Origin of the sequence: Micrococcus sp. (assembly GCF_034179925.1) — a bacterium.
In the GTDB taxonomy this organism is placed as follows: domain Bacteria; phylum Actinomycetota; class Actinomycetes; order Actinomycetales; family Micrococcaceae; genus Micrococcus.
This window is the reverse complement of sequence record NZ_JAXFPG010000003.1, coordinates 56,911-110,953: the sequence shown is the minus strand read 5'-3', so window position 1 is coordinate 110,953 and position 54,043 is coordinate 56,911. Positions and strand designations below refer to the sequence as shown.

Below are 54,043 nucleotides of genomic sequence, written 5' to 3'. Positions count from 1 at the left end.
CGACCGCCACGTCATGGCAGTCGAGGGGTCGCCGGTCCAAGGCCGGGGGCAGCGATGCGATCAGGTCGACGTCGGACGTCATGGCCTCGACGAGCGGACCCGGGAGGCGCACCCCGTACTCGGCCGCCACCCGCGACAGGCTCTTCGGCTTCCAGGTGATCAGCCGGGCGGCCCACCGGAGCGGCCCCGGCGCGCGGTAGCCGTCGTCGACGTCGAGGAAGTACGACCTCGACATGTAGTACGGCCGCACGTAGAAGAGGGGCACGCCCCCGGCCCGGGCCGAGATGAACATGGTGGGATTCGACCCGATCACCGCGGCGTCGGCGTCGTGGATCGCCGCCAGCTCCCCCGAGACCCGCCGGCGGACCGTGTCCAGGTCGAAGGGGTGGGAGATCCCGCGGCCCTGGTCGAAGTCCATCACCTGGCGCGCCTGTTCCGGCGTCATCACCGGAGAGCCGAGTCGGACCGCATGGCCGGCCTCTTCGATCAGCCCCAGATATCGATCGGAGTAGACATGGAAGCTCGTCTCGTGACCGGCGGCGCGGGCGGCCCCCGCGACCTCGATGCAGCGAGTGGTCTCGCCCAGGTTGTAGCTCTCGGGTGAGAAGACGATGCGCATCAGTTCTCCTCTCCTGTTGGCGGGGCGAACGGTCGATCAAGGACGACGCTAACGGTACTCATCGCGCATGCCCCCGCGAATCCCACAGCTTTAATGATGGCTTCACCCTGGTGAGCCTCTGGTGAATCAGGCATCTCCGCACAGCTCCACGTCCATCACACGACTACCGTGGCCCCATGGACTCCGTCGTGGTGGTGGGCGCCTCGGGCTATCTCGGACGCCATGTGGTGGCGTCCGCGGCCGAGGCGGGCCGCGAGGTCCACGCGGTCGTGCGCGACCGGGGCCGGGCGGAGGCCCCCGGACCGTTCGGCGCCCCGCCCCTCGCCGGGTGCCCGAGCAGCTGGGTGATCGGCGACGTGACGGACCCCGACGTCGCGGCCCGGGCCGCCGCACGGGGCGACTGGGTGATCTCGGCGCTTGGCGCCACGGGCCCCGGTCCCGGGCCGTGGGCCGTCGACTTCCGGGGCAACCTGACCGTCCTCGACGCGGCCCTGCGTCAGGGCGTCCGCCGGTTCACCTACACGGGTGTGCTCGGACTCGACGAGGGCGACCCCCCGCTCGTGCGGGCGAAGGCAGCCTTCGCGGCCGTACTGCGTCGGTCCGCCGTCTGCGCGCAGGTGGTGAACCCCTCGGCCTTCTTCTCCGACCTCGGCCTCCTCCTCCGCTCCCCCCTCCCGCAGTGGGTGCCCGGGTCACCCCGCGACCCCCGGATGAATCCGATCCACGGAGCCGATCTGGCGGAGTTCATCCTCACCTCGCTCCCGGACGCCGCGGAGGGGACGTGGGACGTCGGGGGTCCGGAGACGCTCCGCTGGTCGGAGGTGGTGGCGCTGGCGGGGCGTGCACGAGGCGTCCGGGCGAGGCTCCTGCCCGTCCCCGCCCCCGTGGGCTCGGCCGCCTCCCGGCTGGTCCGCCTCGTCAGTCCCCCCGCGGCGGACGGCGTGGACTTCCTCCGCTGGACGCTGTCCCAAGATCAGGTGGGGTCGCCGACCGGGCGCCGTCGGCTGGCGGACTTCCTCGATCAGGAGCAGAGGGGCCGGCCGCGCCGCGGTCACCCCTGACAGACCGTGCAGCGGTAGAGCTTGCGCGCCGCCATCTCCTCGACCACGATCGCGTCCCGGCCGCACACCCGGCACGGCCTCCCCTGCCGGTGGTAGACGTAGTTCGCGTGCTCCGGCCAGGCCTGCTCGGCCGGCACGCCCGGCCGGTGCTCGGGGGCGGTGGTGACAATGCGGCCGAGCCGCACGCCCTCGCGCATGAGCGCCTGGTTGTCCGCGTAGAGCGCGCGCAGGGCCTCCTCCCCCACGTCCTTGGCAGGCCGCCACGGGTCGAGCCCGGCACGGAACAGCACCTCGGCCCGGTAGATGTTCCCGATCCCGCCCACCATGGACTGGTCCATCAGCACGACCCCGATCGGCCGCCGCGTGCGCGCGGCGCGGGAGACGAAGAGGTCGGGGGCGTCGTCGTTCAGCGGGTCCGGGCCGAGCTTCGCGGTGACCTCCCCGACCTCCTCCGGTGTCAGCACCCGGCACGTGGTGGCGCCGATCAGGTCCGCCCAGCCGTGCTCGGCCTCGAGGCGCAGCCGCACGGTGGGGCGCGGCGCGGGCGGCTCGGCGGAGGCGGGGCCGGAGTGGTCCTCGGTCTCCCCGATCCGGCGCGGGGCGCCGATCGAGGAAGCCGCGGCGAACGTCTCGTCCCCGCCGAAGGTCCACGCCCCGTACATGCCCAGGTGCACGTTCAGGGTGAGCGCGTGCTCGAAGTCCAGGAAGAAGTGCTTGCCGTGGGCCCACGCCCGGACGGGAGTGTGCCCGTCGAGGAGCGCGGCGCCGTCGGCGAAGCGTCCCTGCGGGCTGGAGGCGCGCACCGGCGCGCCGACGAACACGTCCTGGAACTGCCGCGCCAGCCGGTGGATGGAATGGCCCTCAGGCACTCACATCAGCACCTCTCCGGTGGTCTCGTAGTGGGAGATCTTGCCGATGCGCCGCACGTGGCGCTCGTCCTCGGAGAACGGCTCGGCCAGGAACAGCTCGATCAGGGCCGTGGCCTCCTCGATGCTGTGCTGACGCCCACCCACGGCGACGACGTTCGCATCGTTGTGCTCGCGGGCCAGACGGGCGGTGGATTCGTTCCACACGAGCGCGGCACGGATGCCCTCCACCTTGTTCGCGGCCATCTGCTCGCCATTGCCGGAGCCGCCCAGCACGATGCCCAGCGAGTCCCGGCCCTCGGCGCGCTCGGCGGCGACGGCGCGGGCAGCGTTGATGCAGAAGCCCGGGTAGTCGTCCAGGGCGTCGTACTCGGCCGGGCCGTGGTCGACCATCTCGTAGCCGGCGTCCGTGAGATGGCGGACGAGGTGGGCGGACAGCTCCATTCCGGCGTGGTCGGTGGCGATGTGGACGCGCATGCGAGTGCTCCTGGGGTGTGGGGGCGGTGGATCCTGGCCAGTCTAGTGAGCCCTGCGGTGGCGGTGGCAGACTGGGCCCCGGTGCTCCGTGGGTGCCATCACAGCCGCGGTGCTGACCGTCCACGCCCGAACCGAGCTGAGGAGACCCGCTCCCGTGACCACCGCCGCAGCCATGAACATCACGCGCGAGGAGGCCGCCGCCCGTGCCGCGGCCCTGACCGTGGAGGCCTACGAGATCGCCCTCGACCTCACCCAGGGCGCCGAGCACTTCGGCTCCTCGACCACGGTCACCTTCACCGCCGCGCCGGAGGCGGTCGGCACTGAGACCTGGATCGACTTCGTGGCCTCCCAGGCCCCGGAGGTGACCCTCAACGGGGCCAGCGTGGATGTGACCGGCTTCGACGGTGCCCGTCTGCGCATCGGCCCGCTGGCGGCGGAGAACACCCTGACCGTCTCCGGCATGGCGGACTACACCACCACGGGCGAGGGCCTGCATCGCTTCGTGGACCCGGTGGACGAGCAGGTGTATCTCTACACCCAGTTCGAGGTGCCGGACTCCCGCCGCGTGTTCGCCGTGTTCGAGCAGCCGGACCTGAAGGCCTCGTTCACGTTCACGGTCACCGCCCCCGCCCACTGGGCCGTGGTGTCCAACCAGCCGGAGCGTCAGCGGCGGCCGCTGGGCGTCGTCGAGACCTCCGGGTGCCCGGAGGGCGTGGACGCGGCCGTGTGGGAGTTCTCCCCCACCCCGCGGATCTCCTCCTACATCACCGCCCTGGTGGCCGGCCCCTACCGTTCCGTGCACTCCCAGCTGACCAGCGCGGACGGGCGCACCATCGAGCTGGGCGTGTACTGCCGCGACTCCCTGTTCGAGCACCTGGACGCGGAGGAGATCTTCGATCTCACCCGCCGGGGCTTCGAGTTCTACGAGGCCCAGTACGGCCACCCGTACCCGTTCGAGAAGTACGACCAGCTGTTCGTGCCCGAGTTCAACGCCGGGGCTATGGAGAACGCCGGCTGCGTGACCTTCCTCGAGAACTACGTGTTCCGCGGCACCGTCACGGAGGCCGTGCGCGAGCGCCGGGCCATCACCGTGCTGCACGAGCTGGCGCACATGTGGTTCGGGGACCTGGTGACGATGCGCTGGTGGAACGACCTGTGGCTCAACGAGTCCTTCGCGGAGTTCATGTCCACGCTGGCGGCCGCGGAGAACACCCGGTATGAGGGGGCGTGGACCACGTTCTCCTCGATGGAGAAGAACTGGGCGTACCGGCAGGACCAGCTGACCTCCACGCATCCGATCAAGGCGGAGATCCGGGACCTGGACGACGTGCTCGTGAACTTCGACGGCATCACCTACGCGAAGGGTGCCTCGGTGCTGCGCCAGTTGGTGGCCTGGGTGGGGCAGGAGAACTTCATGGCCGGTGTGCGGGCGTACATCGCCAAGCACGCCTGGGGCAACACGGAGCTGCCGGACCTGATGGTGGAGCTGGAGGCCGCCTCGGGGCGGGACCTGTCCGAGTGGACCCGGCTGTGGCTGGAGACCTCCGGCGTGAACACGCTGCGGGTGGAGGTGGACACGGACGACGACGGCGTGATCGCCTCCCTGCGTCTGCGCCAGTCCGCCCCGGATGGCTCGGCGCTGGCCCCCGGGGACGATGTGCTGCGCCCGCATCGGGTGGCGGTGGGCTTCTACGACGTGGACGAGGCCACCGGGCGCCTGGTGCGCACGGAGCGCTTCGAGCTGGACGCCTCCGGTGAGGTGACCGAGGTGGCGGAGGCGGCGGGCCGGCGTCGTCCCGCGCTGATCCTGCCGAACGACGACGACCTCGCCTACGCGAAGATCCGCCTGGACGAGGCCTCATGGGAGGCGGCCGCCACCCGGCTGGCGGAGGTGGACTCCTCGCTGGCCCGGACCCTGCTGTGGGGTGCGGCCTGGGACACGGTGCGCGACGGCGAGGCCTCGGGCGTGTGGTTCGCGGACCTGGTACTGACGAACATCGGCGCGGAGCAGGACTCCACGGTGGTGCAGACGCTGCTGCGCCAGCTGGCGACGACCCTCTCCCAGTACCTGCCGGAGGAGGTCGCCGCGGGCGAGCGGGCCTCGGCGGCCACCCGGCTGTGGACGCTGATGGAGCAGGCGGCGCCCGGCTCGGACCAGCAGCTGCAGTTCCTCAAGGCGTTCGCCCTGAACGCCCGCCAGGACGCGCAGCTGACGGCCCTGGAGGACGTCGTCACGCGTGCCTCGGAGCTGCCGGGCCTGGACCTGACCACGGACCTGCGCTGGGAGCTGCTGACTGCGCTCGTGGCCGCGGGCCGGGCCGGGGAGGCTGAGATCGCCGCGATGGAGGCCGAGGACCCGACGGCCACGGGTGCGCTGGCCGCCGCCCAGGCCCGCGCGGCGGTGCCGACCCCGGAGGCCAAGCAGGCCGCCTGGGACCGGGTGATCTCCGGGGAGCTGTCCAACACGACGCAGCGCCAGGTGCTGCTGGGCTTCCAGCGGGCGCACGATCCGGCGCTGCTGGCGCCGTTCGCGGACCGGTACTTCGAGGTGATCGAGCAGGTGTGGGGTTCGCGGTCGCACGAGATGGCTGAGACGGCCGCGACGCTGGGCTTCCCGGCGTCCCAGGTGAGCCAGGAGACGGTGGACCGCGCCACGGAGCTCTCGGAGCGGGTGCGGGGGACGAACGCCGGCCTGGCCCGCACCGTGGCGGAGTCCCGCGATGAGACGGCCCGCGCCCTGAGGGCCCGTGCGGCCGTCTGAACGGCAGCCTGACCGGCCGACGACGCCGCCCACCTTCCGCTGACGACGGCCCGGCACGAGTGATCGTGCCGGGCCGTCGCCCACGGTCCGTGTCGGCTGTGGCGTGAGAGGACCGCGCTCACTCCGTGGGTGTGGCCTCACCCCCACCGTCGTCTGCGGGCACTAGCAGCAGGTCGGCACGCCCCTGAGGCGCGATGGTGACCACGTCAATGTTCGCCCTCCCCGCTTGGCCGGGCAGGAGGGCCGTATTTCGCATCTCCACCCCGCACGTGATATCTCCAGAAGTTGCTTCACGCCCATCTAGCATCACTCGATAGGAAACGTGCGAATCTCCCGAGCAAACCCCGATGACATCGTAACCAACCCCAGCGGCAGCTTTACCGCCCACAGTTACGTTCTCCCGAGAGTCGACACTGGTCCTAGCAATCGCGACGTCCAAAGCTGCTGCAGGTAGGCTTTGCTTCGACACAGACGCTCCAGAGTCAGTAGAGGATGAAGCCTGAGGGGATGAACTAAAGCCCTCATTTTGCGAAATCCCGCCAGTTCCGGTTTCATTTTTCTGAGGTACCTGGCACGCAGTTAGCGTCACGATCGCGACTGCAAGAAGGACGGGGACGCCTCGCCTCACGGCCTTGTCTCCCAGTAGTACCAACCCTCTGCGGACGTCGGATATTTGATGCGCCCTCTAGCAAGAACAGTCGATGAGCAGTCTGCGTTGATACGGTACTTCGTGTAAGAGATATCCTTACCATAGGTGACATACTGCGCATTTCCCATCTTTCCTCGGGAAATAGTCCTCTTATATGTATTCGTGGAGCCCGTTGAATTGGTTTTTGTCAGGCTTCCGCTGACGCTCACCTTCGCCTTGGCTAGAACTGCACCTACCTCACTTTCCGCCCCGGCAGTCACCTGAACACTTGCAGTTCCACCGTATGAACGATTTACCTCAAGGGCCCCTCCAGGACCGTTGCGGAACGTAGGAACTCCAGAGAATGGAATTCTCGTATCCCTACTACTCAAAGAATAATTCGTTGCAGTAACACAGCAGACACCCGACATGGGTGATTCCGATCGAATCGCGTCAGCTCCGGTCGGCGTGGAGACCATGCACGCTTGAGGCGCAGCGGATTCTTCTACCGCCAATGGGGAGATCGTCGTCGAGGCGGCGGGTAAAGTGGCAGCAGCAAATCGGAGGAGCATAACTCCCCCCCCCCCCTTTCTCCTAGGGGTCATTGGAGTATGACCCAACCAAATTCATCACCATGGGTGACTTTGACCATGGTAGCCCCAACCTGTGTTCACGTCAATGGCAGTTCGTAAGAGCGCGATGCTCAGTCCGAAGGCCTCGCTAAGCTGGACACCATGAAGCACACCTTCTCCCTGTGCACCGAGTGGACCGGCGACCGCGGCACGGGCACGTCCGGGCCGCGGGACTTCGACCGCTCCGTGGTGATCCACCATGCGGCCGTCGGGGAGATCCACGCCTCGGCCGCCCGTCCGTTCCGGGGCGACGCCTCCCGGTGGAACCCCGAGCTGCTGCTGCTGGGCGCCCTGGCCCAGTGCCATGTGCTCTCCTACCTGCACGCCGCCGTGGAGGCCGGGCTCGTGGTCACGGCCATGACCTGCGCCGCTGAGGGCACCCTCGAGGTGGACGACGACGGCGCCGGCCGCTTCGCCTCGATCACCCTGCGGCCCGAGGTGCGTCTGGCCGAGGAAGCCGAGCGTGAGCGCGCCGACCGGCTGCACGCCGAGGCGCACCGGATGTGCTTCATCGCGAACTCGGTCTCGGCGCCGATCATCGTGGAGCCCGTCCCCGCTGCGGCCGCCGCGGACACCGCGGACTCCTCCTCCGGCACCGCCCTGCCCGACCACTCGGCCCGGCTGGGTGCGCCGCTGGCGGTGCTGCGCCCGCGCGTCGCGAAGCCTCCGACGCAGGTGACGGGGCTGACGGATCGGCCGGCCGAGGTGGAGCCCGTGGCCATGGCCGGCGCCCCAGCCGAGACACAGGCCCAGGCCGCGAGCTTCTACGAGGCCGTCGGCGGGCGCGAGACCTTCGCCGCCCTCACCCGCGTGTTCTACGAGAACGTCCGGCAGGACCCCCTGCTGGCACCCATGTACCCGGACGACGACTGGGAGGGCGCTGAGGCGCGCCTGCGGATGTTCCTGGAGCAGTACTGGGGCGGCCCGCGCACCTACTCCGAGCAGCGCGGACACCCCCGCCTGCGGATGCGGCACATGCCCTTCCGGGTGGACCCGGCGGCCCGGGACGCCTGGCTGCGCCACATGCGCACCGCCGTCGAGTCCCTGGACCTGCCCCCGCTGCACGAGGCCGAGCTCTGGGACTACCTGGAGCGGGCCGCCCACTCCCTGGTGAACTCCGCCTGACCGGTCCCCTCCGCCTTCCGGAGCGACGCCGCCTGACCGGCCGCCCCGGCGTGCCGGGCCCGGCCCACCGGCTCAGACGCCGACGGCCGCCCGGCCGAGCACGAACCCGCCAGGGGTGTCCAGCCGGCGCCACGGACCGTTGACGGCCACCCGCGCCCGGCCGCCGGGCCGCAGGAACCCGAGGGCGTGGGCGCCGAAGGCCATGCCCGCGGGGAAGCTCACCTCCCCGCCGAGGGCCGGCGACCACACCTGTGCGCGCACCCGGCGCACGAGCGCCTCCCCCGGATCCTGTGGCAGCGCGTCCCGCACCGCCTCAGCGCCCAGGCGTGCGACCTCCAGCAGCTCGTCCTCGCCGACCTCCGCCCGCACCTGCCAGCCGGACCGGGGCGGGGTCAGGGCCGTCCATGCCACCTGCTCACGGGTCGGCGGCAGCGTGAACGCCCGCGCCTGCTCCCCCGCCGCCGAGCGCATCCGGGCGGTGCGCTCGCCCACCGCGGCCAGGGGAACCACCACGTCCAGGCCCTCGACCCCGGAGGCCGAGGCCAGCGGCACGGTGCGCAGGCCGAGGACCACGGGGACGGCGTCACCCAGGCCGGCCGGCTGCAGCACGGACACCCACTGGGCCAGCAACGGCGGACGGCCGGCGGTGGCCGGGGCGGCCACGGTCAGCCGCATGCCGGTGTCCGCCACGCGCCGGGCGCGGGAGGCGAACTCCTCGAGGTCACGCACGGAGCGCTCATCGGCCAGGTGCAGGACCTTGCCCCCCGCGCTCTCGGGGGCGGCGGAGCCCTCGGGGGCGTCGGAGTCGGAGGCCGGGGCGACGACGGCGGGCCCGGCCGGGGGGCCGGCGTCGGTGGCGGGGACGTCGGTGGCAGAGGCGTCGGAGGAGGTGGCGTCGGGCATGGAACGATTGTCCCAGGTCCGTGTCCCGGCCCCGAACCCCACCCAGGAGAGTCCATGAGCCCGACCCCCCAGCGCCCGCCGACGGCGCCGACCGACCCGACCGACCTGCTGCGCGGCATCCTCGACCTCACCCCGGCCGAACCGGATCCGGCCACCGGTGCTCCCCGGTTCACGGGCACCACTCCCCCGCAGGCCCTCGGCCGCGTGTTCGGCGGGCAGGTGCTGGCCCAGGCGCTCGCGGCTGCCGGACGCACCGCCCCCGCGGACCGGCCCGCGCACTCGCTGCACGCCTACTTCGTCCGTCCTGGGGACGCGCTGGCGCCGATCACCTTCACGGTGGACCCCCTGCGCGACGGCCGCTCCTTCTCCGTGCGGCAGGTCTCCGCGAGCCAGGAGGGCCGGACGATCCTCTCGCTGACCTGCTCGTTCCAGCAGGCCGCCGAGGGCGTGGACCACCACGAGCCGATGCCCGCGGACGTGCCCGGCCCGGAGGAGCTGCCCTCCGCCGCGGACCTGCTCGGCGGGATCGACCACCCGGTGGCCCAGGAGACCGCTTGGTCCCGTCCCTTCGACATCCGCCACGTGACCCCGGCCGTGTACGTGCGCCCGGACGAGCACCGCCGGAGCCGGAACATGGTGTGGATGCGTACCTTCTCACCCCTGGCGGACGACCCCCACCTGCACCGCTCCGCGCTGACCTACGCCTCGGACTACACGCTGCTGGAGCCGGTGCTGCGCCGCCACGGCCTCGCCTGGACCCACCCGGGGATGTCCGTGGCCTCGCTGGACCACGCGATGTGGTTCCACCGGCCCGCCCGGGCGGACGAGTGGCTGCTCTACGTGCAGGAGTCCCCGTCCGCGCAGGGTGCCCGCGGCCTCGGCCTCGGCCGCGTGTTCACCCGCGACGGGCACCTTGTGGCGACGGTGGCGCAGGAGGGCATGATCCGCACCGCGCCCGGCGTCTGAGAGCCGGGCACCGGGCCCCGCCTCCCGGCCCCGCACACGACGTCGGCCGCCCACCCCACGCGGGGTGAGCGGCCGGCGTCGTGCGTCCCGGGGCGTCCGTGGGGCGCCCGGGGGGATCAGTCGCGCGTGAGCTTGCGGTGCGTCACACGGTGCGGGCGGGCGGCCTCAGGGCCGAGGCGCTCGACCTTGTTGGCCTCGTAGGACTCGAAGTTGCCCTCGTACCAGTACCAGTTGGACGGGTTCTCCTCGGTGCCCTCGTAGGCCAGCATGTGCGTGGCGGTGCGGTCCAGGAACCAGCGGTCGTGGGAGACCACCACGGCGCAGCCGGGGAACTCGAGCAGCGCGTTCTCCAGGGAGGTGAGGGTCTCCACGTCGAGGTCGTTGGTGGGCTCGTCGAGCAGCAGCAGGTTGCCGCCCTCCTTGAGGGTCAGCGCCAGGTTGAGGCGGTTGCGCTCGCCACCGGAGAGCACCCCGGCCTTCTTCTGCTGGTCCGGGCCCTTGAAGCCGAACGCGGACACGTACGCGCGCGAGGGCATCTCCACGTTGCCGACCTTGATGTAGTCCAGGCCGTCGGAGACGACCTCCCACAGGGACTTCTCCGGGTCGATGTTAGTGCGGTTCTGGTCCACGTAGGAGATCTTCACGGTCTCGCCGACCTTGAGCTCGCCGCCGTCGAGGGGTTCCAGGCCCACGATGGTCTTGAACAGGGTGGTCTTGCCCACGCCGTTCGGGCCGATCACGCCGACGATGCCGTTGCGCGGCAGGGAGAAGGACAGCCCGTCGATCAGCGTGCGGTCCCCGAAGCCCTTCTTGAGGTCCTTGGCCTCGATCACCACGTTGCCCAGGCGCGGGCCCGGCGGGATCTGGATCTCCTCGAAGTCCAGCTTGCGGGTCTTCTCCGCCTCCGCGGCCATCTCCTCGTAGCGGGCCAGACGCGCCTTCGACTTGGCCTGGCGGCCCTTGGTGTTGGTGCGCACCCAGTCCAGCTCCTCGGCGAGGCGCTTGGCGAGCTTGGCGTCCTTCTTGCCCTGGATCTCCAGGCGCTGGCGCTTGGTCTCCAGGTAGGTCGTGTAGTTGCCTTCGTACGGGTAGAGGCGGCCGCGGTCGACCTCGCAGATCCAGCCGGCCACGTGGTCGAGGAAGTAGCGGTCGTGGGTCACGGCGACGACGGCACCCGGGTAGGAGGCCAGGTGCTGCTCGAGCCACTGCACGGACTCGGCGTCCAGGTGGTTGGTGGGCTCGTCCAGCAGCAGCAGGTCCGGCTTCTGCAGCAGCAGGGCGCACAGGGCCACACGGCGCTTCTCACCACCGGAGAGGTGCTCGACCTTCGCATCGCCGGGCGGGCAGCGCAGGGCATCCATGGCCTGCTCCAGCTGGGAGTCCAGGTCCCAGGCGTCGGCCGCGTCGATCTCGCCCTGCAGCTGGCCCATCTCCTCCATGAGGGCGTCGAAGTCCGCGTCCGGGTTCGCCATCTCCTCGGAGATCTCGTTGTAGCGGACGATCTTCCGGTAGATCTCACCGACCCCCTCCTGGACGTTCTCCAGGACGGTCTTGGACTCGTCGAGCTTCGGCTCCTGCATGAGGATGCCCACCGTATACCCGGGGGACAGCCGTGCCTCGCCGTTGGAGGGCTCGTCGAGCCCGGCCATGATCTTCAGGATCGTGGACTTGCCGGCACCGTTGGGGCCGACCATGCCGATCTTCGCCCCGGGGAAGAACGACATGGTGACGTCGTCCAGGATCAGTTTGTCGCCCACCTTCTTGCGGGCCTTGACCATCGTGTAGATGAATTCCGCCATGCGCTCCAGGCTAGTGGGTGGCCGGGCCGATCCCGGCATCGGCCCGGCCACCGGTGCGCATCAGTCCTCCGTCGCGTCCGTCCGCTCTGTCTCCGGGCTGTCGTCGTCGGCCGTCTCCGTGCCGGCCTGGGCGTCGCCGCCGCGCAGGGCCGGGGGCAGCGGCAAGCCGAATCCGTCGACGACGTCGGCCTCGGCCTGTGTGCCCTGCTCGCCCTCCTGCTCGTCCCGGCTGGGGCCAGCCTCCCGCCCGGGCTCGGACAGGCGAGCGGGAGCGGAGCGCTGGGAGCGGACGAACGCGGCCGAGCCGTAGCCCAGGTCCAGGCCGACGGAGTCGGCGAGCACGTCCACGGAGGTGCCCGAGCGCTCCTGCGTGGACCAGTCCCGCACGCGCAGCCGGCCGGTGACGATCACCGGGTTCCCCTTGCGCACGGACTGGGCCGTGTTGGCTCCGAGCTGCCCGAACGCGGAGACGTTGTACCAGTTGGTGTGCGCGTCCACCCAGGTGCCGGCGGACTTGTCGTACCGGCGTTCGGTGGAGGCCATCCGGAAGGCGGTGACCTCGGTGCCGCCGGAGGTCTGGCGGGTGGCCGGATCCGTGGCGACGAACCCGCGGAGGGTGAGCGTGTCCTGCATGGTGGGTGTCCCTTCTGACGTGTGGGGCGGCCGGGGCCCGCCCCGGTGCCGCGGCCGCGCCGGTTGGTGCGTCCTGTCTCCATCCCAGCCCCTGACGGCCCGGCGTGGGGTACTCGGGGCCGGATCTGGGGATGCAGGCCGGGCCCTGGAGCCCTGTGCAGGAGCAGCCCGGCTAGACTGGACCGGCCCAGCCCCAGTAGCTCAGCTGGACAGAGCAGCGGCCTTCTAATCCGCCGGTCGGGGGTTCGAATCCCTCCTGGGGCGCTCGTCCGGCCCGGCCCGCACGGCCCGTGCCGCCGGAGTCGTCGGAGGAGGACCCCCTGGACCGCGTGCGCCCACGGCCGCTGCCCCGCCTGCTCGCCCCCCTGGCCCGACCTCCCCTGCGGCGCGAGGTGGCAGGCCTGACCCTGCTGATGGTCGGCTTCACGGTGCTCGCCAGCGTGCACGCCGCCCTGCTCTACACCTCGTACCGGGTCAAGGGCTACGACCTCGGCATCTTCGATCAGGCCGTCCGCCAGTACGCCCTGTTCAACCCGCCGATCGTGTCTGTCAAGGGTGTGGGCTTCCACCTGCTCGGCGATCACTTCCACCCGATCCTGGCCCTGCTCGCCCCCGCCTACTGGATCTGGGACGACCCACGGATGCTCGGCATCGTGACCGGGCTCGCCCTGGCCGCCTCCGCCGTCCCCGTGCACCTGGTGCTGCGCGGCCGCCTCGGGCCCGGCTGGTCCCTCGCAGCGGTGGCGGGCCTGCTGTTCTCCTGGCCCTACCAGGCGATGGTCAACTGGGGCCTGCACGAGGTCACCCTGGCCGTGCCGGTGATCGCCTGGCTGCTGTGGGCCCTGGACCGTGGGCGCGCCTGGACGGCCGTGCTGCTGTGCCTGCCGCTGCTGGCGGCGCGGGAGGACCTGGGGGTGACGGTGGCCGCCGTGGCCGTGGTGCTGGCGGTGCGTCGCCGCTGGGCGCCGGCCGCCGTCGCCCTGGTGGCCGGTGTGGCCGGTTACTGGTTCGCCACCTCCGTGGCGATCCCTCACTTCTCCCCGGACGGAAGCTTCTTCTACTGGCAGTTCCAGGCGCTCGGACCGGACCTGGGCTCCTCGGTGACGGCGATCCTCACCCGCCCGTGGGAGGCGGCGGCGGCCCTCGTGGATCATCCGCTGAAGGTTGCGCTGCTGCTGCTGCACCTGGTGCCGCTGCTGTTCCTGCCGCTGCTGAGCCCGCTGACGATCATCGCCCTGCCGGTGCTGCTGTCCCGGCTGTGGAACGACCGCCTGACCGTGTGGGCACCGGTGTACCAGTACGACGCGATCCTGGCCCCGGTGATGCTGCTGGCAGCGGTGCAGGCGGCCGTCTCCCTGGCACGGCGGCGCCCGTGGGCCGCACGCCTGCCCCAGCGGGTGACGGCGGTGTTCCTGGGCACCGCGGTGGTGGGCACACTGTTCGTACCGGTCCTGTACCCGTTCCACCGCACACTCACCGGGCAGATCACGGTGACCGAGCGCGCCCGGGACCTCGACCACGCCGCCTCCCTGATCCCGGACGGGGTGTGCGTGGAGGCCCCGGACACGGTGATCCCGCATCTGACCCCGCGCACCCTGGTGACCCTGGCCGGGCAGATGGACCCGGAGCTGCCCACGTGGATGGTGGTGGACCTGCGCGAGCGCGAGCCCGGCGGCTGGGACTCGCTGCCTGCCGCTGATGCCCTGGGCCGGGCTGAGGATCTCGGGTTCGAGCGGGTGTGGGACGAGCGGGGTGTGGTGGTGCTGCACCGTCCGGACCACCCGGTGAACCCGGTCTGCTCGGAGTATCTGCGCCACCGCTGAGCCCGGCGTGCGAGGCCAGGCCGGGGGCGGCGGCCGTCAGTGGGCGCGGAGCGCCGGGTCGTCAGCGGGTGCGGAGCACCGGGTCGTCAGCGGGTGCGGAGCACCAGGCGGTCCTCGACTCCGGCGAACACCCCGGCGTTCGGGTCCTCACCCACGCCGGGAGCGACCTGTCCGCCGTGGGTGAGGGCCGTGCGTCGGACCGGGTCCCTGGAGGGGTCCAGGATGTCCCGGATGACGGTGACGCACACCCAGATCAGCGCGGCCATGTGCACAGCGATGCCGAGCACGTACCAGGCCTGCACCCACACCGGCCCGAAGCCCTCCCCGGCGGTGGCGCGGCTCAGGCTCACCCACAGCCCAGCCCAGTGCAGCACCTCGGCCGCCTGCCAGATCCAGAACTGGCGTGGGCGGGGGTTGGCGAGCACCACCAGCGGCACCAGCCACATGACGAACTGCGGGGAGTAGACCTTCCCGAGCAGCAGGAACGAGGCCACGATCAGCATGCAGAGCTGGGCCAGGCGCGGCCGCACCGGGGCGGCCAGGCCCAGCCAGAGCACGCCGGCGCAGCACAGGGCGAACAGCCCGTTGGACAGCAGGGAGAAGGTGGCCCCGGACCAACCCGTCCAGTGCAGGGCCAGCCACACCGAGGAGAAGGAGACCTCCCGCTCCCCCGAGAACGTGTAGAACCGGGACCACTGGTCGAAGGCCGTCAGCATGAATGGCACGTTCACCGCGGCCCATGCCACCGCCCCGGCCGCGAGCGCCCCGCCGAACTCCCGCCAGCGGCCGGTGCGCAGGGCGAGCACGAGCAGGGCGCCGAAGAAGAACAGCGGGTAGAGCTTGGTGGCGGTGCCGAGGCCGAGCAGGGCGCCGGCGAGCACGGGCCGCTCGGCGCTCCAGGCCCACAGGGCGAGGCCGGCGAGCATCACGGCCCACAGGTCCCAGTTGAGCATGGAGGTGAGGATGACGGTCGGGGCCAGGGCCACGAGGAGCGCGTCCCGGGCACGGGCCCGGGCGGTGTGGGCGGTGGCGACGACCAGCACAGCCCAGCAGAGCACCACCCCGAGGGCGTTGACGTCGAAGTACTGCACGGTGCGCTCGTGGAGGCTGCCGGTGTCTGGGACGAACCATGCGGTGACCCCGGCGACGACGGCCAGCAGCGCCGGGTACTCCATCCACTGCTCCTCGGGCAGGGGCGTGAAGAAGGGGAAGTGGCCGTCGGCGAGCCCGCGGGTGGGGAACAGCTGCGCGAAGTCCGAGTAGCACATGTGCACGTGCATGCCGGGTTCCACCCAGCCGTTCAGGCGGCACCACTGCTTGCTGAGCAGCGCTGCGAGCGCGGCGAGGGCGGTCACGGCCAGCAGCAGGCCGAGCAGGCGCCCGGAAGGGCGGAGGGTGGGTGGGGAAGGACTGCCAGGGCGGAGGGCGGGCGGGGCAGTGCGTTCGGGGCGGGCGGGCACGGTCACTCCTGGTCGAGGCGAGGGGCGGAGGCCGGCAGCGTGGTCCTGGCCGGTGCGGGGGCTGGGAGTGGCCGGCGGGGTTCGATGGTCTCGCGTGGCGGGCGGCCCCGTCCTCGGGGGAACAGCGGCGCGGTCGAGGCGTCCCGGCGGACAATCCACCAGATGCCCACGAGCACCACCACCGCGTTCACGCAACGGATCAGCGCCAGTGGAAGCCATTGGGCCACGGAGAGCTGGTCCACCACGCCGGCGCCGATGAGTGCGAGGGCCGCAGCCGCCGTCACCCAGCCGAGCCAGCGCGGGTGGTCAGCGGTGCCCGGCAGCGGGCGGGGCGCGCACGCCAGCAGCGGCATCACCCAGAGGAAGTACCAGGGCTGGATGATGGGGGCGGCGACCACGGCCACAAGCAGGCACAGCGCCGTGGCGTACACCGGGTGCCGGGGGGTCCGGCGCAGCGCCATCCACACGGTGAACCCGAGGGCTGCCACGATCATGAGTGTGTAGAACCCCGAGGCCACGGTGCGCGCCGGCACCGTGCTCACCGCGTCCACCGCCCAGCCCAGGCCCAAGCCCAGCAGTCCGACCGGCGCATAGGGGAAGGCTGCGGACCCGCTCGTGGCCATCGCCGGCACCCACCCGAACCACAGGCCCGTGCCCGCGCCGAGGATCGTCATCACGGCCAGGGCGACGGCCGCCGTCGTGATCCAGGGGCCGATGCGTTCGCGCCGGCGCATCCGCGTCTGCGTTCCGGGGCGGAAGTGGGCGTCGCCGGTGGGCAGGAGCATCGCCACGAACGGCAGAGCGAGCACGGTGAGCGGCTTGATCGCGACGGATAATGCCACCGCCACCAGCCCCCACAGGCGCAGCACGCGGCGGCGGCCGGCGCGCATCAGCAGCACCAGGCCCACGAGCATGAGGCCGGTCATGAGGGAGTCGTTGTGGACCCCGGCCACCATGTAGAGCAGGAACAGCGGGTTCACCAGGCACACCCACACCGCCCAGGAGGCCGACCGGCCCGATGCCTCAGCCAGGCGCGGCAGCGCCCACAGGCATAGAGCCAGCCCGGCCAGGGCCAGCAGACGGAACAGGGTGACGGACAGCTCCACCTGCCCGCCGGTAAGCCGCCACACCCCCGTGGCGAACACGAGGAACAGCGGCCCGTACGGGGACGGGGACTCCGCCCAGATGGAGTCCGCCCCGTGCATGAACCAGCCGCCCAGGGCAGAGACGCCATGCTGGTACGGGTCCAGCCCCAGGGAGAGCAGCCGGCCCTGCTGGAGGTAGGAGTACACGTCCCGGGAGAACACGGGGAAGGCCAGCAGGAACGGCAGGGACCACGCCCATGCAGCCCTGCGGACCACCGGCCCGGCGGCCTCCCAGCGGCCCTGCAGTGCCCGGCCCAGGCGCAGCCAGGCGCGCACCATCAGCAGCGAGCCCACAGCCAGCAGCACGGCGCACGCCGTGACGGGCACGAACCCCACGCGCAGCGGCGTGAGGATCGTGGTGCCGGAGAACACCGACGACGGCGTGGTCAGTGGCAGCCAGCCCACCCCCCAGGAGGCCACCACCACGGCCCACGCGGCCAGCGCGCCCTCCCGCAGTGCCTGCCGCGCTGTGGGGGCGGGGGCCGGGGGTGGGGTGAGGCCGTGCGCCGGAGAGGACGCGGAATCCGGCGCGGGCCTCACGGGGCGGACCGGTCGGTGCGTGCGTGGGCTTCCACGGCGGGGTCCGTCTGCCCCCGGGGCACGGGCGCACTCAGCGGCACCAGGGCACCCAGGAAGCCCCGGGTGCGCCTGTCCACCAGGAAGATCACTGCCAGGCACACAGCGGAGGTCAGCAGGGAGACCAGGCGGACGGTCTCCCCCAGGTGCAGGAAGTCCCACGTGAAGATCTGGTCCTGCGCGCCGAACGCCAGGAAGAAGCACACCGTGAACACCACCCAGCCCAGGTGCCAGGCGCGGCGGACCACCGCGGCCGCGAAGAACGGCAGCAGCCACAGCAGGTACCAGGCGTGGATCACCGGGGAGAGCACCACGACGGCGGCGAACGCCCACGCCATGCGCGGCAGCACACGGTCCTGCCGCCCCACGAACATGAGCACCAACACCAGCACGATCGAGGCCAGCCGGCCCACCACCTTGAGGGTGGCCAGCACGGCGTCCGCGTCCGCGGCCTCCTCCGCGCCCTGCAGCACGGCGGTGACCAGGGTGCTGGCGAGCCCCACCGGCGACCACGGGGAGCTGCCTGTGCCGGTGCCGGCGATCACGCGCAACCAGCCGAAGCCGACCCCCGTCGCCGCGCCCACGGCCGCGAGCGTGCCCAGGGACACCACGGCCGTGGCCGCCCAGAACACGAAGCGACGCAGCCACCCGGCCTGCGAGCCGGCCCACAGCAGACCCACGAAGGGCAGCAGCACGAGCGTGATCGGCTTGATCGCCACGGACAGGGCCAGCAGCATGGCCGCGAGCACACCCAGGCCATGGCGTACCGCCGCGCTGTCGGTGGGGGCGGCGCCGTCGTCGGTGGGGGCGGCGCCGTCGTCGGGGTGGGGTGCGCCGGAGGCGGGGGCCCCGGCGGACGGGCGGGGACGGGACCGGTCCACTCCCCCGGCGCGCATGGCGCACCAGGTGCCGGCCAGGGCCAGGCCCACCATGAGGGAGTCGTTGTGCCCGGAGGCCACGAAGTGGACGATCATCAGCGGGTTGAGCACTGTGAGCCACAGCGCGAACGCGGCTGGTAGGCCGGCACGGCGGGCGATCAGCGGCACGAACACCGCAGTGAGCACGAGCCCGGCCACCGCCACCAGGCGGAACACGCCGATCGCGAGCGCCGGCAGGTCCACACCCAGCGCCCGCACCACGACCTCCTCGATCCAGAGGAAGGCGGGGCCGTAGGGGGTGCCGTCGTAGGCCCACATGGAGTCCGCGCCGAGCTGCAGCCAGTTGGGCACGTCCGCGATGGCGTCCTCATAGGGGTTGCGCCCGGCGACCATCATGCGCCCCTGCGCGAGGTACGCGAACATGTCCCGGCTGAGAATCGGCAGCGCCAGCAGCTGGGGCAGCGCCCACCACACCGACGCGCGGGCCAGGGAGCCGACGGCGGCGTCCCCGCGCAGATCCACCCGGCGGTAGACGCGCAGCCAAGCCCAGAGCATCAGCCACAGGCCCACAGCCAGTCCGGCGACGGCGGCCAGGATCGCGGCCTCGTGGGTGCGCCAGGCAGCCAGCCACGGCCAGCGCTGCAGGGGTGAGGCCGGGGCGATCCAGCCCACCCCGTAGGAGCAGACGGTGACGAGCAGGGAGCCGAGCACGCCGGTCAGCACAAGGCGGAGCGGCAGCGTCCGGCGCCCGGGGGCGTCAGCGGGGGGCGGGGAGTCGATGGGCCGGGACCCGGCGGGGACGGCGGGGGCCGCCTCATCCTGGGGGCGGGTCGGCTCGGGGTGCGGCACGCTCATGCGGCGGGTCCTTCCGTGTGCGCGTCCGAACCCGCCCGGATGCGCGCCCGGCGGCGTTCCTGCTCGGGTTCAGGGGCTCGGAGGAATCTACCACCCGGTGCCGCGAGTAGCCTGGGCGGCATGAGTGAGACGAGCAGCGCCGCGCCCGAGCGCGCCCCCCTGGTCTGGATCGACTGTGAGATGACCGGCTTGGACCCGGACACGGACGAACTCGTGGAGGTGGCCGTGCTGATCACGGACTCCGAGCTGGAGATCCTCGACGAGGGCCTGGACCTGGTGATTCGCCCCTCCGAGGCTGCCCTGGCCGGCATGGACCCGTTCGTCCGGGACATGCACACCCGTTCGGGCCTGCTGGAGGAGCTGGGCACCGGCCTCAGCCTGGAGGGCGCCGCCGCGCGCGTGCTCGAGTACCTCGCCGAGCGGGTGCCCGCGGGCAAGGCGCTCCTGGCCGGCAACTCGGTGGGCCAGGACAAGCGGTTCCTGCAGCGCTACATGCCGGAGGTGGTCGAGCACCTGCACTACCGGATCGTGGACGTCTCCACGCTGAAGGAGCTGGCGCGCCGCTGGTACCCCCGCGCCTACTTCCAGTCCCCCGAGAAGACCGGTGGCCACCGCGCCCTCGGGGACATCCGCGACTCCATCACGGAGCTGCGCTACTACCGCGAGACCGTGATGGTGCCCGCCCCCGGCCCCACCTCCGAGGAGGCCGCCGCGGTGGCCCGGCGGATCAGTGGCGTGCCGGGTGCGGACCAGGCCGCTGCTCAGGGAGCCGCACAGGGCTGAGCGCTGCAGCCTCCCCACGGGAGGCGGTGTGCGGTGCCGGCTCTGGCTGGTGTATAGTCTTCTCCGTTGCTTCGAGCGGTGCGCCGTTGCGGAGAGCATGGTGGGCGTAGCTCAGTCGGCAGAGCGTCTGGTTGTGGTCCAGAAGGTCGCGGGTTCAATCCCCGTCGCTCACCCCATGCAGGCCCCCGGAATCATGCGGATTCCGGGGGCCTTATCTTGTCTTGGTAGCGCTCCATGGTAGTGCCGGTGCCCCTACGGGTTCCATGCATCAACCGGAGAGAGCAGGAGTGAGTCGTTGGCTACCATCCAGGCACGCACGAACAGGGCCGGTGTGACGACGTACAGGGTCGGCTACTACGAGGGCGGCAAGTTCCGTCAGATGCCCGCCATGCTCTCCGAGGCCGGAACAGCCGAGAGCCGGTAGAATCCACGCTTGACATGATCAAAGAGCCTGGATGGATAACGAGCAGGCGACATGGACCATCTTGACGCACTCATCGAGATGCTCGCTCGTGACGTCGTCCCGGCCCTGGACGAGAGCGCGAAGGCCCTCATCGGCAGCGCTCGGGATTCCGGTGACGACTGGATGGTCGTCGACGACATCCTCCAGTTCAGCCTTCGGCAGGGGGTGCGGATTGCTCCAGAGCTTCTGGACGCCGCCGACGACATCGTCGGTCGCGCCTGGGACCCTGGCCTCAAGGACCGCACTCACACCTGGATCACGCGGCATCGCGAGAAGACCCCCAGCGTCGCCGCCTGACCGCGATGCGCGCAGCGCAAAAGGTCCTCACCGGTTCGGTGGGGGCCTTCCTCGTCCGCGGGCGATTCCCCGCTTCCTCTTGCGGCGAGTCACGCTGACAGGCAACGGTCAATGTCTGCTCGAGGCGACAGCGAAGTTGAACAGGTTCAACCCGCATGGCGGTTTCAATCCCTATCGCTCACCCCACGCAGGCCCCCGGAATCATGCGGATTCCGGGGGCCTTGTCGTGTCCGTGGTTGCGTGCCTGGTTGCCGCTAGCACTGCGTGGACATGTCCACCTGATCGCCGATGCACATGAGCCCCGGCATGAGGCCCCCTCCAGGCAGTGCGGGTCCTCACCGGCACCGTCGTCGACACCGCCCGCCCGGTCGAGGGCGGCCCCGGCACGGCTCACCGGATCTTGTTGGACCATCCTCTGTCCCGCCGACGGACGCCCGGGCTGGGTCTCCGGCGGTTGTCGCAGCGCGGAGGACATCGGCACGGGTGCGCAAGTCGTTGGCCCTACCCACCACCTCAGCCTCCGCCCAACTCGCGGTCGTCCCCGGTGGCGTCGTCACCGCAGAGGGGGTGACCCCCGCGTGAACGAGAAACCGTAGTTCTGGGAGCGGCCCAACCGGGCCGTCCGCGCTACACGCCCCCGCAACATGAGCGCCCCCGTCCATGAAGGACGGGGGGCGCCGTGGTCGTCGAGCTGTGTTCAGCGGCTCAGTCCGGGCAGGTCGAGGAGGTGGAGCTGCGGTAGGTCAGCGTCCGGCCGTCGCTGAGGGTCACCGTCACGCGGTAGTCAGCAGTGACACAGGTGGCGGCACCCTGGGTGGTGCCGGTCACCCCGTAGTAGTTCACGCCGAAGCGGCCAGACGGAGTGGTCTTGAACGTGGTGCAACCAGTGGAATCTGTCGTCAGAGTGTAGGCGTTCGAAGACGTGGGGGACCAGGTCAGATTGACATCCCAGGCGGGGGCCACGGTGCCATTGCTGAAGGTGTGGTTCACGTTGTTCCGGGTGTTGGTCACGGTCTGCGACCAGCCGGCGTTGGGTCCCGTGGAGCGGTCGGGCATGCCGACGACGCCGCCGATGGGCCCGGTCCAGGGCACGGAGCATCCAACCGAGGTGCAATTGCGGGCCCTGTACCAGTTGGTGGAGACATTGCCCATGAAGAAGGCGCCGGGGCCGGGGGAGGTCTGACCCTGGCGGTTCATGACGAAGAACTGCTCGGTCACGGAGGTTACAGTGACGCCGGCGGGTAGGTTGTGCACAGTCACCTGGGCGCCCAGGGTGAGCTGCTGATCGGTGGTGGCGGCACCGAGGGAACCGAAGTTATAGGCCAGGCCGCCCCCCCGCTGTGACGTACGGGGCGCCGCAGGTGGAGGCGGCGAAGGCAGGAGCGGCGGCAGTGACGGCGACGGCAGGCGCGGCCCAGGCGAGGCCAGTGGCCACAGAACGGCGAGAGACGGGAGGCAGGTTTTTCATAGGGGAAACCTCTGCAATCGGGAATATGCGGGGGTAAGCGAAGGGGACGCAGGCGGTCTGACAGCGGCGCACAGGACCCCGAATCGCCCAAGCGGACGCTTTCAACCATACGGAAGGAGTGCGCAAGAGCCCAAGTCGCCCCACAGTCTGTACCATTGGCACCATTAGCGAGAAACGCGGCGCAGACGCTGTGCCACCGTGCCTCGGGTGACAGCGGGCGTTGCCCCCCCCCCCCCCGAGGAGCATCCCGTCCGGTCCGCGTCACGGCATTCCGCATCTTCTGCGCCGCCCGTCAGGTAGACACTACGCCGGAGAAGGACTGTCTCGTGCGTCGCGACAGCGCCGATACTCGCCGCAGGGACCCTTCATCGCCCCGGGCGCGGCGAGGCGCGCCCGAGTAGACTTCGGCGGGTCCCCCTCCCCCTGTGCGAAGGATCCGCCGTGCCCAGCATCCGGTCACGGTGGGGACGGGTGCAGATGTCACCCGTCCTGCTCGACGCTACGCCGCGGACTCAGGTCCCGGAAGGCGGGCGGGGCCAGCGCGCCGCCCGCCTTCACCGGCGGCTCCGTCCGCTGCCGCCCAGCAGCCGCATGGCGTTGACGATCACCGCCAGCACGGAGAGCTCGTGCACGAGCATCCCGATGGACATGGTCACTCCCCCGGCGAAGACGCCCGCAAGCAATGCCAGCACCGTCACGAGGGAGATGATGATGTTCTGCCGCATCACCGCCACGGTCCGGCGGGCCAGGCCGAGCGCCTGCGGGAGCCGCTCGAGCCGGTCCCCCATCAGGGCGATGTCCGCGGTCTCGATGGCCACGGCGGAACCGGCCGCGCCCATCGCGACGCCGATGTCCGCCGTCGCCAACGCGGGTGCGTCGTTGATGCCGTCGCCGACCATGGCCACGGTCCTGCCCCGACGCTGCATCTCCACGATGGCGTCCAGCTTGTCCTCGGGAAGCAGACCCGCCCGCACCTGGTCCACCCCGACCTCCCGCGCTACCGCGTGGGCCACCCCGGCCTGGTCTCCGGTGAGCATGATGACCTCGCGCACCCCGATCCGGTGGAGCGCACGGATCATCTCCTCGGCCTCCGGGCGGACGGTGTCGGCCACGGCGAGCACCCCCAGCGGCACGTCGTCCACGGCGACCGCCATCGGGGTGCGCCCCTGGCCGGCGAGATCGGCGGCGATCTGCTCGACCCGGTCTGTGCTGCGCGGGTCCGTCCCGCGTTCCCGCAGCAGGGCGAGGTTGCCCACGGCGACCGCCCGCCCATCCACCTGGCCGGTGAGACCTCGGCCGATCACCACGTCCACGTCCGTGGCCAGGCCGCCGTCGAGCAGCCCGCGTTCCCGTCCAGCCGCCACGATGGGTGCGGCCAACGGGTGATCCGAGGCGGCTTCCAGCCGGGCCGCCCAGGCCAGCACCTCATCCTCCGAGCCGGGTTCGAGGGCGACGACGTCGGTGAGCCGCGGGGTGCCGGCGGTGAGCGTGCCGGTTTTGTCCACAGCGACGGCGTCCACCCGAGCGGACCGCTCGAGGTATTCGCCGCCCTTGACCAGGACGCCGTCCTTGGCACCGCGGCCGATGCCGGCGACGATCGCCACGGGGATGGAGATCACGAGCGCGCCCGGGCAGCCGATCACCAGCAGTGTGAGCGCGAGCGGGACGTCGCGCGTGAGCAGACCGGTGACGACGGCCAGCACCATGATGGCCGGCGTGTACCAGCGGGAGAACCGGTCCATGAACTGCTGGGTCCTGGCCCGGGCCTCCTGAGCGGCCTCCACTCGGTGGATGATACGGGCGAGGGTCGTGTCCGCGCCGATGCCGCGGGCTTCCACGTGCAGCAGGCCCGCGGTGGCCACGGTGCCCGCGAAGACCTCATCCCCGTCGGCCTTCTCCGCGGGGATGGACTCGCCGGTGATGGAGGCCTCATCCACGGCGCCGGAACCGGTGAGCACCACGCCGTCGACCGGGACCCGCGCGCCCGCTTTGACGAGCACCGTGGCACCCGGGGTGACCGCATGCGCCGGGACAGTGCGCTGGGAGCCGTCCGCCTCCAGGACGACGGCGGTCTCGGGCGCCGTGGACACCAGGTCCGCGAGCGCGGACCTGGTCTTGGCGAGGGTGGCGTCTTCGAGTGCGTGCCCGAGGGAGAACAGGAACGTGACGGCGGCGGCCTCCCAGAAGTTGCCGAGCAGGGAGGCACCGATCGCCGCGATGGCCACGAGCAGGTCGATGCCGAGGGTCTTGACGCGCAGGGCGGCCACCGCGTTGCGGAGGATCGGCAGGCCGGCGACCAGTGTCGCGGCGAGCATGAGGCCCGCGGCCAGGGGGCCGGCGGTGGCGCCCGTGAGCTGGCCGGGATCGAGGACCAGCGAGACGGCGATCAGAGCACCGGCCAGGAGCGGCCGGCGCCAGCGTCGGGGCACCCGGAGGCCCGCGGCTCGAGGCCGCGGACGCGGGTCACCGGAGGTGGACATCGGGGGTTCCTTTCGAGGCGGGGTCCGGACGGGTCAGAAGGCGGACGCGCGGGCGGTGTATCCGACCCCGGCGACGGCGTCGATCAGGTCCTGGACGGTGCTGCGCTGCAGGTCGTGGTCGACCTCGATGCGCTGCGTCTCGAAGTGGACCTTCGCGGAGCTCACGCCGGGCAGGGCGTCGAGGGCCTTCTCGATCTTGCGGACGCACGAGGGGCAGCTGAAACCTTCGGCACGGAGCAGGGTGTGGGTGGTGGCGGTCATCGTCACTCCTGTGGGTCGTGGGTGGCACGGTGGCCTCCCGGGTGGTGGGAGCCCGAGCCGGTGGCCCGTGGCGGTCCCTGTGTTCCAGGGACGTCTCTGACCGTACGGACGTCCTCCGCGTGACGCCTTAACCTCGGTCAAGTCCGGTGTGAGAGACTGACGGGGTGCGTGTGGAGCTGTCTTTGACCCCGGTCGGCGAGCCGGAGCCGTGTGCGGCCCGGGTGCCCTTGTTCGCCGGCCTGGATCTGGCGCAGCTGCGCCGTGTCTCCGCGCTGGCCCGCCCCGTGAGCCTGGACGCCGGGGAAGCGTGGCTCCTGCCGGGAGAACGCACGGAGCGGTTCTGCGTGGTGCACAGAGGGACGCTCGCCCTGACCCGCGGCTCGGCCACGGGGCAGGAGCGGGTGGTGCGGATGGTGGAGGCGAGTGATTCGGTGGGTGAACACGAGTTCCTCACGGGTGAGCCGTCCCACTATGGCGCCCGTGCCCTCACCCCCACCCGACTGTGCACCTTTTCGCACGAGGAGGTCGCCCACTTCCTCGCCGAGTACCCGGGGATCGGGGCGCGCGTGATGCGTACCCTGGCGGTCCGGTTGGCAGAGGCCGAGCGTCGCCTGGCGCAGGAGAGACTGCCCGTGACCGCGCGGATCGCCGAGTACCTCGTGGGCCTGCCCGCCGTCCGGGACGGCGACGGCGTGGTGGTGTCTCTGACTGTTCCGAAGAAAGATGTCGCCTCCCTCCTGGGCACCACCCCCGAAGCCTTCAGTCGCGGGCTGCGGCGGCTCGCGGACGAGGGCCTGGTCCGCGTGGCCGGACCGCGGGTGACCCTGGTGGACCCGGAAGCGCTGGAGGCCTTGTCCGCCCGGTGACTGCACCGTCATCGTGCCCGGCCCGGCGGTAGGCTGGGGTTTCCCCGTCCCCACCCACGCAGGCCCGCCCCGGGCCGGGAAGCGCAGTGTCATGGCCACCATCCGCCCCATCACCGTGTACGGCGAGCCCGTGCTCCACACCCGCGCGGCGGAGGTCGAGGTGATCGACCACTCGGTGCGCGAGCTCATCGAGGACATGTACGTCACCCAGGACGCCGCACACGGGGTGGGTCTGGCCGCCCCCCAGGTGGGCGTGGGACTGCGGATCTTCACCTGGACCTACCCGGACACAGGTGATGCCCCCAACGTGGGGCACGTGATCAACCCGGTGCTCACCCTGCTGTCCAAGCCGGTGCAGGCCGACCCAGACCCGGACGCGGACGCGGAGGGCTGCCTGTCTGTGCCCGGCCTGGGCTTCCCGGTGATCCGTTCCTCCCATGTGCGCCTCACCGGCCAGCGGATGGACGGCTCCCCCCTGGACTTCGAGGCCACCGGCTGGTTCGCCCGGATCCTCCAGCACGAGTACGACCACCTCAACGGGACGCTCTACGTCAACCGCCTGGAGGGCAAGTGGGCCCGCCGGTGGAAGCGCTCCCAGCGCTCCTTGCGCATGAACCAGCCGGGCGTGACCTGGCTGCCCGGCGTGGATCCGGACCCCTTTGGCCACGGTGAGGACGACGCGCACGAGCACGACGGCGGCGATCACGACCACACGGAGGGACACGCGTGAGTGTGCGCCTCACCCCGGCCGCGGAGGCGCTCGGGGCCGAGCACGTACCCGGTCTTCGCCGTGCGGCCGGCCTGTTCCGCACCGTCCCGGACTTCCCCGCCCCCGGCGTCGTGTTCCAGGACATGGGCCCGCTGCTGGCCGACGCGGACGCCCTGCGCGCCGGGGTCCGCGGCATGCTCGCCCCGTTCGAGGGCCGGTTCGACGTGGTCGCCGGCCTCGACGCCCGCGGCTTTCTGCTGGCCGGGTACGCCGCGGCGCTGGCCGGCGTCGGGATGGTCCCGCTGCGGAAGGCGGGCAAGCTGCCCGCCCCCGTGGGCGAGGTGACCTACGACCTCGAGTACGGGCAGGCGAGCATCGAGGCCGCCGCCGAGCTGGCCGTCCCGGGGCTGCGGGTGCTGGTCGTTGACGACGTGCTCGCCACGGGCGGGACGCTCGCGGCCGCGCACGAGCTCGTCCGACAGGCCGGTGCCGCGACGGTCGGGGCGGCCGTCCTGCTGGAGATCCCCGCGCTGGGCGGCCGGCGCCGCACCCCGGACGTGCACGCCCTGTTCACGGCCTGATCCGGCCCCGCACGTTCCGTCCCGATGCGGGGGACCCGCGTGGCAGCGACCCGCGGATCCTCCCGGGAGCGAGCCGCGGAGCGCCGCCACACAGGACGCACGGGCCGAGCCGGCGTCGGGAGGTGACGGCGTCAGGCCTTCGGGAAGGCGGGGCGCTCGTCCCCGGCCATCTTCTCGACGACGCGGATCACCTGGTGGGAGTAGCCGTACTCGTTGTCGTACCAGACGTAGAGGATGGCGTTCTTGCCCTCGTTGTTCACGAGGGTGGCCAGGCCGTCCACGATGCCGGCACGGTCCGAGCCCACGAAGTCCGTGGAGACGACCTCGGGCGAGGCGATGTAGTCGATCTGGGAGCGCAGCTCACCGGTGAGGGACTCCTGCTTGAGGCGCTCGTTGAGCTCCTCCACCGTGGTGGGCGTGGCCAGGGCGAGATTGAGGATCGCCATGGACACGTCCGGGGTAGGGACGCGGATCGCGTTGCCGGAGAGCTTGCCCTTGAGCTCAGGCAGGGCCTTGGCCACAGCCTTCGCGGCGCCGGTCTCGGTGAGCACCATGTTCATGCCTGCGGAGCGGCCACGGCGGGAGCCCTTGTGGAAGTTGTCCACGAGGTTCTGGTCGTTCGTGTAGGCATGGACGGTCTCCACGTGCCCGTGCTCGACGCCCCACTCCTCGTTGACGACCTTGAGCACCGGGGTGATGCCGTTGGTGGTGCAGGAGGCGGCGGAGAGGATGGTGTCCTCGGCGGTGATGTCCTCGGAGTTCACACCGAAGACGATGTTCTTCATCTCGCCCTTGCCCGGGGCGGTGAGCAGGACCTTCGCGGTGCCCTTGGCCTTCAGATGCAGGCCCAGACCCTCGGCGTCGCGCCACTTGCCGGTGTTGTCCACCACGATGGCGTCCTTGATGCCGTACTGGGTGTAGTCCACCTCGTCCGGGGCGTTGGAGTAGATCACCTGGATCTCGACGCCGTTGGCGGTGATGACGTTGCGGTCCTCGTCGACGGTGATAGTGCCGTCGAACGGGCCGTGAATGGAGTCGCGGCGCAGCAGGGAGGCACGCTTGACGAGGTCGTCCTCGGAGTTCTTCCGCACGACGACGGCCCTCAGGCGCAGGCCGGAGCCTCCGCCGGCATGGGAGATGAGGATGCGGGCCAGGAGGCGACCAATGCGCCCGAAGCCGTACAGGACGACGTCGGTGGGCTCGGCGAGGCCCTGACCGCTCTGACCGGCGACGTCGGCCAGCTCAGCCGTGACGAACTCGGCGGCGTCCCCGCCGGTGGCCTTGTGCTTGGCGGCCAGCGTGCCGAGGTCGATGGATGCGGCACCCGGGTTGAGGGCGGCGACGGCCTCGAGCAGCGGGAAGGTGTCCTCCAGGGCCAGCTCGGTCTCGGCGATGCGGCGGGCGAAGCGGTGCGCCTTGATAATGTCGATGACGCTCTCGTGCACCAGCGAGCGCCCGTAGAGGCTGGTGACCACGTTGTTCTCACGGTACAGCTGGCCGATGAGCGGCACCATGCGCTCGGCGAGCTCTTCCTGAGTGGTCCATCGGGCGGCGGAGTTCTCTGCCACGGGAGTCCTTCCTAGAAACCGTTCCGGCCGAGCTCGGCCGGCCGCGGACTCCGTCGTCCGCGGTCGGAGCCAGTCTATGCGGATCCGACGGCCAGTGTGTCGCACGCCGACGCATGGGCGACGCGTAGACTGGTGCGTCGGGACGGATCGGTGGACGGTCGCGTGCCCGCCTGCGGGCGGGCGCGAGGAAAGTCCGGGCACCACAGAGCAGGATGGTGGGTAACGCCCACCCGGGGTGACCCGCGGGCCAGTGCAACAGAGAGCAGACCGCCTCCGCGCCATGGGCGCGGCGGTAAGGGTGAAACGGTGGTGTAAGAGACCACCAGCGGCCTCGGTGACGGGGCCGGCTCGGTAAACCCCATCCGGTGCAAGGCCGAACAGGACGTGCCATGAGGGCTGCTCGCCCCAGCGTCCGGGTTGGCCGCTCGAGCCCGTCAGCAATGGCGGGCCCAGATGGATGACCGTCACCCCACGAGGGGCAACGCTCGTGGGGGACAGAACCCGGCTTACAGCCGATCCGTCCCGCCCCTCTGCCCCGGGACACCCTCGGAATCACGCCGAATCGGCATGGCCATGCCGATTCCGGGCGGTCCTCACACGCCAGGCAGGTCAGTCACTTACAGCCTGAAACAGCCGCCTACAGTGAGCCAACCGGCACAGAACCGGCACGGGCTCACCTCACGGCGCCGTCGGAGAGACGGGCTAGGGCGACGTCATCCGAAGGCAGAACGTGCGCGTAGGTCTGCAGCAGCTCGGTGGCGTCCTTGTGGCCGAGCCGCCGCGCCACCGCCACCACGGATGCCCCCTGCGACAGCAGATGCGAGGCGTGATGATGGCGCAGCAGATGCCACCCCCCAGCGCCCATCCAGTCCAGCCGACGCCGCACCCGCACCCACGCCCCGTTGACCCGCTTCCGGGACCACGCCTTGCCCTCGTGGTGATGCAGGTGACCAAGCGGGCCGGCGGCGGCCACGAGCCTCTCAAGCACCTCGAGCGTCGCCGGGCCCACGGTGATGGTGCGTCGGGACCACACGGTCTTCAGTGGCGCCCACGACGTCAGCACCTCCCCCGCCTGCCGGTCCACGAGAATCGTCCCCGCACCCAGGTCCACCCGGTCCACGGTCAGGCCCCGCCACTCTCCCGGGCGCATGCCGGTCGCCGCGGCCAGGATCACCGCATCGCGCGCCCACGGGTCCACGCGGTCGGCGATCTGCTGCACCTGCTCCACGGTGAGCACCGGCACCGGCTCGGCCGCCGACCGCGGCAGTCGGATCTGCTTGGCCGGAGACGCCGGGATCAGGCCCTCGAGCGCCGCGTCCCGCAGCATGGACGACAGGTAGCTGTAGGACAAGCGGATCGTGCTCGGTGCCAGGCCCCGGTCCTGCCAGGCCAGGACTGCAGCCTGGACGTCGGCACGGGTGACCGCCCCGAGCCGGAGAGCCCCGAGCGTCGGCACGACGTCCCCGGTCACGCGCATGCGGATCACCCCCCGGGACGAGGGCCGCTGATGCACCTGCCGGCGCTGCCACTCCTCGGCCCACTCGGCCACAGTGACCGGGGCGTGCGCGGCCGGGGCGTCGGCGGCGTGCGCCCACGCCGTCGCGGCGTCCTTGGTGGGGAACGTCTTTGACGCTTCCGCGCCGCTCCCGTCCGTGCGGATCGCCCGCCACCGGTTGCCCTTCCCATACCGGGAGGTTCGGGTGCGGTCGCGGCGGTGCCAGAGGTCCTGGACACGGGACATGGGGGTCTCCTCGGAAGACGGGTCAGGCGGGGCGCTCGCTGGCGCGGGTGCACGCGGCGGCTTCATCGGGGGTGAGGGCCAGGAGGCGGTCGGCAGCGACGAGCGGGGTTACCCAGAGCTCGTCGGCGAGCTCCTCGAGGCTCAGGGCCCAGGGCAGGGCGGCGAGCAGGTCCTCGGCGGTCACGAGCAGCCGCGCGGTCTCCGCGCGCACGCGGTTCTCGACGGCGGGCGGCTGGCAGCCGCGGTGGCCGTGCTCGAGGTGCACGAGCTCGTGGGCGAGGACACAGCGCCGCTCGACCTGGGACATGCGGGGGTCGAGCCAGATCCGTGTGGCGCCGTCCGTGGCTCCGGGCGCCGCGGGGTGCGGGCGGGCCCATACGACGACGACGTGCGTCATCGCGCGCAGGGACCGCCAGGGGTGGAACATGGGGCCATGGTGTCCATGGCCGCGGACACGTTAGGCGGGCTCGTCGCCGGGGTCCTGGTTCTCCTCGCCGGCGGCGTCCATGTCGCGGTCGATGCGGTCGGCGGTCAGCTCGAAGTGGGGGTGCGCGGCGAGGTCGTAGGCGTCGGGGTTGGTGACCGTGGTGACCGACTTCTCGTTAGTTCCGCTACGCGCGCGCGTAGGGGATAGATCGAAAGTTCGGTCACCTCGGTCACCCGGGGTGCCGGGATCGGCTTGTTTCTGCGGTTCGGGGTTCATGGGGGCCGTGTTGCCACGGTGACCAGCTCCTTCGGTCAGCCGGCGGCGCAGCTCGTGGAGGAGTGCGTCGTCGGGGATGTCCTCGAGGCGGGCCGTCGTGGCGGTGAGGGGTAGTCCCATGGCCTGGGCGACGGCTGCCAGCACGGTGTCCGAGCTGATGCCGAGCCCCTTGGCCAGCGCATTGACGGTGCGCTGGGTGGGGCGCTCGGTGAGCTCGGGGCGGGCGTCGTTCAGGATCTTGGACAGGGCCTGCCGGGAGATGCCGCCGCGCTTGGCGACGTCGGTCTGGCGGAGGCCCTTCTGGTCCATCGTGTCCTGGACGAGCTTGCGGAGTTCGTGCATGGGTCCAGTCTCCGGAGGGGTGGTGTGGCGGTGCCAGCGGGCGGCTGACGGGCTGTCAACCGATGGCGGCGGACGCGCCGCGATTGCGTGTCAACCAGACTACCGGGCCGCGTGTGCTCTAGGCCGCGCCGTTGCTGGGGAAGCGGGCGCGCCGTCCGCTTGACACGGCGTCAAGCGGCGGGGGATGCTAGTCCCACACCGTTTGACAACCACGACGTAGGGGGGACAGGATGAAGGCCACCACCGCACGACGACGCAAGGCGAAGGGACGTTGGATGCAAATACGAGACCACGAGCTGCTGGTCCGGTACATGGAGGACCGCGGTATGAGCCAGGCCCGCCTCGGCCGGTACGCCGAGACGAGCCGCCAGTTCATCCACCAGCTCACGACCGGCGAGAAGCGCACCTGCACCCCGCAGGTCGCCGACCGCATCGAGGAGGCCCTCGGCCTGCTCAAGGGCACCCTCTTCGTGCCCCACGAGTCCCCCACCAAGGGACAGTCCACCCCCACCGGGGGACGCTCGAAGGCGGCGGCCTGATGCCCACTCGCCTGCTCACCATCCCCCAGGCCGCAGGCCTGCTCGCTGAGCACCCCGAGACCCTCCGCCAGCGGCTGCGCCGCGGCGAGCTCACCGGGGTGAAGAAGGGCGACGGTCCCCGCGCCCGCTGGTTCGTCACCGAGAAGGCCATCGACGCCTACATCACCCGCAGGAGCACCCGGTGAAGCACGCCCACACCATCCAGGACCAGCTCGGCCTCCGCCCCGTGGAGGCCGCCCCGTGGTGGGCGCCGGCCCCGGGTACCCCGGCCGCCGCTGTCCAGGCCGTGGTCCGCGGCACGGTCGCCACGATCGCCGCCGCCGGCCTCCTGTTCGGCCCGGACCTCGCCGGGCAGCTGATCTTCCCCTACTGACCCACCCACCCCACCGAAGGAGACCCCGTGACCAAGCTCAATCCCGATCACGCCAGCTACGCCTGCGGCATCCCCATCGAGTACTGCGACGTCGTCACGCGCGGCAAGTCCACGACCCTCTGGGAGGTCGTGGAGACCGAGTACCCCGACAAGCTGCGCCTGTCCAAGCTCGGTTCCTACGGAGAGACCAACCAGTGGGTCCGCGTCGCAGGCGTGCACTTCGTTCACCGCCGGCGCTTCACCGGCGGCAACACCTGCCAGCTGCTCCTGGACCTGCAGGAGCGCATCCGGGTGGAAGCCGAGGACGTTCATGACGGCGTCCGGTACGTCCGCCGCTTCGACCAGGACCACGAGGCCTCCGCCGAGAGGCTGCGCCGTCTGGCCCTCCGGCTCCGCCGCGCGGTCCGCGCGCACCGCGCCGTGCTCGAGTCTCTCTACGGCATCACCGACTGACCCGCCCACCCCGTCACCGAAGGAGACCCTGCATGTCCGCCCAGCCCTCCCCCCAGGCCGTTGACGCCGCCACCGAGCTCGCCTCCATCCGCGCCGACATCGACCGGCTCACCGCCCGCCGCACGGACCTCGAGAAGGTCCTCATCCACGAACTCGGCAACGGCACCCACACCGTCGCCGGCCTCAAGGTCCAGATCAGCACCCCCCGACAGCTCGACAAGAAGCTGTTCGCCGACACCTTCCCGCCGGCCACCCGACCCGACCTCTACGTGTTCGAGCCCACCCTGAACATGGACGCCGTCAAGGACCAGTTCGCCCCGGCGCAGCTGGACGAGTTCAAGACCGACGGCACCACACGGCTCACCCTCCGCTGACCATGGCCGTCCTGCAGCACACCTCAGACCCCCAGGCCCGGCACCCCTCCCGGTACTGGGCCGACCTGGACGACCCCACCACCGCGGACAAGACCGCCGCCGTCGCCGACGCCTACATGGACGTCGTCATCGAGGCCATCGTCAACCACCCCCGCTCCCTGCAGACCGCCATCGGCCCGTCCGAGCTCGGCATCACCTGCACCGTCGCCCTGCTGCACAAGCTCAACGGCGACCCCGAGCCGCCCCGCAACGACGTCCCCTGGCGGCCCACCGTCGGCACCGGCGTCCACGCCTGGCTCGAGGATGCCTTCGACGCGGAGGGCACCCGCCGCGGCGGGGACCCGCTCCGGTACCTCACCGAGCGGCGGCTCACGATCGGCACGATCGCCGGGACCTCGGTCACCGGGTCCTGCGACCTGTTCGACCTGCAGGAGCAAGTCGTCATCGACCACAAGGTCGTGTCCCCGAACAGCCTGCGGAAGTACCGGTCCCAGGGCCCCTCCCAGCAGTACCGGATCCAGGCCCACCTGTATGGCAAGGGCTGGCAGGACGCCGGCATCAAGCCTCACCTCGTGGCCATCTGCTTCCTGCCCGCCGCCGGGGACCTCACGGACGCCTACCTGTGGTCCGAGCCCTACCGGCGGGGCATCGCCGAGCACGCCCTCGAGCGGGCCAACCAGCTGGCCATGGAGATCGCCGTGCACGGCATCGACCAGGCCCTCGCCCAGCACATCAACGACCCCTGCGAGGACTCGTTCTGCGCCTGGCACAACCACGGCTACCGCAACGCGGGCGCCGCCAAGACCCCGACGGCCCCTGCGCCGCCGGCCGGATCTCCGTGGGCGCAGTTCGCCTCCTGAGACCCAACCCACCACCCGAACCCAACCCAGCTCAAGGAGCACTCACCATGTCGTTCGACTGGAACCAGCACGCCGTCGCCGCGGACTTCTTCAAGTTCGAGAACCCCGGGGACAACATCGCCGGCACCATCACCGCCATCACCACCCAGTCCTGGCCGGACGGGAAGGTCGACCCGCAGCTGCACCTGCACACCGACGACGGGCACGAGATCGCCGTGACCTGCGGGCAGATCCAGCTCAAGACCAAGCTCGTCTCCGCCGCCCCGAACGTCGGGGACCACGTGTCCCTGACGCACACGCACTCGGAGAACCGGGCCGGGGGCAAGACCCTCAAGCACTTCGACGTGCAGGTCACCCCCGCCGGCGGCGCCGTGCAGCCCCAGGCGGCCCCCGCCCCGGCCCCGGCCGCCCCGCCGACCCCGGCTCCGGCGTCGGCCGCGCAGCCCGCCGCCCAGCAGGACCCCTGGGCCGGTCAGCCAGCCGCCCCCGCAGCCCCCGCCGCCCCGGCTGACGGGCTCGCCGAGCAGGTCCGCAAGCTCGCCGGATCCGGGTTCTCCGACCAGCAGATCGCCGACTTCCTCAAGATCGACGTCGCCCAGGTCGCCGCCGCCAAGGCCTGACCTCCCCCACCCCGTCACCGCCGGGCGGGGACACCATCAGCCACACGCCGTGGTGTCCCCGCCCGGCCCCCACCGAAGGAGACCCCTCATGGCCACCCAGACCATGAACCCCGACGCCCGGACCCTGACCGGCGGCCGCACCCTCACCGTCTACACCAAGCCCCGCTGCGTCCAGTGCGACGCCACCAAGCGGGATCTGAACCGCCGCAGCGTCCGCTACGACTATGTCGACGTCACCCTCGACAAGGACGCCCTCGACAGGGTCACCAGCCTTGGCTACAAGGCGGTCCCCGTCGTCACGGTGACCGGGGCAGACGGCGCCCACCTGCAGGACTGGAACGGGTACCGGCCCGACTTGATCGCCGCCCTCTACCCGCCGCAGGTGGTGTGAGCCGTGGAGACGATCTTGGAGGCGCCAGCCCGCCGCCAGCCGGCCATACCCCGCACCACCGGGGGCCGCCGATGACCATCACCACCCCCGCCCCGACCATCATCTCGCCCCGCGAGTGGGAGCGGGCCACCACCACCGGGTACACCGGCGAACGGCTCATCCCCCTCGGCGCACCCCTGCACCGACAGGACCTCGCCGAAGGGTGGGCCGTGTCCCACGCCGTCGCCCACGCACGCCGCGCCGGATTCCACCCCACCCGCGAGGACGTGCACGTCGTCGGGGCACCGATCGAAGCCGGGGACGTCTGGTGGTGGAAGATCACCGCCACCTGGAAGCCCCGCGTCCCCGCCACCGCAGTCATCGCCTGCATCGGCGGTCCCGCCGCTGGCGCGCACACCACCCGCCTCCACTCCCAACTGCCGGCCACCCTGCTCGCCCACCGGTCCAAGGGCGCCACCCGGTTCGTGTTCGACCCCGCGTTCATCCCGATCGGCGGCCCCCAGCACTGGAAGCTGCACCCCTACCGGCTGGCCGGGTACACCCCAGACGGCCTCGAAGCGCACTACACCCACGACCTACAGGAGGACCAGCCATGAGCACCAGCACCGACCAGCGCCCCCTCGTCCTCGATCTGCTCCCTGCCACCCACGGGGCCGCCATCACCGACGTAGCCGTCCACGACCCCGCCACGGACCGGACCACCATTCACCCTGCCGCCTGGCTCAGCGCGGACGGCCGGTGGCGGACCATCACCGCCGGGGAAACCGTGATCCTCGACCCCCACACGATCATCGGCTTCACGGTCTGCATCGGGGCGGACACCACCACCTGGACCGAGGGGGCCGACGAGACACAGTGGGTCGCCCTCGTCCGGCGGGACGTCACCCCCATGACCGCCACCGACCCGACGCTCGACCCGGACGAGGGGGCCGACTGTGGCTGACCGCCCCACCATCCGCCACCGCGCCGAGGACGGGGGCCTCCTGCAGATCAACCCCGCCTACACGGCCTGGGCCGCCCACCGCGGCCGCACATCCGTCGTCTACCTCGCCCACGTCGACCTGTGGATCGTCACCGACCACCACACCGGCCGCCACTACCCGGCGTCCACCCTCCCCGAAGCCCACACCACCGCCACCCACGTCGCCGACGCCGGCGCCTGGAACCGGGCCCTCACCCAGGCAGGAGGCCGACCATGACCGGCCAGCAGCACACCCAGGGCACCGCCACCGTCCACGGCCAGACCATCCCCCTCACCCCCATCGACGACGGCGAGATCGTCACCGACGTCATCGTCATCGTCCGCACCCTCAAGTTCGACGAGAACGACCGCGCCCACGACTTCGTGTACGTCGACCAGACCCGGTCCACCACCGAGATCGTCACGACGGGCATGCTCACCGCCGCCGAGCAGGTGGCCATGGGGTATTGGGAACCCGAAGACGAGGACGAGGACTGACCATGACTCGCCTGTTCTACACGCCCATCGGCCCCTGGCACGCCTGGTTCGCCTGGCACCCAGTGGACACCGTGACGCACGGCTGGCGGTGGCTCACCACCATCGAGCGGCGCCGCATCCAGAGCAAGCTCTCACTCCCGGGCCCCATTGACCAGTGCTGGGAATACCGCCCGAAGGAGTCCGGCGAATGAGCCTCTCCACCGCCTGGCCCGCCCCGGGCCCCAGACCGAGGGTCATCAAGCTGGCCCGCGCCACCTGGGCGGCCGTCCTCCCCACCGGCCGGCTGCACATCCACCCCACCCACACTCGCGCCCTCGCCGCCGCCCTGGCCTGGACCCACACGAAGGAGCCCCGCCCGTGACCGCCACCGAGCACCCCATGACCGAGACCGCCGCCGCCACACTGTGGGACGCGAGCCGAGACCCCAGGCGTTCCATGGCGGATCGCCACGAGGAGATGCACCAGGACGACCGGGCCACCGCCGTGACCGCCCTGCGTGCCGCGTTCGACGCGGGCCGCGACTACGAGCGCACCACCCCCGCCGAGGTCACCGAGGAGATGGTGGAGGCGGCGAGCGATGTTCTGTGCCGATCCGTCGAGCGTGAGGTGGTCCGCGCCGCCCTGGAGGCCGCTCTCGCCGCCCCCACCCCGCCCGCCGAGGAAGTCGAACTGGCGACCAAGCACCCCGCGCACCTGCTCGACGTGCAGAACGACGACGGCGACACGTGCGCGCACATGGCCCTGTGCGGCGCCGGCTACTGGCATGGCGTGGACCAGGACGGCGACATCCGCGCATGGGGACCATGGAGGCTCACCGCCTTCACCCTCCCGGACGGCACCCGCGCCCACCGCGACGGGGAGCGCGAGGACGGGAAGCCCCGGTTCGTGAAGGAGGACGGGAAGTGAACACCGACCCTGTTGAGCTCGCCCGCGAGGTGCTGGACGCCCACGCCGCTTGGGGCAAGACCGGACCCGGGACCGACGAGTGCGAACAGGCCAGCCACGCCTTCACAAGCGCAGTACGACGCCACGGGTACGACCTCGCCCGTGCTGTGCTCGCCGTCTCGGAACTGCACCGGCCCATCCGCGCCTACGACGAGTGCCACGACCCTGAGTGCCGGAACGAGCACATCGAGCTCGAGGACTACTGGGGGTGCGACAGCACGGTCATCGGCTGGGCCTGCGACGAGTGCTGCTACGACAACGGCAACCCGCTGGAGTGCAAGAAGCACGGCGGCGATCACACCGGCGTCACTGCGGACCAGGCGTGCTCCACCCGCGCCGCCCTCACCAAGGACGGGCAAGCCCATAGCTGACCGCCCCACACCCGGCAAGGACAAGCCCAACCCTGGCCCCGAACCACGGGCCGCCCACCTGCCGCCGGCCGCCCTACCGGATCGATCCCAACCCCCGCCGCATCCACTGACCCCCACCAACCCGAAGGAGAACCACATGGACGGCCTGCACCCCCTCCACCACACCGCCATCGAGCTCACCCTCCACGGGTGCACCGTCATCCCCGTCCGCGCCGACGGCACCAAAGCCCCCGCCCTCCGCGCCTGGCAGACCCGCGGCCCCGCCACCCCAGCCGAGCTCACCACCTGGTTCGGCGGCGACCACCCCCAGCACGGCGCCCTCGGCATCGTCTGCGGCCCCGCTTCCGGCGGCCTCGAGCTCACCGAAATCGAAGGCGCCCACATCGACGCCCTCACCACGTTGGACGAGACCGCCCGCGCCGAAGACGAACCCCTCTGGGAGCTGCTCAACCACGGGTGGGTGGAACGCTCCCCCTCCGGCGGCATCCACTGGATCTACCGGGTCGCCGGCGAAGACACCGTCGCCGGGAACACCAAGCTCGCCAACGCCGCCGACCGCACCGTCATCGCCGAGACCCGCGGCACCGGCGGCCAGTTCGTCGCCGCCCCCACCCCCGGGACCGCCCACCACTCGGGCCGCCCCTGGGAACGCCTCACCGGCGGCCCCGCCACCGTCCCCACCCTCACCGTGGCGCAGCGGGACCGGTTCCACGCCTGGTGCCGCATCCTCGACCAGACCCCCACCCCCACCACGGTCCCGCGGCAGGCCGCCCCCACCCCGGCTCCCGCCCTGCACACCGACGGCACCAGCCCCGGTGACGCCTTCGAGAACGAACCCTGGGAGGCCATCCTCGAACCCCACGGCTGGACGAAGGCCGGCACCCGCGGCACCGAGACCCTCTGGGTCCGCCCCGGCAAGAACCCAGCCGAGGGCATCTCCGCCACCACCGGGCACGCCGACGACCGCGACCGGCTCTACGTGTTCACCACCTCCACCGACTTCCAGGCCGAGGTGCCCTACACCAAGCTCGGCGCGTTCGCCGTCCTCAACGCCGGCGGCGACCACCACAAGGCCGCGCAGATGCTCCGCAACGGCCAGCACACCCCCGACGGCCGCCGCTACGGCACCGAACCGACCATCCCCGCCGACCAGCTCCAGGCCCGACAGGACGCCTGGGTCCGCGCCCAGCAGCCCACCCCCGCCACCCAGGAGCAGGGCACCGGCACCCACGGCACCCCCACCCCTGCCCCCCGTGTCGCACCAGACGAGACGCCAGTCGTCCCCCTGGCGACCGTCACCCCCATCCGCGACGACATCCCCCACCCCCACACCATCACCCTCCGCTCCGACGACGGCAACGCCGCCACCCTCGCCCACCGGTACGGCGACCGCCTCCGCTACTGCCCCGACCGCGGCCGCTGGCTCCACTGGAACGGCCACACCTGGGACTGGCAACCAACCGGCGGCGGCCTCGCCCGCGAGGCCGCCAAGAAGATCGGCCGCGCCATGCCCGACGACCAGGAATGGCAGAACCACAAGCGCCGCACCCTCTCCGCAAAGGGCACCACCGACCTCCTCACCCAGGCCGCCACCGACCCCCGCCTCACCGTCCGCGCCGACCAGCTCGACGCCCACCCCTGGGAGCTCAACACCCCCGCCGGGATCCTCGACCTCCGCACCGGCCGTCTTGGCCCCTCCGACCCCGACAAGCTGCACACCCGCACCACCAGGTGGGCCCCCGACTTCACCGCCGACACCACCCGCTGGGACGGGTTCCTCGCCCAGACGTTCAAGGACCCCGACCTCATCGACTACATGCAGCGCCTCATCGGGTACTCCGCGGTCGGCGTCGTCCGGGAACACGTCCTCCCCTTCGCCCACGGATCCGGCGGCAACGGCAAGGGCGTTTTCCTCGAGGCCCTCATGAAGGTCCTCGGCGACTACGCCACCACCTCCCCCAACGGGTTCCTCATGGCCTCCAGCTACGCCGCGCACTCCACCGAAATCGCCCGCCTCGCCGGCGCCCGCATGGTCCTCTGCTCCGAGGTCAACGAGGACGACCGCTTCGACGAAGCCAAGGTCAAGCTCCTCACCGGCGGCGACACCCTCACCGCCCGGTTCATGCGCCAGGACGACTTCACCTTCACCCCCACCCACCAGCTCTGGCTCATGGGCAACCACAAGCCCGGCGTCACCAGCGGCGGCCGGTCCTTCTGGCGGCGCCTCCGCCTCGTCCCCTTCGAACACGAAGTCCCCGAGCACGCCCGCATCGACGGACTCCAGGACCTGTTCGCCGACAACGAGCACGGCCCCGCCCTCCTGGCCTGGATCGCCAAGGGCGCCGCCGCCTACCACCGGCACGGACTCACCGCCCCCGCCACCGTGTCCGCAGCCACCGCCCAGTACGCGCAGGACGTCGACACCGTCGGCCGGTTCCTCGCCGAGGACACCGAGCTGCACCCCCGCACCGCCACCCGCATCGAGTTCGCCACCCCCGCCGCCAAGCTCCGCGCCGCCTACGAAGCCTGGTGCATGCACAACGGCGAGACCCCCATCCGAGGCCGGGCCTTCACCTCCCAGCTGTCCCGACACGGGATCCTCACCGGCGCCGACGCACCCAGGGACAAGCACTCCAAGTACTACGGCGGCGTCACCCTCCTCCACGAGCACACCGACACCCATGACGGAGACAGGGGCGGCTGGTGACCGAACTCCGAACACACCCGGTGACCGAGGTGACCGAACTTTCGATCTATCCCCTACGCGCGCGCACGCGTAGAGAACCTGACGAATCTCCGGTCACCACGGTCACCAACACCGGCCCCGGGTGACCGAGGTGACCGAACTTTCGATCTATCCCCTACGCGCGCGCGTAGCGGAACTAACGAGAAGTCGGTCACCACGGTCACCACCACCCCCACCCACGGAAGGAACCCCGTGTCGCAGCCGCCCCTGTTCCACACCCCCGGCGCCCCACCCCGGAACCGCACCGCCGGCTCCCCCCAATGGCTGCAGGACGCACTCCAAGCCCGCCGCCCCCACCCCCGCAACACCTGGTGGAACCACTGCCGCCACTGCGGCCGCCTCATCCTCACCGGAGACGACGCCGACCACATGGCCCTCGTCGTCCGCGTCGACCCCAACCCCCTCACCCACCAGCAGCACATGCAAGCCGTCCTCGACCGCACCCTCATCTACCTCGCCGCCCCCACACCCACTCCCCACACGTGGAGGCTCTACCGGCTCGGTCCCGGCCACCTCTGGCACCAACTCGCCAACCCCCTCCTCCTACCACCCCACGACTGCCACCACCCACCCCGCGGCCCATCCCTCGCCGACACCCCAGACCCCACCCCACCCGACCCCAACGCCACCCTCCCCTTCTGACAGGAGCACCACCATGACCACCCACCACGGCCACTACGAGCGCAAGGTCACCGCGGCCATCCAGGCGCTCACGACCACCACACGCGCCGGCTACACCCTTGCCGGCCCCGCTAATGGAGGTGCCCGCTGATGCCCCGATCCCACAAGGCCGCCAAGGCCGCCGGCGCCCGCTTCGAGCGCCAGACCGCCGATTACCTCGCCGCCCACGTCGACGACCGCATCGACCGCCGCGTCAAGACCGGCGCCCTCGACAAGGGCGACATCGGCGGGCTCCGCGCCCACGGACAGCGCGTCGTCATCGAGTGCAAGAACACCAGCCGCATCAACCTCGGCCCCTGGGCCAAGGAGGCCGAGTCCGAACGCACCAACGACAACGCGCTCGCCGGCGTCATCGTCCACAAGCGCCACGGCGTCGGCGACCCCGCCCACCAGTGGGTCACCATGACCCTCGCCGACTTCGCCGCGCTCCTCACCGGCACCCGCCCCATCCCCGGCCAGCCATGACCGGCCACCCCCACCCCGAAGGAGGCACCATGCGCACCCTCAAGGAACTCGTTGACCGGCTCACCACCCACACCCCCCAGATCATCCACCACGCCACCGGGCCCCTCCTCATCCAGGCCCACCCCCTCCTCGACCAGCTCCAGGAGGCCCAGCACGACCACGGCACCACCGACGGCCGCTCCACCGGCTCCTCCGGATCCGGCGCCCCCCTCAACGTCGACGCCCTCAAGCTCGCCTGCCGCATCACCGACGAGCTCACCCACCTCCGGTGGCTCCACCGCTCCGCCCCCACACCACCCGCCCCCGCGCTCCAGGCAGCCGCCGACCTCTACGGCGTCCCCGCCACCCACGTCATCGGCCCACCCCGACCCGGGTTCGCCGGCCTCACCATCGCCGAACGCCTCCGCTGGGTCGCCATTCGCGCCACCGCCGCCGGCGCCGAGGCCGCCGTCATCGAGGTCGTCACCGGGTGGGTGCAGGACATCGAACGGCTCCTCAACCCACCCGTCACCGTTCGGCTCCGCGGAGCCGAATGCCCCGCTTGCGGCGTCACCCGCACCCCCATCTGGGATGCCGACCAGGATGCCTACGTCGACACCCCAGCCCTGACCATCACCATGGGCATCCAGCCCCACGCCCGTTGCGCCGAATGCGGGGCCACCTGGACCGGGCCAGAAGTCGTCGACCTCGCCGGCCAGTGCGGAGGCTCCACCGCAGCCGCCGCACACGCCCTCGGCGGGTGACGAATGTCCACTGGTGCACGTCTCCGACGTCGTGTATCCTCGGAGATGCCGGACACAGGTGTGTCCGGAGTCAGACTCCCGGAGGCCCCGCACCCCACCAGGTGCGGGGCCTCCGTCGTACCACCGGTCACACTGCATCCCCAGATGTGGACGAGCTGCTTGCCCGTGCCCCTCGGCAATGACCCACTCGACCACACGAAGGGGGGGCATGCCTCGAGCTCGACGCATCTGCCCCAAGCCCGGATGCCCTCGGCCGGCACACGGTCGGTACTGCCCAGAGCACAACCGCGAGTACGAGACCAAGCGTGGCAACGCCAACGCCCGCGGCTACGGGTCCGCGCACCAGCGACGCCGAGCCGCCTGGGCAGAGCGTATAGCTGCAGGCGGCGTGACCTGCTGGCGTTGCGGGCGCACCATCACCGCGACCGACGAGTGGGACCTCGGGCACGACGATCACGATCGGACGATCACACGCGGCCCCGAGCACGCACGCACATGCAACCGCTCCGCGGCCGGGCGCCGAGCGCACAAGCTCGACGGCCCCTGACCCCAGGGGGAGGGGGCGAGGGGACGGGCGCTTCAGACCGCCGGTGAGGTCTCTAAAGGGTGCGGACAGTTCAGAAAGTCCCGGTGAGTGCGATGCCGTCGGGCTGTCAAGAGGTGGCGCGACGCCACAGGAGGCAATTTCATGGCACGTGGAGGTGCTCGCAATCGTTCCGGCCCGGCGCCGGATCCGAATTCGGCCCGGTCTGACGCCCGAGGGCTGCGTTTCGACGCGCTGCCGGCGGAGGGCTTCCAGGGTGAGGCTCCGGAGTTCCCCTTCGGGGACATGTCTGGCCGTGAGTCGATGAAGTGGGCTTCGCTGTGGCGCACCCCGCAGGCTGCGGCATGGGCGCGTGAACCGTGGCGTTGGGACACGGTGGCGATGTACTGCCGCTGGGCGGTGGTCTGCGAGTCCCCTGACGCGCCGGCGTCTGTTCTGGCGCAGGTGCATCGCCTGGGCGACCAGATCGGCATGACCCCGGCTGGTCTGAGGGAGAATGGGTGGTCGATTGCCCGCGACGAGGTGGCGCAGCGCCGTGAGGTGAAGGCTGAGGCTGTTGCTGCGGAGGCCCCGCGGCGTCGTTTGAGGGCTGTCGGTGACCAGTGAGGGCCCCGAGTTCGTCGTCGATTTCCCGACGCTGGGCGACCTGCTGGATCAGTGGATCGAGCAGCACTGCCGTGTGCCGGATGGCTTCAATCGTGGCGCAGCGTTCCGGCAGTCGGACTGGCAGTTCTGGTGCACGGCGAACCACTGGCGGGTCCGTGAGGACGCGGTGTGGCGGCCGGAAGCTCCGCTGCTGAATCAGGCGTTCGTGTACCGCCGCTCGCAGGTGGTGGCGCCGCAGAAGACGGGCAAGGGCCCGTGGGCGGCGGCGGTGACGGCTGCTGAGGCCGTCGGCCCGGTGGTCTTCGGCGGCTGGGCTGAGGCTGGCGAGCTGTACCGGTGCGAGGACCACGGTTGCTCGTGCGGCTGGGTGTACGAGTACCTGGCCGGCGAGCCGAAGGGCATTCGGCACCCGTCCCCGCTGATCCAGCTGACGGCGACCTCGGAGGACCAGGTCGCGAATGTGTACCGGCCGCTGAAGGCGATGATCCGCCTTGGTCCGCTCGGTGAGCTGTTGAAGGTCCGTGAGGGTTTCATCCGCATTGTCGGCTCGTCGTCGGATGATGATTTCGACCGGATCGACGTGGTGACGGCGAACGCGCAGTCCCGCCTGGGCAACCCGATCTCGTTCGCGATTCAGGACGAGACTGGCCTGTACACGCGGACGAATAAGATGGTCCAGGTTGCGGAGACCCAGCGCCGTGGCGCCGCCGGCATGGGTGGCCGGACGATCGAGACGACGAACGCGTGGGATCCGTCGATGAACTCGACGGCGCAGCGCACGTTCGAGAGCCGATCCCCCGACGTGTTCAAGTTCTTCCGCCAGCCGGACGCCTCCCTGTCGTACCGGAACAAGCGGGACCGGGCGCGGATCCACCAGCAGGTGTACGCGGGCTCCCCGTGGGTCGACCTGAACTCGATCGAGGCGGAGGCCGCGGAGTTGCTCGAGGACGACCCGGCGCAGGCGGAACGGTTCTTCGGGAACCGGCTCGTGTCCGGCACTGGATCGTGGCTGAAGGACGGGGTGTGGGATGCGGCTTACGCCGGTGACGTGGCTTCCGAGCCCGCCTGACGGGACGCAGATCGCGCTCGGCTTCGATGGGTCCGAGTCGAACGACTGGACGGCCCTGCAGGCCGAGACGATCGACGGGATGACGTTCACGCCTCGGTACGGGCCCGATCGGCGGCCGACTGTCTGGAACCCAACCGAGTGGGGCGGCCAGATCCCGCGTGGCGAGGTGTCCGCGGCGGTCGATGAGCTGTTCGACCGGTTCGACGTGGCCCGAATGTACTGCGACCCGCATGACTGGTACTCGGAGATCGGCGAGTGGGCGCTGAAGCACGGCGAGGAGCACGTGTTCGAGTGGAACACGTCCCGCGTCACGAAGATGTTCGAGGAGATCCGCCGGTTCGAGGTGGACCTCCGTGAGGGGCGGGTCACCCACGACGGGTGCCCGATCGCGACACTGCACGCGGCGAACGCGCGGAAGGTCGCGAAGCCGGGTCAGAAGTACATCCTCGGCAAGCCGGCCATGCACCAGAAGATCGACGCGATCATGGCCCGGGTCCTGGCTCACACGGCGGCGTCTGACGCTCGTGTGGAGGGCTGGGCAGAGACGACTGACAACCGAATGTGGTGCTTCTGAAAGGAGGACGCATGGACTTCCTGCCTTCCGATCAGGCCGATCTCGTGGATAAGTTGGTGCGCCGCCTGGCGGACACTCTGAGCGTGGACGGGAAGCATGACCGGTACTACGAGGGCCTGCAGCGCCTGGAGCACATCGGTCTGGCTGTCCCGCCGGAGCTGCGCCGCTTCGAGACGGTCGTGAACTGGTGCCGCCTCGTTGTGGACTCGGTAGCCGACCGCATGCGGATGAAAGCGTTCTACCTGCCTGGCGAGGACCGGGCCTCGGAGGCGCTCCGCGAGTCGTGGGACTACAACAACTTGGATTCGGAGTCGATCGCGCATCACCAGGAGATGCTGGTGCTGGGTCGCGGCTTCGTGTCGGTGGGGGCGAACGAGGAGGACCCGGAGCGCCCGCTGATCCGTGTGGAGAACCCGCGTGAGATCGCCGTAGAGATCGACTACCGGCATCGGCGACTCGAGGCGGCGGTGCGGACCTGTCACTTCGAGGTTGATCCGGTGACGTTCCAGGCGCGGTGCGATGAGGCTGTCCTGTACTTGCCGGACGAGACGCTGTGGCTGTCCCGAGCCAAGGGCCGCTGGGCGATCGAGGACAGAGATGCTCACCGGCTTGGCCGCGTGCCTCTGGTGATGTTCTTGAACCGGCGCCGTGTGGGCAAGTGGTCGGGCGTGTCCGAGATGGTCGATGCGATCCCGCTGGTGGACTCTGCGGCCCGCGCGCTGACGAACCTGCAGCTGGCGGGCGAGACGCACTCGGTGCCGCAGAAGTACGTGCTGGGCATGTCGAAGGGCGACTTCGTGGACAAATCGGGGCACCCAATCCCGGCGTGGGAGGCGTACTTCAACGCGATCTGGGCGAACTCGAACAAGGACGCGAAGGTCGGTCAGTTCTCCGCCTCGGACCTGTCGAATTTTCACAAGACGATCGAGCACTACGGGTCTCTGCTGACGGGCGTGTACGGCCTCCCTCCGCGGTACGTGGGCCTGTCATCGGTGAACCCGGCAGCGGAAGGCGCGATCCGGGCCGAGGAGGCCCGTCTGATCCTGAACGTGGAGAAGAAGTCCGCGCTGGCCGGCGACGGCTGGGGCTGGGTCATGGGCCTGTCTGAGCGGTTCCGCACGGGCGATTGGGTGACCGGCTCCCGGATCAAGACGGACTGGCACGACCCGGGCACCCCGACCTACGCGCAGCGGGCCGACGCGCTCACGAAGATGTACGCCAACGGGCAGGGCATCCTCTCCCGTGAGGGCGTGTGGGAGGAGCTCGGCTGGTCCGAGGCGCGTATGGAGCGGGAGAGGCAAAGGTTCGACCGTGAGGCCCGCGAGTCCCTGGTCGCTCTCGAGAAGATCGTGGACGGCGACGAGGCATGAGAGTCCCGGCGCCGGCGGTGGAGCAGTACGAGCGGTCGGTGCGCCTGCAGCGGTCGGCGCGGGCCGCGGTGGATGCGGTGTGGCGTCAGTTGGACTCGCGGTTCCTGTCGGAGTCGTGGGACGAGGCGGCGCCGACGCTGACGGCCGCGGTGACGCGACTGCAGGGGCAGGCCGCGACTGGTGGCGCCCGGTACGGGGCGCCGACGCTGGCCGCGCAGGGCGTGTATGTGGCGCCGGGCGCGTGGGTGGACCCGGGTGGTATCGCTGGGTGGTCCTCGCGCGGTGTGCCGGTGGAGCGGGCCTTATACAGCGGGGTACCGCACACGAAGCGGCTGATTGCCGGGGGCATGGAGCCTCGAGCGGCGATGCGTCAAGGCCGCGAGATGGTGCGCATGTCGGCGGCCACGCAGGTCGCGGACGCGGGCCGCACAGCGGCGTCGGTGGACACGTTCACCCGCCGCGGCATCGCCTATGTGCGGATGCTGACCCCGCCGTCGTGCGGCCGGTGTGCCGTCCTGGCGGGCCGGGTCTACATGAACAACGAGGGCTTCCGGCGTCACCCGCGGTGTGACTGCATCCATGTCCCGACGAGCCGTGCCGCGGCCGAGCGGGAGGGTCTGGTCACGGACCCGTACGAGTACTTCGAGTCCCTATCGGAGGCCGAGCAGGCGAAGGCGTTCGGCGTGAATGGGGCTCAGGCGATCCGTGACGGCGCGGACCTGTTCCAGGTCGTGAACGCCGGCCGCGGCCTGTCCTACGGGGGCGAGTCCCGGGACGGCACCCTCCGCGGCCAGAAGGTGGCGTCTCCGTACACCCGCGAGAGCACCTCGAGGCGCGGCCTGTGGGGCGGCACACGGGGCATCGGGCGGCAGCGCCTGTCTGTGGATGCGATCTACAAGCAGAAGCTGGACAGGGAGACGACTCTCCGTCTGCTCGAGCGGAACGGGTACTTGCTCCCCCAGGGCCAGGTGCCGGAGGGCGCGATCCGCGGCCAGTACTCGCTGATCCCGAAGTCGGACATGACGGCGGCGGAGAAGCGTGTGCAGACCGCAACCCTGCGGTGGCAGGCGGTCCTGGAGGGCCGGAACCCGTACGGGGACGGCCCGCTCGCCCCGGGCGTTGCGGCGCGTGCGGAGGCTGAGTACCGCCGCTGGGTCGCCTCGGGCGGCCATATCTTTACCCGCTGAGTCGGGTTCACGTTCTCCCCTGTCGGCGCGATGCAGGCGGGGCACACCTACCGCGATGGAGGACGTCATGTCGGACGCAGAGACGACGCAGGCCGAGCAGATTGCTTCGGCCGACCAGGAGGCCCCCGAGGGCGCCCGCGAGGGCGTGCAGGAGGCCCACGAGCAGGAGCTCGGCGAGGGCGGCAAGCGTGCCCTGTCTGCGGAGCGCGAAGCGCGCCGTGCGGCAGAGCGCGAGCTGTCTGAGGCCCGCGCCGCGCTCAAGGAGATTGAGGACGCGAACCTCTCGGAGCTCGAGCGCGCTCAGCGCGACGCGCAGGAGGCCCGTGAGGAGCTGACCGCCCTGCGTGTGGAGAACGCTCGCTACCGGGTCGTCCAGGCCAAGGGGGTGCCCGGCGAGCTCGCCGAGTTCATCACCGGGGACACCGAGGAGGAGATGGCCGCGAAGGCCGACCTGCTCCTGGCTCGGATCCCGTCGTCCCCGTCCACTCCGAAGCCGGATCGCACACAGGGTGCGTCTGCCGGCAACGTCCGACCCGTGTCGAATGCTGAGGCGTTCGCCACGGCGCTGGGCGACTTCTGATACCTCAAGCTGAAAGGAAATGCCCATGGCCGGCATCGACATCAACCGTCTCTCTGACGGCATCAACCTGACCCCCGAGCAGTCCAACGAGATCTGGTCGGCCGCCGAGTACTCCTCCGCTGTCATGCAGCTCGCGACCCGCGTGAACCTGCCCGGCGCCGGCGTGTCCGTGCCGATCATCACCGGCGAGCCCGAGGCTGACTGGGCGAACGAGACCGACGAGAAGCCGGTCTCTCGCCCGGCCTTCGGTGACAAGCTGATGACCGGCTACACGGCCGCCGTCATCGTGCCGTTCTCGAATCAGTTCCGCCGCGACAAGCCGGCCCTCTACCGCGAGATCGTCCGCAAGCTCCCGCAGGCCCTGGCTCGCAAGTTCGACGCTACCGTGCTCGGTGCCGCCGAAGGAGCCCCTGGCCCGAACTTCGACACCCTGGGCGGCGCGGCCGCGGTTGACATCGCCACCGACCCGTGGCGGGGTCTGGTGGCCGCCGACCAGGCAGTTGCTGTGGGTGGCGGCGTCCTGAACGGCTGGGCCCTGTCCCCGCAGGCCCGAGGACTGCTGCTGGGCTCGGTCGACCAGATGGGGCGCCCGCTGTTCATCAACTCGGTGGGCGAGGGGTCCGTCCCGAACCTGCTGGGAGCTCCGGTTCACCTCACCAAGGCGCTGGGCGGCGAACCGCTGGGCTTCGCAGGCGACTGGTCCTCGGCGCACTACGGCGTCGTGGAGAACATCCAGCTGTCCATCTCGGACCAGGCGACCATCAACGACGGCGGCACCCAGCTGAACCTGTGGCAGCGCAACATGTTCGCCGTCCGCGCCGAGTTCGAGGTCGGGTTCCGCGTCCGCGACGTGGCGCACTTCGCGAAGCTGACCGGCGCCGAGGCGGGATCCTGATGCCGGTGAAGCTCAACCCGCCTTCGTCGACCGTCGTCGTGACGGTGGCTGACGATGCTGCGGACAAGTACCTGGCGGCCGGGTGGAGGAAGGTGGCTCCGGCTCCTGAGCCCACCGTGGAGAAGGAGAAGGCCTCGGAGGCTCCGGCGCGACGCCGCGCCGCTCGAGGCGACTGACGAGGGAGGTCGGGACGTGTCCGCTGTGACGATCCAGGATGTGGAGGCGCGCCTCGGGCGCGTCCTGACCGACTCCGAGTCCGGGCAGGTCGAGGCGTGGATCCAGGATCTCGACGCCCTGGTGGCGTCGAGGATCCCGGACCTGGTGACCAGGGGCGTGTCTAGTAAGTGCGACCGCGGGGTTCTGCGGTTCGTGTACGCGCAGGCGATCCGGCGGCTCCTGCTGAACCCTGAAGGGCTTCGCCAGTACACGGAGTCAATCGACGACTACTCGCTGACGAAGACCGTCGACTCGTCGGTATCGTCGTCGGCTCTGTATCTGACGGACGACGAATGGGCGCTCCTGTCCCCGGCGATCGCTGATGGGGCTTTTTCGATCCGTGCCGTCGGTGCCCCGGATGCTGGCGAGTACCGGCAGTGGCAGACCACGACCAGGTGGGAGGTGCCGCCGGCATGACCGCAAGCTCGATCACCCTGCTGGGCCGGGCCGCGGCGGAGCGGCTCATGAGCGAGCACGTGGTCATCACGCGCCGATCGGATGAGCCGGTCACGGACCCGGACACCGCGGTGGTGTCGTACCCGACCGTGACGATCTACGAGGGCCGCGGCCGCCTTCAGTACCGGGGAGCGCTGCCGTCCCCGGATTTCGACGCCGGCCAACGGTACACGGTGACCCCGTTCCTGCTGCAGGTGCCGGTGGGCGTGGATCTTCGGATCGACGACGAGGCGCTGGTCGCGTCCTCGCAGCTGGACCCGCTGAGCGTCGACCGTCGCTTCCGCGTGACCGCGCTCCCCCGCAAGACACACGCCACGGCAATCCGGGCCTCGGTGACCGAGGTGCAGCAGTGAAGGGCGCACATGAGCTGGACGCCCTCGCTCGTGACCTCGGGAAGATGCCTGCCGAGGTGGCCCGCAAGGTCGGGCCGATCGCACGCAAGACCGCCCTGGAGATCAAGCGGGGAATGCAGGCGGACCTGGCGAAGTCGAGGCACTTCGGGCAGGTCGCCCGGTCGGTGGACTACGACGTGCACGAGTCCGGCGCGTTCGGCTCCCAGACGGTCCTGGTCGAGGTCGGCCCGAACGCTGACCGGCACCCTGCTGCGGCGCTCGCGGGCCTCGCGTACTTCGGTGGCGCGAACGGCGGTGGCGGCACGGTCCGCGATCCCGTATACCACCTCGAGGAGCAGGCCGCCCTCATGGAGAAGTGCATCGGAGATCTGACCGGGGAGGGCCTGTGATCGACCTGCTTCGCGCCGCCGCGGCGCGTGTCCCGTTCACCACGCATCTGCTTCGCGCCGACCTGCCAGACCCGGGAGACCCGGCGGCGTACCCGTACGTGGTGCTCTGGGCGGACCTCGGCGTCCCGTTCTCCGGTGACGGCCGGGACAGCGGCTCCCTCGGAGACCGGGCCGCTGGCCTGCATCTGACGATCCGAGCCACGTACGTAGGGCTCTCCCCCGCCGCGGTCGCGATCGTGGCGAGCAAGACCCGCGCCGCACTGGACCGGCAGGCGCTCGCCTCGGAAGGGTGGCACTGCGACCGGCTCCGTGTGTTCCCCGTGCTGGGGATCGACTCGGATGAGTCCGTGCAGCTGCAGCACGGGCATCCCTACTATGCGGTCGACGAGTACCGCGTGATCGCGACGAAAGTGGACCCCGCATGAGCAAGAGGATCGCCGTCTACGACCAGCTGACGGGCCGCAAGACGTTCGTCCCGGAGTTCTGGCTTGGCCGGGACCACCCCCAGTTCTCCCGTTTCCGACGTACCCCGTCCCGCCGAAAGCGGGCGCAGAATCCGGCCCCGGAGCCGGTGATCAGCGAGGTCGACACCGACGTGGTGGCGGCCTCTTCCCATTCCGACCAGGAAAGGCAGTGACCATCTATGGCACGCACTCTTGCTGAGGGCCGTCTGAAGTGGACCGTCCTCACCGCAGCTCCGGCCGACCCGGCCGCTCCGACCGCCGCCGAGCTCAACGCTGGTTTCGATCTGTCCTGCGACGTGCTCGCGGCGGACTTCAGCTGGACCAACACGGCGTCGGACACCGTCGACGAGAAGGCGCTGTGCACGGTCGGCAACTCGACCGTGTTCGGTGCGTCGAACTACGACCTGGGTGCCACCCTGTGGCGCCAGTTCGACCCGGAGACCGGCGCCGCCGCCCAGGTGGAGTCCGAGGAAGCGTGGCTGGCGCTGCGCGAGAAGGGCACCACCGTGTGGGCGTACGCCCGCGAGACCTCGAAGCTTTCCACCGAGGACTGGGCCGCCACCGACGAAATCTATCTGGGTGGCGAGGTCATCACCGACGCGGCTCAGCGCATCGACGGCACCGGCTTCATCAAGCGGCGCATCGCGCTCGGCGCGCAGCGCATGTACGAGAACATCCAGGTCGCGGCTGCCTGATCCCAGACCCGCGGCGGGGGTGCGGCTCCTCGCCCCCGCCGCGGTTTCACCTCTAGGAGTCGCCAGAACGTGAGGAGTCACTATGTCTGAGCCCAGCACCGAGATCGCGTCCGCGCAGGACTTCGACCTGGACGCCTGGCTGGCCGGCGCGACCCGCCCGACCCGTGAGGTCGTCGTGTACCGGGATGGGCATTTGCTCGCCGAGCTCGACGCGCTTGCCCGGCAGATCGGGCACCTCGAGAAGGTCGGCGTCGACGCGGAGCCGTCCCTGGCCGAGAAGGGCGAGGTCGCGAAGCTGCGCGACGAGTACGAGGCCCTGGCGGGTAAGTACGTGGCCGGCCAGCTGGTCCTGCGTGTCCAGTCCGGGACGGTCGAGGAAGAGCGCAAGATCCGCGGCGACCGCGACGTGAAGACCCATGCCGAGGAGATCGGCCGCGACTACGTGTATGCCGCCCTGGTGCAGCCGCGTATGAGCCGTGACCAGTTCGATCAGCTGGTCCACGCGATCGGCTGGCACCAGTGGTCGAAGTTGCAGCAGGCGTATCAGCGTGCGTCGCTGGGTGATGTGGAGCCGAGCGCGGATTTTTTGCCGCGGTCCTCCACTCGGGACGCTGGGGACTGATTCTCTCCGCTCTTCGTGCGTGTGAGAAGTGGGGGCGGCCGCCGTCGTCCCTGCTCGGCGGTGCCGAGTGGGGCGAGCGGGACCACCTGCTGATCCTCGCGTACCAGCGGTATCTGGACACGACTTGCCCCGAATGCGGGGGGTACGTGCTTGAGTGCCGGGATCCCGCGAACGCGGGGGTGTACGAGGTGCGACAGGACCTGTGGTGCTACCGGAAGCAGGCGCTGGATGAGCTCACCGGCAAGGACGGGTGGAAGGCGGAGCCGGGGCAGGTGCTGACGGTCGGCGAGATCGACGAGTCAGTGGTGACCCGTCCCACCCTGGCGCGCTTTGCGGCGACCGAGCATGACGAGCGCGGCACCGATGCTTCCCCAGCCGAGCAGGATCACCGGTGAGGCAGACCCGTCAAGTGCGAACACGATGATGAACACGACGATGCCGAGAACGATCGCGGCGATACCGAGGCCCGTGAGGGTGTCGCCGGGCTTGCGCGTGGAAGCAGACATAACAACAGCATAGGGGTGTGGCATGGCTGATCGCCGCGTGAAGGTCATCGTGGAGGCCGAGGTCGCCGGGTACCGGCGGGCCATGGATGAGGCGGCGCAGTCCACCCGAAAAGTCAAGAACGAAGCGGACATGGCGGCAAAGGGGGTGGAGGGGGCCGCAAGCCGCTCGGCGAAGGCCTCGGAGAAGGTCGCGGCTGCGCAGAAGGCCTCGGCTGACGCTTGGAAGCGGCACAGCGCCGCGGCGGCCGACGTCGCGGCTGCACAGAAGAAGCTGGACCAGGCCCTGGCGTCGAAGAACGCTGAGGCCGCGGCGTCGGCAGCGAAGGACCTCTCGGACGCTCAGGCGAAGCTCAAGGTGTCCGCCGCTGACGCGACCGCAGCGCAGAAGGCCCTGGATGACGCCATGTCGAAGCAGGGGGCGTCCCTGTCTCGGGCGGTGGGATTCGCTCGCGAGTACTCCGCGGAGTTGGAGCGGGTCGGCGGGGTGCTGACCGGGGCCGGTGCGGGCTTGCTCGGCCTCGCGGTGGCGTCTGGCAAGGCCGCCATGGACTGGGAATCCGCATGGGCTGGCGTCGCCAAGACCAACGACGGCACCACGGAGCAGCTCACCGCACTGGAGCAGGGACTCCGGGACATGACCGGGGTGCTCCCTGCCTCGCACGCGGAGATCGCTGCGGTAGCGGAGGCCGCCGGGCAGCTCGGCGTCGGGATCGAGGACGTGCAGTCCTTCACGAAGGTCATGATCGACCTCGGCGAGTCCACGAACTTGTCTGCCGAGGAGGCGGCTACCGCGCTCGCGCGCTTCGCCAACATCATGGGCACGTCCTTGAGCGACGTGGACCGTCTCGGGTCCGTCATCGTGGGCCTGGGCAATTCCTTCGCCACCACCGAGTCCGAGATCGTGGGCATGTCCATGCGGCTGGCCGGCGTCGGTCAGCAGATGGGTATGACCGAGGGCGACGTGATGGGCCTGGCTGCGGCCATGTCATCGGTGGGCATCGAGGCGGAGGCCGGTGGTACCGCCATGT

At 70.9% G+C, this 54,043-nt stretch carries 64 protein-coding genes, 2 tRNA genes, 1 other RNA gene and 1 pseudogene (2 of these 68 running past the window's edge); 51 read left to right on the top strand and 17 right to left on the bottom strand.

All coding sequences use genetic code 11. The annotated features are described in order from the left end of the window. Positions 1-619: the 5' end (the start) of a glycosyltransferase gene (locus SPI96_RS00710; protein WP_321080444.1), read on the bottom strand. 620 nt of this gene lie to the left of the window's left edge; only the first 619 of its 1,239 coding nucleotides appear in the window; the start codon lies at positions 617-619; its stop codon lies beyond the left edge, outside the window. A gap of 176 nt (positions 620-795) precedes the next feature. On the opposite strand from SPI96_RS00710, the gene SPI96_RS00705 reads away from it, so the two are divergent. Beyond that, positions 796-1,680: an NAD(P)H-binding protein gene (locus SPI96_RS00705; RefSeq protein WP_321080443.1), complete on the top strand. Its 885-nt coding sequence runs from the start codon at positions 796-798 to the stop codon at positions 1,678-1,680. On the opposite strand, the gene SPI96_RS00700 is transcribed toward SPI96_RS00705, so the two are convergent. Next, positions 1,671-2,549: an Fpg/Nei family DNA glycosylase gene (locus SPI96_RS00700; protein ID WP_321080442.1), complete on the bottom strand. Its 879-nt coding sequence runs from the start codon at positions 2,547-2,549 to the stop codon at positions 1,671-1,673. The genes SPI96_RS00705 and SPI96_RS00700 overlap by 10 nt on opposite strands. Then, positions 2,550-3,023 (bottom strand): ribose-5-phosphate isomerase, encoded by a 474-nt coding sequence (locus SPI96_RS00695; protein ID WP_321080441.1) that lies wholly within the window; start codon positions 3,021-3,023, stop codon positions 2,550-2,552. It abuts the gene before it with no gap. A gap of 172 nt (positions 3,024-3,195) precedes the next feature. Here SPI96_RS00695 and pepN point away from each other — a divergent pair, with 172 nt between their 5' ends. The 3 genes and pseudogenes from pepN to SPI96_RS00680 all read left to right on the top strand — a co-directional run bounded on the left by pepN (position 3,196) and on the right by SPI96_RS00680 (position 8,169). After that, positions 3,196-5,784 carry an aminopeptidase N gene (gene pepN / locus SPI96_RS00690; RefSeq protein ID WP_414601880.1) on the top strand — a complete coding sequence of 863 codons (2,589 nt, stop codon included), beginning with the start codon at positions 3,196-3,198 and terminating at the stop codon, positions 5,782-5,784. A gap of 1,362 nt (positions 5,785-7,146) precedes the next feature. Beyond that, a pseudogene (locus tag SPI96_RS00685) lies at positions 7,147-7,578 on the top strand (OsmC family protein); the annotation flags it as partial. 186 nt (positions 7,579-7,764) lie between these two features. Beyond that, on the top strand, positions 7,765-8,169 hold the full coding sequence (locus SPI96_RS00680) for a globin (protein ID WP_321080458.1): 405 nt from the start codon (positions 7,765-7,767) through the stop codon (positions 8,167-8,169). Between the two features lie 72 nt (positions 8,170-8,241). Here SPI96_RS00680 and SPI96_RS00675 read toward each other — a convergent pair whose 3' ends face one another. Then, on the bottom strand, positions 8,242-9,072 hold the full coding sequence (locus SPI96_RS00675; protein ID WP_321080439.1) for a hypothetical protein: 831 nt from the start codon (positions 9,070-9,072) through the stop codon (positions 8,242-8,244). A 54-nt stretch (positions 9,073-9,126) separates the two neighbouring features. On the opposite strand from SPI96_RS00675, the gene SPI96_RS00670 reads away from it, so the two are divergent. Next, positions 9,127-10,038 (top strand): acyl-CoA thioesterase II, encoded by a 912-nt coding sequence (locus SPI96_RS00670; RefSeq protein WP_321080438.1) that lies wholly within the window; start codon positions 9,127-9,129, stop codon positions 10,036-10,038. Positions 10,039-10,154: 116 nt separating this feature from the next. Here SPI96_RS00670 and ettA read toward each other — a convergent pair whose 3' ends face one another. Beyond that, complete coding sequence (ettA, locus tag SPI96_RS00665; RefSeq protein ID WP_321080437.1) at positions 10,155-11,837, bottom strand: energy-dependent translational throttle protein EttA; 1,683 nt, start codon at positions 11,835-11,837, stop codon at positions 10,155-10,157. Positions 11,838-11,897: 60 nt separating this feature from the next. After that, the gene (locus tag SPI96_RS00660) at positions 11,898-12,470 is read right to left on the bottom strand and encodes a single-stranded DNA-binding protein (protein ID WP_321080436.1); all 573 of its coding nucleotides are present in this window, start codon (positions 12,468-12,470) and stop codon (positions 11,898-11,900) included. 190 nt (positions 12,471-12,660) lie between these two features. Here SPI96_RS00660 and SPI96_RS00655 point away from each other — a divergent pair. Together SPI96_RS00655 and SPI96_RS00650 are read left to right on the top strand one after the other, a co-directional pair. Then, positions 12,661-12,734: transfer RNA gene (locus tag SPI96_RS00655), tRNA-Arg, on the top strand. 65 nt (positions 12,735-12,799) lie between these two features. Then, entirely contained in the window at positions 12,800-14,293 is a 1,494-nt protein-coding gene (locus SPI96_RS00650) for a DUF2079 domain-containing protein (RefSeq protein ID WP_321080435.1), read from the top strand. 86 nt (positions 14,294-14,379) lie between these two features. Here SPI96_RS00650 and SPI96_RS00645 read toward each other — a convergent pair whose 3' ends face one another. From SPI96_RS00645 to mptB (SPI96_RS00635), 3 genes are read right to left on the bottom strand one after another with little or no spacing between them, the layout of a single operon-like run. After that, a complete protein-coding gene (locus SPI96_RS00645; protein WP_321080434.1) occupies positions 14,380-15,753 on the bottom strand; it encodes a glycosyltransferase family 87 protein in 1,374 nt (457 codons plus the stop codon). A 2-nt stretch (positions 15,754-15,755) separates the two neighbouring features. Continuing rightward, positions 15,756-17,438: a polyprenol phosphomannose-dependent alpha 1,6 mannosyltransferase MptB gene (mptB, locus tag SPI96_RS00640; RefSeq protein ID WP_321080433.1), complete on the bottom strand. Its 1,683-nt coding sequence runs from the start codon at positions 17,436-17,438 to the stop codon at positions 15,756-15,758. Next, complete coding sequence (gene mptB / locus SPI96_RS00635) at positions 17,435-19,207, bottom strand: polyprenol phosphomannose-dependent alpha 1,6 mannosyltransferase MptB (protein ID WP_321080432.1); 1,773 nt, start codon at positions 19,205-19,207, stop codon at positions 17,435-17,437. Before mptB (SPI96_RS00635) ends, mptB (SPI96_RS00640) begins: the two co-directional genes overlap by 4 nt. A 120-nt stretch (positions 19,208-19,327) precedes the next feature. Between mptB (SPI96_RS00635) and orn the strand changes: the two genes are divergently transcribed. The 4 genes from orn to SPI96_RS00615 all read left to right on the top strand — a co-directional run bounded on the left by orn (position 19,328) and on the right by SPI96_RS00615 (position 20,750). After that, the gene (gene orn / locus SPI96_RS00630) at positions 19,328-19,990 is read left to right on the top strand and encodes an oligoribonuclease (RefSeq protein ID WP_321080431.1); all 663 of its coding nucleotides are present in this window, start codon (positions 19,328-19,330) and stop codon (positions 19,988-19,990) included. Positions 19,991-20,090: 100 nt separating this feature from the next. Further along, positions 20,091-20,166 (top strand) — tRNA-His (locus SPI96_RS00625). Between the two features lie 119 nt (positions 20,167-20,285). After that, on the top strand, positions 20,286-20,414 hold the full coding sequence (locus SPI96_RS00620) for a hypothetical protein (RefSeq protein ID WP_321080430.1): 129 nt from the start codon (positions 20,286-20,288) through the stop codon (positions 20,412-20,414). A 51-nt stretch (positions 20,415-20,465) separates the two neighbouring features. Then, complete coding sequence (locus SPI96_RS00615; protein WP_321080429.1) at positions 20,466-20,750, top strand: hypothetical protein; 285 nt, start codon at positions 20,466-20,468, stop codon at positions 20,748-20,750. Positions 20,751-21,455: 705 nt separating this feature from the next. Here SPI96_RS00615 and SPI96_RS00610 read toward each other — a convergent pair. The 3 genes from SPI96_RS00610 to SPI96_RS00600 form a co-directional block, all read right to left on the bottom strand. Continuing rightward, entirely contained in the window at positions 21,456-22,010 is a 555-nt protein-coding gene (locus tag SPI96_RS00610; RefSeq protein ID WP_321080428.1) for a hypothetical protein, read from the bottom strand. 762 nt (positions 22,011-22,772) lie between these two features. Then, positions 22,773-24,698: a cation-translocating P-type ATPase gene (locus SPI96_RS00605; protein WP_321080427.1), complete on the bottom strand. Its 1,926-nt coding sequence runs from the start codon at positions 24,696-24,698 to the stop codon at positions 22,773-22,775. 33 nt (positions 24,699-24,731) lie between these two features. After that, positions 24,732-24,959 (bottom strand): heavy metal-associated domain-containing protein, encoded by a 228-nt coding sequence (locus SPI96_RS00600; protein WP_321080426.1) that lies wholly within the window; start codon positions 24,957-24,959, stop codon positions 24,732-24,734. Positions 24,960-25,123: 164 nt separating this feature from the next. Here SPI96_RS00600 and SPI96_RS00595 point away from each other — a divergent pair, with 164 nt between their 5' ends. The 3 genes from SPI96_RS00595 (at position 25,124) to SPI96_RS00585 (ending at position 27,115) form a co-directional block, all read left to right on the top strand. Next, positions 25,124-25,825, top strand: a complete 702-nt coding sequence (locus SPI96_RS00595; protein ID WP_321080425.1) for a Crp/Fnr family transcriptional regulator — start codon at positions 25,124-25,126, stop codon at positions 25,823-25,825. 91 nt (positions 25,826-25,916) lie between these two features. Beyond that, positions 25,917-26,555, top strand: coding sequence for a peptide deformylase (def, locus tag SPI96_RS00590; RefSeq protein ID WP_321080424.1), 639 nt, complete (start codon positions 25,917-25,919; stop codon positions 26,553-26,555). Between the two features lie 2 nt (positions 26,556-26,557). Next, entirely contained in the window at positions 26,558-27,115 is a 558-nt protein-coding gene (locus SPI96_RS00585) for an adenine phosphoribosyltransferase (RefSeq protein WP_414601879.1), read from the top strand. A gap of 131 nt (positions 27,116-27,246) precedes the next feature. On the opposite strand, the gene SPI96_RS00580 is transcribed toward SPI96_RS00585, so the two are convergent. After that, complete coding sequence (locus SPI96_RS00580; protein WP_321080422.1) at positions 27,247-28,683, bottom strand: glyceraldehyde-3-phosphate dehydrogenase; 1,437 nt, start codon at positions 28,681-28,683, stop codon at positions 27,247-27,249. Positions 28,684-28,825: 142 nt separating this feature from the next. Between SPI96_RS00580 and rnpB the strand changes: the two genes are divergently transcribed. Further along, positions 28,826-29,208, top strand: an RNA gene (gene rnpB, locus SPI96_RS00575) — RNase P RNA component class A. 148 nt (positions 29,209-29,356) lie between these two features. On the opposite strand, the gene SPI96_RS00570 is transcribed toward rnpB, so the two are convergent. The 3 genes from SPI96_RS00570 to SPI96_RS00560 are packed head-to-tail and all read right to left on the bottom strand — an operon-like array spanning position 29,357 to position 31,469. Continuing rightward, positions 29,357-30,424 carry a site-specific integrase gene (locus SPI96_RS00570; protein WP_321080421.1) on the bottom strand — a complete coding sequence of 356 codons (1,068 nt, stop codon included), beginning with the start codon at positions 30,422-30,424 and terminating at the stop codon, positions 29,357-29,359. A gap of 22 nt (positions 30,425-30,446) precedes the next feature. Continuing rightward, the gene (locus SPI96_RS00565; RefSeq protein WP_321080420.1) at positions 30,447-30,851 is read right to left on the bottom strand and encodes an ImmA/IrrE family metallo-endopeptidase; all 405 of its coding nucleotides are present in this window, start codon (positions 30,849-30,851) and stop codon (positions 30,447-30,449) included. Between the two features lie 30 nt (positions 30,852-30,881). After that, the gene (locus tag SPI96_RS00560; RefSeq protein WP_321080419.1) at positions 30,882-31,469 is read right to left on the bottom strand and encodes a helix-turn-helix transcriptional regulator; all 588 of its coding nucleotides are present in this window, start codon (positions 31,467-31,469) and stop codon (positions 30,882-30,884) included. 230 nt (positions 31,470-31,699) lie between these two features. Between SPI96_RS00560 and SPI96_RS00555 the strand changes: the two genes are divergently transcribed. The 35 genes from SPI96_RS00555 to SPI96_RS00385 all read left to right on the top strand — a co-directional run bounded on the left by SPI96_RS00555 (position 31,700) and on the right by SPI96_RS00385 (position 52,509). After that, the gene (locus SPI96_RS00555) at positions 31,700-32,008 is read left to right on the top strand and encodes a helix-turn-helix transcriptional regulator (protein ID WP_321080418.1); all 309 of its coding nucleotides are present in this window, start codon (positions 31,700-31,702) and stop codon (positions 32,006-32,008) included. Continuing rightward, positions 32,008-32,193 (top strand): helix-turn-helix domain-containing protein, encoded by a 186-nt coding sequence (locus SPI96_RS00550; protein ID WP_321080417.1) that lies wholly within the window; start codon positions 32,008-32,010, stop codon positions 32,191-32,193. Before SPI96_RS00555 ends, SPI96_RS00550 begins: the two co-directional genes overlap by 1 nt. Further along, positions 32,190-32,381 (top strand): hypothetical protein, encoded by a 192-nt coding sequence (locus SPI96_RS00545; RefSeq protein ID WP_321080416.1) that lies wholly within the window; start codon positions 32,190-32,192, stop codon positions 32,379-32,381. Before SPI96_RS00550 ends, SPI96_RS00545 begins: the two co-directional genes overlap by 4 nt. Before the next feature lie 27 nt (positions 32,382-32,408). Beyond that, positions 32,409-32,834, top strand: a complete 426-nt coding sequence (locus SPI96_RS00540) for a hypothetical protein (protein WP_321080415.1) — start codon at positions 32,409-32,411, stop codon at positions 32,832-32,834. A 32-nt stretch (positions 32,835-32,866) separates the two neighbouring features. Beyond that, positions 32,867-33,208 carry a hypothetical protein gene (locus SPI96_RS00535; RefSeq protein ID WP_321080414.1) on the top strand — a complete coding sequence of 114 codons (342 nt, stop codon included), beginning with the start codon at positions 32,867-32,869 and terminating at the stop codon, positions 33,206-33,208. Between the two features lie 2 nt (positions 33,209-33,210). Next, on the top strand, positions 33,211-34,068 hold the full coding sequence (locus tag SPI96_RS00530; RefSeq protein ID WP_321080413.1) for a hypothetical protein: 858 nt from the start codon (positions 33,211-33,213) through the stop codon (positions 34,066-34,068). Between the two features lie 47 nt (positions 34,069-34,115). Next, positions 34,116-34,688 carry a hypothetical protein gene (locus tag SPI96_RS00525; protein WP_321080412.1) on the top strand — a complete coding sequence of 191 codons (573 nt, stop codon included), beginning with the start codon at positions 34,116-34,118 and terminating at the stop codon, positions 34,686-34,688. Between the two features lie 88 nt (positions 34,689-34,776). Continuing rightward, positions 34,777-35,079, top strand: coding sequence for a glutaredoxin domain-containing protein (locus tag SPI96_RS00520; RefSeq protein WP_321080411.1), 303 nt, complete (start codon positions 34,777-34,779; stop codon positions 35,077-35,079). Between the two features lie 71 nt (positions 35,080-35,150). Next, the gene (locus SPI96_RS00515) at positions 35,151-35,675 is read left to right on the top strand and encodes a hypothetical protein (RefSeq protein WP_321080410.1); all 525 of its coding nucleotides are present in this window, start codon (positions 35,151-35,153) and stop codon (positions 35,673-35,675) included. Continuing rightward, positions 35,672-36,022, top strand: coding sequence for a hypothetical protein (locus tag SPI96_RS00510; protein WP_321080409.1), 351 nt, complete (start codon positions 35,672-35,674; stop codon positions 36,020-36,022). Before SPI96_RS00515 ends, SPI96_RS00510 begins: the two co-directional genes overlap by 4 nt. Then, a complete protein-coding gene (locus SPI96_RS00505; RefSeq protein ID WP_321080408.1) occupies positions 36,015-36,278 on the top strand; it encodes a hypothetical protein in 264 nt (87 codons plus the stop codon). Before SPI96_RS00510 ends, SPI96_RS00505 begins: the two co-directional genes overlap by 8 nt. Beyond that, complete coding sequence (locus tag SPI96_RS00500) at positions 36,275-36,538, top strand: hypothetical protein (RefSeq protein ID WP_321080407.1); 264 nt, start codon at positions 36,275-36,277, stop codon at positions 36,536-36,538. Before SPI96_RS00505 ends, SPI96_RS00500 begins: the two co-directional genes overlap by 4 nt. 2 nt (positions 36,539-36,540) lie before the next feature. Beyond that, positions 36,541-36,729, top strand: coding sequence for a hypothetical protein (locus SPI96_RS00495; RefSeq protein WP_321080406.1), 189 nt, complete (start codon positions 36,541-36,543; stop codon positions 36,727-36,729). Beyond that, positions 36,726-36,899, top strand: a complete 174-nt coding sequence (locus SPI96_RS00490) for a hypothetical protein (protein ID WP_321080405.1) — start codon at positions 36,726-36,728, stop codon at positions 36,897-36,899. Before SPI96_RS00495 ends, SPI96_RS00490 begins: the two co-directional genes overlap by 4 nt. After that, complete coding sequence (locus SPI96_RS00485) at positions 36,896-37,444, top strand: hypothetical protein (protein ID WP_321080404.1); 549 nt, start codon at positions 36,896-36,898, stop codon at positions 37,442-37,444. The genes SPI96_RS00490 and SPI96_RS00485 overlap by 4 nt, the downstream gene beginning before the upstream one ends. Beyond that, a complete protein-coding gene (locus SPI96_RS00480; RefSeq protein ID WP_321080403.1) occupies positions 37,441-37,854 on the top strand; it encodes a hypothetical protein in 414 nt (137 codons plus the stop codon). The genes SPI96_RS00485 and SPI96_RS00480 overlap by 4 nt, the downstream gene beginning before the upstream one ends. Before the next feature lie 136 nt (positions 37,855-37,990). Beyond that, positions 37,991-40,561, top strand: coding sequence for a phage/plasmid primase, P4 family (locus SPI96_RS00475; RefSeq protein ID WP_321080402.1), 2,571 nt, complete (start codon positions 37,991-37,993; stop codon positions 40,559-40,561). 231 nt (positions 40,562-40,792) lie between these two features. Beyond that, positions 40,793-41,242, top strand: a complete 450-nt coding sequence (locus SPI96_RS00470; RefSeq protein ID WP_321080401.1) for a hypothetical protein — start codon at positions 40,793-40,795, stop codon at positions 41,240-41,242. Positions 41,243-41,371: 129 nt separating this feature from the next. Then, positions 41,372-41,746, top strand: coding sequence for a hypothetical protein (locus tag SPI96_RS00465; protein ID WP_321080400.1), 375 nt, complete (start codon positions 41,372-41,374; stop codon positions 41,744-41,746). A gap of 29 nt (positions 41,747-41,775) precedes the next feature. After that, the gene (locus SPI96_RS00460; RefSeq protein ID WP_321080399.1) at positions 41,776-42,489 is read left to right on the top strand and encodes a hypothetical protein; all 714 of its coding nucleotides are present in this window, start codon (positions 41,776-41,778) and stop codon (positions 42,487-42,489) included. Between the two features lie 829 nt (positions 42,490-43,318). Further along, positions 43,319-43,639 carry a hypothetical protein gene (locus SPI96_RS00455; RefSeq protein WP_321080398.1) on the top strand — a complete coding sequence of 107 codons (321 nt, stop codon included), beginning with the start codon at positions 43,319-43,321 and terminating at the stop codon, positions 43,637-43,639. Then, positions 43,629-44,708: a terminase gene (locus SPI96_RS00450; RefSeq protein ID WP_321080397.1), complete on the top strand. Its 1,080-nt coding sequence runs from the start codon at positions 43,629-43,631 to the stop codon at positions 44,706-44,708. Before SPI96_RS00455 ends, SPI96_RS00450 begins: the two co-directional genes overlap by 11 nt. Continuing rightward, positions 44,683-45,282 carry a terminase gene (locus SPI96_RS00445; RefSeq protein WP_321080396.1) on the top strand — a complete coding sequence of 200 codons (600 nt, stop codon included), beginning with the start codon at positions 44,683-44,685 and terminating at the stop codon, positions 45,280-45,282. The genes SPI96_RS00450 and SPI96_RS00445 overlap by 26 nt, the downstream gene beginning before the upstream one ends. 11 nt (positions 45,283-45,293) lie before the next feature. Next, complete coding sequence (locus SPI96_RS00440) at positions 45,294-46,652, top strand: phage portal protein (RefSeq protein ID WP_321080395.1); 1,359 nt, start codon at positions 45,294-45,296, stop codon at positions 46,650-46,652. Then, positions 46,649-47,839: a hypothetical protein gene (locus SPI96_RS00435; protein ID WP_321080394.1), complete on the top strand. Its 1,191-nt coding sequence runs from the start codon at positions 46,649-46,651 to the stop codon at positions 47,837-47,839. The genes SPI96_RS00440 and SPI96_RS00435 overlap by 4 nt, the downstream gene beginning before the upstream one ends. Before the next feature lie 67 nt (positions 47,840-47,906). Then, positions 47,907-48,419, top strand: a complete 513-nt coding sequence (locus SPI96_RS00430; RefSeq protein WP_321080393.1) for a hypothetical protein — start codon at positions 47,907-47,909, stop codon at positions 48,417-48,419. Positions 48,420-48,444: 25 nt separating this feature from the next. Further along, positions 48,445-49,314, top strand: coding sequence for a phage major capsid protein (locus tag SPI96_RS00425; RefSeq protein ID WP_321080392.1), 870 nt, complete (start codon positions 48,445-48,447; stop codon positions 49,312-49,314). Next, positions 49,314-49,490 (top strand): hypothetical protein, encoded by a 177-nt coding sequence (locus tag SPI96_RS00420; RefSeq protein ID WP_321080391.1) that lies wholly within the window; start codon positions 49,314-49,316, stop codon positions 49,488-49,490. Before SPI96_RS00425 ends, SPI96_RS00420 begins: the two co-directional genes overlap by 1 nt. A 16-nt stretch (positions 49,491-49,506) precedes the next feature. Then, positions 49,507-49,947, top strand: coding sequence for a hypothetical protein (locus tag SPI96_RS00415; protein ID WP_321080390.1), 441 nt, complete (start codon positions 49,507-49,509; stop codon positions 49,945-49,947). Continuing rightward, on the top strand, positions 49,944-50,339 hold the full coding sequence (locus tag SPI96_RS00410) for a DUF6093 family protein (RefSeq protein ID WP_321080389.1): 396 nt from the start codon (positions 49,944-49,946) through the stop codon (positions 50,337-50,339). Before SPI96_RS00415 ends, SPI96_RS00410 begins: the two co-directional genes overlap by 4 nt. Beyond that, the gene (locus tag SPI96_RS00405) at positions 50,336-50,728 is read left to right on the top strand and encodes an HK97 gp10 family phage protein (RefSeq protein WP_321080388.1); all 393 of its coding nucleotides are present in this window, start codon (positions 50,336-50,338) and stop codon (positions 50,726-50,728) included. The genes SPI96_RS00410 and SPI96_RS00405 overlap by 4 nt, the downstream gene beginning before the upstream one ends. Beyond that, the gene (locus SPI96_RS00400; protein WP_321080387.1) at positions 50,725-51,153 is read left to right on the top strand and encodes a hypothetical protein; all 429 of its coding nucleotides are present in this window, start codon (positions 50,725-50,727) and stop codon (positions 51,151-51,153) included. The genes SPI96_RS00405 and SPI96_RS00400 overlap by 4 nt, the downstream gene beginning before the upstream one ends. Beyond that, positions 51,150-51,365, top strand: a complete 216-nt coding sequence (locus SPI96_RS00395) for a hypothetical protein (RefSeq protein WP_321080386.1) — start codon at positions 51,150-51,152, stop codon at positions 51,363-51,365. The genes SPI96_RS00400 and SPI96_RS00395 overlap by 4 nt, the downstream gene beginning before the upstream one ends. A gap of 6 nt (positions 51,366-51,371) precedes the next feature. Beyond that, the gene (locus SPI96_RS00390) at positions 51,372-51,887 is read left to right on the top strand and encodes a hypothetical protein (RefSeq protein WP_321080385.1); all 516 of its coding nucleotides are present in this window, start codon (positions 51,372-51,374) and stop codon (positions 51,885-51,887) included. Between the two features lie 82 nt (positions 51,888-51,969). Next, positions 51,970-52,509 carry a hypothetical protein gene (locus SPI96_RS00385; RefSeq protein ID WP_321080384.1) on the top strand — a complete coding sequence of 180 codons (540 nt, stop codon included), beginning with the start codon at positions 51,970-51,972 and terminating at the stop codon, positions 52,507-52,509. Between the two features lie 299 nt (positions 52,510-52,808). Here the strand turns inward: SPI96_RS00385 and SPI96_RS00380 are convergent, their stop codons facing one another. Continuing rightward, positions 52,809-53,015, bottom strand: coding sequence for a hypothetical protein (locus SPI96_RS00380; RefSeq protein ID WP_321080383.1), 207 nt, complete (start codon positions 53,013-53,015; stop codon positions 52,809-52,811). A 22-nt stretch (positions 53,016-53,037) separates the two neighbouring features. On the opposite strand from SPI96_RS00380, the gene SPI96_RS00375 reads away from it, so the two are divergent. Further along, positions 53,038-54,043, top strand: the start of a protein-coding gene (locus tag SPI96_RS00375) for a phage tail tape measure protein (RefSeq protein WP_321080382.1). The gene runs 2,678 nt beyond the window's last position; only the first 1,006 of its 3,684 coding nucleotides appear in the window; its start codon is at positions 53,038-53,040; its stop codon lies off the right edge, out of view.

What these genes read in the sequence shown, in the direction of transcription:
- SPI96_RS00555 (WP_321080418.1), top strand. Translation starts at nt 31,700, where the DNA reads ATGAAGGCCACCACCGCACGACGACGCAAGGCGAAGGGACGTTGGATG.
- SPI96_RS00475 (WP_321080402.1), top strand. Translation starts at nt 37,991, where the DNA reads ATGGACGGCCTGCACCCCCTCCACCACACCGCCATCGAGCTCACCCTC.
- SPI96_RS00570 (WP_321080421.1), bottom strand. Translation starts at nt 30,424, where the DNA reads ATGTCCCGTGTCCAGGACCTCTGGCACCGCCGCGACCGCACCCGAACC.
- SPI96_RS00410 (WP_321080389.1), top strand. Translation starts at nt 49,944, where the DNA reads ATGACCGCAAGCTCGATCACCCTGCTGGGCCGGGCCGCGGCGGAGCGG.
- orn (WP_321080431.1), top strand. Translation starts at nt 19,328, where the DNA reads ATGAGTGAGACGAGCAGCGCCGCGCCCGAGCGCGCCCCCCTGGTCTGG.
- SPI96_RS00435 (WP_321080394.1), top strand. Translation starts at nt 46,649, where the DNA reads ATGAGAGTCCCGGCGCCGGCGGTGGAGCAGTACGAGCGGTCGGTGCGC.
- ettA (WP_321080437.1), bottom strand. Translation starts at nt 11,837, where the DNA reads ATGGCGGAATTCATCTACACGATGGTCAAGGCCCGCAAGAAGGTGGGC.
- SPI96_RS00520 (WP_321080411.1), top strand. Translation starts at nt 34,777, where the DNA reads ATGGCCACCCAGACCATGAACCCCGACGCCCGGACCCTGACCGGCGGC.
- SPI96_RS00605 (WP_321080427.1), bottom strand. Translation starts at nt 24,698, where the DNA reads ATGTCCACCTCCGGTGACCCGCGTCCGCGGCCTCGAGCCGCGGGCCTC.
- SPI96_RS00510 (WP_321080409.1), top strand. Translation starts at nt 35,672, where the DNA reads ATGAGCACCAGCACCGACCAGCGCCCCCTCGTCCTCGATCTGCTCCCT.
- SPI96_RS00390 (WP_321080385.1), top strand. Translation starts at nt 51,372, where the DNA reads ATGGCACGCACTCTTGCTGAGGGCCGTCTGAAGTGGACCGTCCTCACC.
- SPI96_RS00560 (WP_321080419.1), bottom strand. Translation starts at nt 31,469, where the DNA reads ATGCACGAACTCCGCAAGCTCGTCCAGGACACGATGGACCAGAAGGGC.
- SPI96_RS00615 (WP_321080429.1), top strand. Translation starts at nt 20,466, where the DNA reads ATGGACCATCTTGACGCACTCATCGAGATGCTCGCTCGTGACGTCGTC.
- SPI96_RS00525 (WP_321080412.1), top strand. Translation starts at nt 34,116, where the DNA reads ATGTCGTTCGACTGGAACCAGCACGCCGTCGCCGCGGACTTCTTCAAG.
- SPI96_RS00695 (WP_321080441.1), bottom strand. Translation starts at nt 3,023, where the DNA reads ATGCGCGTCCACATCGCCACCGACCACGCCGGAATGGAGCTGTCCGCC.
- SPI96_RS00440 (WP_321080395.1), top strand. Translation starts at nt 45,294, where the DNA reads ATGGACTTCCTGCCTTCCGATCAGGCCGATCTCGTGGATAAGTTGGTG.
- SPI96_RS00515 (WP_321080410.1), top strand. Translation starts at nt 35,151, where the DNA reads ATGACCATCACCACCCCCGCCCCGACCATCATCTCGCCCCGCGAGTGG.
- SPI96_RS00565 (WP_321080420.1), bottom strand. Translation starts at nt 30,851, where the DNA reads ATGTTCCACCCCTGGCGGTCCCTGCGCGCGATGACGCACGTCGTCGTC.
- mptB (WP_321080432.1), bottom strand. Translation starts at nt 19,207, where the DNA reads ATGAGCGTGCCGCACCCCGAGCCGACCCGCCCCCAGGATGAGGCGGCC.
- SPI96_RS00660 (WP_321080436.1), bottom strand. Translation starts at nt 12,470, where the DNA reads ATGCAGGACACGCTCACCCTCCGCGGGTTCGTCGCCACGGATCCGGCC.
- SPI96_RS00430 (WP_321080393.1), top strand. Translation starts at nt 47,907, where the DNA reads ATGTCGGACGCAGAGACGACGCAGGCCGAGCAGATTGCTTCGGCCGAC.
- SPI96_RS00600 (WP_321080426.1), bottom strand. Translation starts at nt 24,959, where the DNA reads ATGACCGCCACCACCCACACCCTGCTCCGTGCCGAAGGTTTCAGCTGC.
- SPI96_RS00500 (WP_321080407.1), top strand. Translation starts at nt 36,275, where the DNA reads ATGACCGGCCAGCAGCACACCCAGGGCACCGCCACCGTCCACGGCCAG.
- SPI96_RS00705 (WP_321080443.1), top strand. Translation starts at nt 796, where the DNA reads ATGGACTCCGTCGTGGTGGTGGGCGCCTCGGGCTATCTCGGACGCCAT.
- SPI96_RS00385 (WP_321080384.1), top strand. Translation starts at nt 51,970, where the DNA reads ATGTCTGAGCCCAGCACCGAGATCGCGTCCGCGCAGGACTTCGACCTG.
- def (WP_321080424.1), top strand. Translation starts at nt 25,917, where the DNA reads ATGGCCACCATCCGCCCCATCACCGTGTACGGCGAGCCCGTGCTCCAC.
- SPI96_RS00395 (WP_321080386.1), top strand. Translation starts at nt 51,150, where the DNA reads ATGAGCAAGAGGATCGCCGTCTACGACCAGCTGACGGGCCGCAAGACG.
- SPI96_RS00550 (WP_321080417.1), top strand. Translation starts at nt 32,008, where the DNA reads ATGCCCACTCGCCTGCTCACCATCCCCCAGGCCGCAGGCCTGCTCGCT.
- SPI96_RS00535 (WP_321080414.1), top strand. Translation starts at nt 32,867, where the DNA reads ATGTCCGCCCAGCCCTCCCCCCAGGCCGTTGACGCCGCCACCGAGCTC.
- SPI96_RS00490 (WP_321080405.1), top strand. Translation starts at nt 36,726, where the DNA reads ATGAGCCTCTCCACCGCCTGGCCCGCCCCGGGCCCCAGACCGAGGGTC.
- pepN (WP_414601880.1), top strand. Translation starts at nt 3,196, where the DNA reads ATGAACATCACGCGCGAGGAGGCCGCCGCCCGTGCCGCGGCCCTGACC.
- SPI96_RS00455 (WP_321080398.1), top strand. Translation starts at nt 43,319, where the DNA reads ATGTCTGGCCGTGAGTCGATGAAGTGGGCTTCGCTGTGGCGCACCCCG.
- SPI96_RS00380 (WP_321080383.1), bottom strand. Translation starts at nt 53,015, where the DNA reads ATGTCTGCTTCCACGCGCAAGCCCGGCGACACCCTCACGGGCCTCGGT.
- SPI96_RS00465 (WP_321080400.1), top strand. Translation starts at nt 41,372, where the DNA reads ATGCCCCGATCCCACAAGGCCGCCAAGGCCGCCGGCGCCCGCTTCGAG.
- SPI96_RS00460 (WP_321080399.1), top strand. Translation starts at nt 41,776, where the DNA reads ATGCGCACCCTCAAGGAACTCGTTGACCGGCTCACCACCCACACCCCC.
- SPI96_RS00670 (WP_321080438.1), top strand. Translation starts at nt 9,127, where the DNA reads ATGAGCCCGACCCCCCAGCGCCCGCCGACGGCGCCGACCGACCCGACC.
- SPI96_RS00675 (WP_321080439.1), bottom strand. Translation starts at nt 9,072, where the DNA reads ATGCCCGACGCCACCTCCTCCGACGCCTCTGCCACCGACGTCCCCGCC.
- SPI96_RS00425 (WP_321080392.1), top strand. Translation starts at nt 48,445, where the DNA reads ATGGCCGGCATCGACATCAACCGTCTCTCTGACGGCATCAACCTGACC.
- SPI96_RS00495 (WP_321080406.1), top strand. Translation starts at nt 36,541, where the DNA reads ATGACTCGCCTGTTCTACACGCCCATCGGCCCCTGGCACGCCTGGTTC.
- SPI96_RS00420 (WP_321080391.1), top strand. Translation starts at nt 49,314, where the DNA reads ATGCCGGTGAAGCTCAACCCGCCTTCGTCGACCGTCGTCGTGACGGTG.
- SPI96_RS00680 (WP_321080458.1), top strand. Translation starts at nt 7,765, where the DNA reads ATGGCCGGCGCCCCAGCCGAGACACAGGCCCAGGCCGCGAGCTTCTAC.
- SPI96_RS00530 (WP_321080413.1), top strand. Translation starts at nt 33,211, where the DNA reads ATGGCCGTCCTGCAGCACACCTCAGACCCCCAGGCCCGGCACCCCTCC.